This window comes from Colwellia chukchiensis (genome assembly GCF_002104455.1).
Classification (GTDB): Bacteria; Pseudomonadota; Gammaproteobacteria; order Enterobacterales; family Alteromonadaceae; genus Cognaticolwellia; species Cognaticolwellia chukchiensis.
On the sequence record NZ_NBOC01000012.1, the window covers coordinates 1 to 57,671 of the forward strand.

Annotated in this window: 49 protein-coding genes (1 of these 49 running past the window's edge); 33 read left to right on the forward strand and 16 right to left on the reverse strand. The window is 42.7% G+C overall.

Features of this window, described 5'->3' with window-relative positions:
• Positions 1-263 precede the first annotated feature (263 nt).
• Positions 264-623, forward strand: a complete 360-nt coding sequence (locus tag B6K83_RS12875) for a DUF5329 family protein (protein ID WP_085285339.1) — start codon at positions 264-266, stop codon at positions 621-623.
• 89 nt (positions 624-712) lie between these two features.
• Here B6K83_RS12875 and hmpA read toward each other — a convergent pair whose 3' ends face one another.
• Positions 713-1,894, reverse strand: coding sequence for an NO-inducible flavohemoprotein (gene hmpA / locus B6K83_RS12880; RefSeq protein WP_085285340.1), 1,182 nt, complete (start codon positions 1,892-1,894; stop codon positions 713-715).
• Between the two features lie 131 nt (positions 1,895-2,025).
• Positions 2,026-2,211, reverse strand: coding sequence for a hypothetical protein (locus B6K83_RS12885; protein ID WP_233143997.1), 186 nt, complete (start codon positions 2,209-2,211; stop codon positions 2,026-2,028).
• A gap of 331 nt (positions 2,212-2,542) precedes the next feature.
• Here B6K83_RS12885 and norR point away from each other — a divergent pair, with 331 nt between their 5' ends.
• Positions 2,543-4,129 carry a nitric oxide reductase transcriptional regulator NorR gene (norR, locus tag B6K83_RS12890; protein WP_085285342.1) on the forward strand — a complete coding sequence of 529 codons (1,587 nt, stop codon included), beginning with the start codon at positions 2,543-2,545 and terminating at the stop codon, positions 4,127-4,129.
• An 83-nt stretch (positions 4,130-4,212) separates the two neighbouring features.
• On the opposite strand, the gene B6K83_RS12895 is transcribed toward norR, so the two are convergent.
• Positions 4,213-5,475 carry a uracil-xanthine permease family protein gene (locus tag B6K83_RS12895; RefSeq protein ID WP_085285343.1) on the reverse strand — a complete coding sequence of 421 codons (1,263 nt, stop codon included), beginning with the start codon at positions 5,473-5,475 and terminating at the stop codon, positions 4,213-4,215.
• A gap of 68 nt (positions 5,476-5,543) precedes the next feature.
• Positions 5,544-6,170 (reverse strand): uracil phosphoribosyltransferase, encoded by a 627-nt coding sequence (upp, locus tag B6K83_RS12900; RefSeq protein ID WP_085285424.1) that lies wholly within the window; start codon positions 6,168-6,170, stop codon positions 5,544-5,546.
• A gap of 313 nt (positions 6,171-6,483) precedes the next feature.
• On the opposite strand from upp, the gene B6K83_RS12905 reads away from it, so the two are divergent.
• The 10 genes from B6K83_RS12905 to rpoS all read left to right on the forward strand — a co-directional run bounded on the left by B6K83_RS12905 (position 6,484) and on the right by rpoS (position 13,762).
• Positions 6,484-7,122: a hypothetical protein gene (locus tag B6K83_RS12905; protein ID WP_085285344.1), complete on the forward strand. Its 639-nt coding sequence runs from the start codon at positions 6,484-6,486 to the stop codon at positions 7,120-7,122.
• 89 nt (positions 7,123-7,211) lie between these two features.
• The gene (gene ftsB / locus B6K83_RS12910) at positions 7,212-7,505 is read left to right on the forward strand and encodes a cell division protein FtsB (RefSeq protein WP_085285345.1); all 294 of its coding nucleotides are present in this window, start codon (positions 7,212-7,214) and stop codon (positions 7,503-7,505) included.
• 9 nt (positions 7,506-7,514) lie between these two features.
• Positions 7,515-8,243 (forward strand): 2-C-methyl-D-erythritol 4-phosphate cytidylyltransferase, encoded by a 729-nt coding sequence (ispD, locus tag B6K83_RS12915; protein WP_085285346.1) that lies wholly within the window; start codon positions 7,515-7,517, stop codon positions 8,241-8,243.
• Positions 8,234-8,728 carry a 2-C-methyl-D-erythritol 2,4-cyclodiphosphate synthase gene (ispF, locus tag B6K83_RS12920; RefSeq protein ID WP_085285347.1) on the forward strand — a complete coding sequence of 165 codons (495 nt, stop codon included), beginning with the start codon at positions 8,234-8,236 and terminating at the stop codon, positions 8,726-8,728. The genes ispD and ispF overlap by 10 nt, the downstream gene beginning before the upstream one ends.
• Positions 8,725-9,855 (forward strand): tRNA pseudouridine(13) synthase TruD, encoded by a 1,131-nt coding sequence (truD, locus tag B6K83_RS12925; protein WP_085285348.1) that lies wholly within the window; start codon positions 8,725-8,727, stop codon positions 9,853-9,855. Before ispF ends, truD begins: the two co-directional genes overlap by 4 nt.
• Positions 9,856-9,863: 8 nt before the next feature.
• The gene (surE, locus tag B6K83_RS12930) at positions 9,864-10,616 is read left to right on the forward strand and encodes a 5'/3'-nucleotidase SurE (protein ID WP_085285349.1); all 753 of its coding nucleotides are present in this window, start codon (positions 9,864-9,866) and stop codon (positions 10,614-10,616) included.
• Positions 10,613-11,287, forward strand: coding sequence for a protein-L-isoaspartate(D-aspartate) O-methyltransferase (locus B6K83_RS12935; RefSeq protein ID WP_085285350.1), 675 nt, complete (start codon positions 10,613-10,615; stop codon positions 11,285-11,287). Before surE ends, B6K83_RS12935 begins: the two co-directional genes overlap by 4 nt.
• 3 nt (positions 11,288-11,290) lie before the next feature.
• On the forward strand, positions 11,291-11,869 hold the full coding sequence (locus B6K83_RS12940) for a YqaA family protein (protein ID WP_085285351.1): 579 nt from the start codon (positions 11,291-11,293) through the stop codon (positions 11,867-11,869).
• A gap of 16 nt (positions 11,870-11,885) precedes the next feature.
• On the forward strand, positions 11,886-12,734 hold the full coding sequence (locus tag B6K83_RS12945; protein WP_085285352.1) for a peptidoglycan DD-metalloendopeptidase family protein: 849 nt from the start codon (positions 11,886-11,888) through the stop codon (positions 12,732-12,734).
• An 86-nt stretch (positions 12,735-12,820) separates the two neighbouring features.
• A complete protein-coding gene (rpoS, locus tag B6K83_RS12950; protein WP_085285353.1) occupies positions 12,821-13,762 on the forward strand; it encodes an RNA polymerase sigma factor RpoS in 942 nt (313 codons plus the stop codon).
• 102 nt (positions 13,763-13,864) lie between these two features.
• Here rpoS and mutS read toward each other — a convergent pair whose 3' ends face one another.
• Positions 13,865-16,432 carry a DNA mismatch repair protein MutS gene (mutS, locus tag B6K83_RS12955; RefSeq protein WP_085285354.1) on the reverse strand — a complete coding sequence of 856 codons (2,568 nt, stop codon included), beginning with the start codon at positions 16,430-16,432 and terminating at the stop codon, positions 13,865-13,867.
• A 516-nt stretch (positions 16,433-16,948) separates the two neighbouring features.
• Here mutS and recA point away from each other — a divergent pair.
• The 10 genes from recA (at position 16,949) to B6K83_RS13000 (ending at position 33,302) form a co-directional block, all read left to right on the forward strand.
• Positions 16,949-17,983: a recombinase RecA gene (gene recA, locus B6K83_RS12960; protein WP_085285355.1), complete on the forward strand. Its 1,035-nt coding sequence runs from the start codon at positions 16,949-16,951 to the stop codon at positions 17,981-17,983.
• Between the two features lie 478 nt (positions 17,984-18,461).
• Complete coding sequence (locus B6K83_RS18340; protein WP_158088356.1) at positions 18,462-18,599, forward strand: hypothetical protein; 138 nt, start codon at positions 18,462-18,464, stop codon at positions 18,597-18,599.
• A 177-nt stretch (positions 18,600-18,776) separates the two neighbouring features.
• Positions 18,777-19,781, forward strand: a complete 1,005-nt coding sequence (locus tag B6K83_RS12965) for a surface lipoprotein assembly modifier (protein ID WP_085285356.1) — start codon at positions 18,777-18,779, stop codon at positions 19,779-19,781.
• Positions 19,782-19,790: 9 nt separating this feature from the next.
• Positions 19,791-20,990 (forward strand): FecR family protein, encoded by a 1,200-nt coding sequence (locus B6K83_RS12970; RefSeq protein WP_085285357.1) that lies wholly within the window; start codon positions 19,791-19,793, stop codon positions 20,988-20,990.
• A 17-nt stretch (positions 20,991-21,007) separates the two neighbouring features.
• Positions 21,008-26,989, forward strand: a complete 5,982-nt coding sequence (locus tag B6K83_RS12975) for an Ig-like domain-containing protein (protein ID WP_085285358.1) — start codon at positions 21,008-21,010, stop codon at positions 26,987-26,989.
• A gap of 26 nt (positions 26,990-27,015) precedes the next feature.
• Positions 27,016-27,855 (forward strand): MBL fold metallo-hydrolase, encoded by an 840-nt coding sequence (locus B6K83_RS12980; RefSeq protein WP_085285359.1) that lies wholly within the window; start codon positions 27,016-27,018, stop codon positions 27,853-27,855.
• Positions 27,856-30,072 carry a CHASE2 domain-containing protein gene (locus B6K83_RS12985; protein ID WP_085285360.1) on the forward strand — a complete coding sequence of 739 codons (2,217 nt, stop codon included), beginning with the start codon at positions 27,856-27,858 and terminating at the stop codon, positions 30,070-30,072. It begins immediately after the preceding gene.
• Positions 30,073-30,078: 6 nt separating this feature from the next.
• Positions 30,079-31,689, forward strand: a complete 1,611-nt coding sequence (locus tag B6K83_RS12990) for a GAF and HD-GYP domain-containing protein (RefSeq protein ID WP_085285361.1) — start codon at positions 30,079-30,081, stop codon at positions 31,687-31,689.
• Between the two features lie 57 nt (positions 31,690-31,746).
• Positions 31,747-32,871, forward strand: coding sequence for an XdhC family protein (locus B6K83_RS12995; RefSeq protein WP_085285362.1), 1,125 nt, complete (start codon positions 31,747-31,749; stop codon positions 32,869-32,871).
• Between the two features lie 74 nt (positions 32,872-32,945).
• Positions 32,946-33,302 (forward strand): hypothetical protein, encoded by a 357-nt coding sequence (locus B6K83_RS13000; protein ID WP_085285363.1) that lies wholly within the window; start codon positions 32,946-32,948, stop codon positions 33,300-33,302.
• 40 nt (positions 33,303-33,342) lie between these two features.
• On the opposite strand, the gene ubiT is transcribed toward B6K83_RS13000, so the two are convergent.
• On the reverse strand, positions 33,343-33,900 hold the full coding sequence (ubiT, locus tag B6K83_RS13005) for a ubiquinone anaerobic biosynthesis accessory factor UbiT (protein ID WP_233144010.1): 558 nt from the start codon (positions 33,898-33,900) through the stop codon (positions 33,343-33,345).
• 231 nt (positions 33,901-34,131) lie between these two features.
• Between ubiT and ubiU the strand changes: the two genes are divergently transcribed.
• From ubiU to B6K83_RS13025, 4 genes are all read left to right on the forward strand, one after another.
• Positions 34,132-35,127 (forward strand): ubiquinone anaerobic biosynthesis protein UbiU, encoded by a 996-nt coding sequence (ubiU, locus tag B6K83_RS13010; RefSeq protein ID WP_085285364.1) that lies wholly within the window; start codon positions 34,132-34,134, stop codon positions 35,125-35,127.
• 93 nt (positions 35,128-35,220) lie between these two features.
• A complete protein-coding gene (locus B6K83_RS13015; protein WP_085285365.1) occupies positions 35,221-36,102 on the forward strand; it encodes a U32 family peptidase in 882 nt (293 codons plus the stop codon).
• Between the two features lie 166 nt (positions 36,103-36,268).
• Positions 36,269-36,958, forward strand: a complete 690-nt coding sequence (locus B6K83_RS13020) for a pseudouridine synthase (RefSeq protein ID WP_085285366.1) — start codon at positions 36,269-36,271, stop codon at positions 36,956-36,958.
• 134 nt (positions 36,959-37,092) lie between these two features.
• Entirely contained in the window at positions 37,093-37,392 is a 300-nt protein-coding gene (locus B6K83_RS13025; protein ID WP_085285367.1) for a hypothetical protein, read from the forward strand.
• Positions 37,393-37,412: 20 nt separating this feature from the next.
• Here B6K83_RS13025 and B6K83_RS13030 read toward each other — a convergent pair whose 3' ends face one another.
• From B6K83_RS13030 to mfd, 4 genes are all read right to left on the reverse strand, one after another.
• Positions 37,413-38,171 carry a substrate-binding periplasmic protein gene (locus B6K83_RS13030; RefSeq protein WP_085285368.1) on the reverse strand — a complete coding sequence of 253 codons (759 nt, stop codon included), beginning with the start codon at positions 38,169-38,171 and terminating at the stop codon, positions 37,413-37,415.
• A gap of 40 nt (positions 38,172-38,211) precedes the next feature.
• A complete protein-coding gene (locus B6K83_RS13035; RefSeq protein WP_085285369.1) occupies positions 38,212-38,502 on the reverse strand; it encodes a DUF1244 domain-containing protein in 291 nt (96 codons plus the stop codon).
• Between the two features lie 50 nt (positions 38,503-38,552).
• Positions 38,553-40,115, reverse strand: coding sequence for a CsiV family protein (locus B6K83_RS13040; RefSeq protein WP_085285370.1), 1,563 nt, complete (start codon positions 40,113-40,115; stop codon positions 38,553-38,555).
• 136 nt (positions 40,116-40,251) lie between these two features.
• On the reverse strand, positions 40,252-43,764 hold the full coding sequence (gene mfd / locus B6K83_RS13045) for a transcription-repair coupling factor (protein ID WP_085285371.1): 3,513 nt from the start codon (positions 43,762-43,764) through the stop codon (positions 40,252-40,254).
• Positions 43,765-44,030: 266 nt separating this feature from the next.
• On the opposite strand from mfd, the gene B6K83_RS13050 reads away from it, so the two are divergent.
• From B6K83_RS13050 to B6K83_RS13060, 3 genes are all read left to right on the forward strand, one after another.
• Positions 44,031-44,693, forward strand: coding sequence for a YehS family protein (locus B6K83_RS13050; protein ID WP_085285372.1), 663 nt, complete (start codon positions 44,031-44,033; stop codon positions 44,691-44,693).
• Positions 44,694-44,812: 119 nt separating this feature from the next.
• On the forward strand, positions 44,813-45,262 hold the full coding sequence (locus tag B6K83_RS13055; RefSeq protein WP_085285373.1) for a hypothetical protein: 450 nt from the start codon (positions 44,813-44,815) through the stop codon (positions 45,260-45,262).
• 147 nt (positions 45,263-45,409) lie between these two features.
• Positions 45,410-46,396: a YeiH family protein gene (locus B6K83_RS13060; protein ID WP_085285374.1), complete on the forward strand. Its 987-nt coding sequence runs from the start codon at positions 45,410-45,412 to the stop codon at positions 46,394-46,396.
• A gap of 30 nt (positions 46,397-46,426) precedes the next feature.
• Here the strand turns inward: B6K83_RS13060 and B6K83_RS13065 are convergent, their stop codons facing one another.
• On the reverse strand, positions 46,427-47,293 hold the full coding sequence (locus tag B6K83_RS13065) for a PA4780 family RIO1-like protein kinase (protein WP_085285375.1): 867 nt from the start codon (positions 47,291-47,293) through the stop codon (positions 46,427-46,429).
• A gap of 154 nt (positions 47,294-47,447) precedes the next feature.
• Between B6K83_RS13065 and B6K83_RS13070 the strand changes: the two genes are divergently transcribed.
• Positions 47,448-48,386: a 2-hydroxyacid dehydrogenase gene (locus B6K83_RS13070; RefSeq protein ID WP_198951690.1), complete on the forward strand. Its 939-nt coding sequence runs from the start codon at positions 47,448-47,450 to the stop codon at positions 48,384-48,386.
• Between the two features lie 19 nt (positions 48,387-48,405).
• Here B6K83_RS13070 and B6K83_RS13075 read toward each other — a convergent pair whose 3' ends face one another.
• The 3 genes from B6K83_RS13075 to B6K83_RS13085 all read right to left on the reverse strand — a co-directional run bounded on the left by B6K83_RS13075 (position 48,406) and on the right by B6K83_RS13085 (position 52,572).
• On the reverse strand, positions 48,406-49,053 hold the full coding sequence (locus tag B6K83_RS13075; protein WP_085285376.1) for a class GN sortase: 648 nt from the start codon (positions 49,051-49,053) through the stop codon (positions 48,406-48,408).
• The gene (locus B6K83_RS13080; protein ID WP_158088357.1) at positions 49,050-51,182 is read right to left on the reverse strand and encodes a marine proteobacterial sortase target protein; all 2,133 of its coding nucleotides are present in this window, start codon (positions 51,180-51,182) and stop codon (positions 49,050-49,052) included. The genes B6K83_RS13075 and B6K83_RS13080 overlap by 4 nt, the downstream gene beginning before the upstream one ends.
• Before the next feature lie 202 nt (positions 51,183-51,384).
• A complete protein-coding gene (locus B6K83_RS13085; protein WP_085285427.1) occupies positions 51,385-52,572 on the reverse strand; it encodes a serine hydrolase domain-containing protein in 1,188 nt (395 codons plus the stop codon).
• Between the two features lie 339 nt (positions 52,573-52,911).
• On the opposite strand from B6K83_RS13085, the gene B6K83_RS13090 reads away from it, so the two are divergent.
• Together B6K83_RS13090 and B6K83_RS13095 are read left to right on the forward strand one after the other, a co-directional pair.
• Positions 52,912-53,649, forward strand: a complete 738-nt coding sequence (locus B6K83_RS13090; RefSeq protein WP_085285378.1) for an SIMPL domain-containing protein — start codon at positions 52,912-52,914, stop codon at positions 53,647-53,649.
• A gap of 179 nt (positions 53,650-53,828) precedes the next feature.
• Positions 53,829-54,611 carry a 3-hydroxybutyrate dehydrogenase gene (locus B6K83_RS13095; RefSeq protein WP_085285379.1) on the forward strand — a complete coding sequence of 261 codons (783 nt, stop codon included), beginning with the start codon at positions 53,829-53,831 and terminating at the stop codon, positions 54,609-54,611.
• Positions 54,612-54,952: 341 nt separating this feature from the next.
• Here the strand turns inward: B6K83_RS13095 and B6K83_RS13100 are convergent, their stop codons facing one another.
• Together B6K83_RS13100 and B6K83_RS13105 are read right to left on the reverse strand one after the other, a co-directional pair.
• Entirely contained in the window at positions 54,953-55,924 is a 972-nt protein-coding gene (locus B6K83_RS13100) for an alpha/beta hydrolase (protein ID WP_085285380.1), read from the reverse strand.
• 1 nt (position 55,925) lies between these two features.
• On the reverse strand, positions 55,926-57,110 hold the full coding sequence (locus B6K83_RS13105) for an MFS transporter (RefSeq protein WP_085285381.1): 1,185 nt from the start codon (positions 57,108-57,110) through the stop codon (positions 55,926-55,928).
• A gap of 162 nt (positions 57,111-57,272) precedes the next feature.
• On the opposite strand from B6K83_RS13105, the gene B6K83_RS13110 reads away from it, so the two are divergent.
• Positions 57,273-57,671: the 5' end (the start) of a PAS domain-containing hybrid sensor histidine kinase/response regulator gene (locus tag B6K83_RS13110; RefSeq protein ID WP_085285382.1), read on the forward strand. Its footprint extends 3,099 nt past the window's final position; only the first 399 of its 3,498 coding nucleotides appear in the window; the start codon lies at positions 57,273-57,275; its stop codon lies beyond the right edge, outside the window.

Sequence of the window (57,671 nt, forward strand, 5' to 3'; positions counted from 1 at the left end):
TCTTCAACTGATTCATAAACAAGCTCTAGTTCATTATTAAGCACAAAAAAATCCCCTCTGAAAATATCAGAGGGGATTATCTTATACTTGCAAGATCGTTCAACTATTTCTTAAACGATCGGCATTAACTCATTGAGTGGCTTTTTCATTAATGCCCTTTGCCAAGCCGTTCAGATCTGTTTGTCTCATGATTTACTTCTGTTAAAGGGGTAATATGGTAAGAGAGCGTTACACATTTATACGCCAGATAAGGAGGTAATAAGATGAGCTTAAGCCAAGTAAGCCAAGTGATTTTAGTTGTCGCGGTCCTGCTCTCTTTTCATGTGTTTGCCAGCACCGAGCAAGAAATTGCGCACTTGTTAAGCTATGTTGAACGTACTCAGTGTCTATACGAGCGTAACGGCACTAAACATAACGGCGTGGCAGCGGTTAAACACATTCGCAAAAAGTACCAGTATTTTGCTGACAAAATTACCTCGAGTGAGGATTTCATTAAATACTCTGCCACCAAGAGCACTATATCAGGCAAGCATTACCTGATCCATTGCCCCAAAAAAGCGACACGAAAAAGTCGAGACTGGCTGTTAATGGAATTGAACCGGTTTAGGGCTAGCAAACAATGACAGGGCGGATTTAACTTAGCCCTGCCATATTGAGCAGCTTTTAATAAGATGCGTAATATTTGCTTTGCATATACAGTAGCAATACTTACTTAAAGGCTGGCATGCGGGCCAAAGACTTCGTAATGAATATTGCCTTCGCCAACACCTAATGAAAGCAATTGTTGTTTAGCAAACTTCATAAAGGCGATGGGGCCGCACAAATAGAAGTTACCGGTTTGGGTCGGTAAATCAGTCGAGCTCAAGTCCATCATACCTTGCTTAATATGTGACTGTTGTGGCTTTTCATTGCGATACCATATATTTTGTTGCCAATTATTGTTTTTGACTAGTTCTGCGGTGCGCTGAGCAAATGAATGCTGGCTGTTATCTTCACAAGCATGAAGAAAGTGCACAGGTTGCGGGTGTTTGTTTGCCGCTAAGGTTTCGAGCATACCTTGCATGGGGGTAATACCAACACCGGCAGAAATCAGTACGGTAGGGCTTTGACGGTCAACGAAGAAAAAGTCGCCCGCTGGCGCGTAAAGCTTGACTTCATCGCCGATATTAACGCTATCGTGTAAATAGTTTGATACCTTTCCTGGCACGCCTTGTTGCTCACGTTTCACCGAAATACGATAACTTTTGCCATTAGGTTTGTCAGACAGTGAATATTGACGAATTTCTTTATAGTCATTGCCTGTTGGGTGCACCTCAAGGCCGATATACTGGCCTGGGGTAAAGCCGATCACGGCTTGTTGATCAACGGGCGCAAAAATAAAGCTTTTGACCAATGCTGACTCAGTAACTTTGTCGATCACAGTAAAGGCTCTTGCCCCTTGCCAACCGCCCTCCTTAGCGGCGCGCTCTTGATATAACTGGGCTTCACGATTGATAAAAATACCGGCTAAAAACTGATAAGCATTGCTCCATGCTTCTTCTACCTCAGCAGTAAATGCCTCGCTTGCTAATTCACGCAGCGTTTCAATTAAATGATGACCGACGATGGCGTAATGCTCAGCTTGAATGTTAAAGCTAGTATGCTTTTGTGCTATGCGCTCAACGGCACTGGTTAAGGCATTTAAGTTCTCAATATGCTTAGCGTAGGCGGCAATGGCTTCAAATAAAGCGACTTGCTGTCGACCGCTTTGTTGATTCGACATATTAAAAATGTCTTGTAACTCAGGGTTGTGGGAAAATAGACGTTGGTAAAAGTGTGCGGTTAATGCCGAGCCGGCATTTTCTAATAATGGAATGGTACTTTTAATTATCTCAATGTGCTTATCAGTTAGCATTATTGCTCCTAAATTAACTGAATAAAAGTTTGCTATCACGGGCTGAGAACGTACTCAAATGATGGATAACAAAACAACTTTAATGGGATTTTTTTCGAAATTTGTGGCTTTAATTGTCACTACATAGTCGTTTAGAAGTCTTTTCTGCCAAAGCCGTATAAGGCAATACAGCGCAAGACATAACCAAGCTTTAATGCGCCGGCAAATATTATGGTATTGATATGGGCGAAAATCTGCCAAAACATAGCTACATAGTCATTTAAAACGAAGGTTGCGGTAATACACAGCAGGATAATAATGAGCGAAATTAACATCATGTAATTCCCTAAGATCAGGCACTTTTGCAACCTTAAGGCGTTTTTAACCTCAGGTAAGCGCTTAGCGATAGTAAACTGGGCGTACATTACAAGCTCCAATAATTAAAATAAATGATGTTTGATTAGCAAATATTACCGACTGCTTGTCTGTGTTAGAGCAAGCACAGTGCCACTATTTAGAGTTATTTAAAGTTATTAATTATCAGCAAGTTATTATTTTGTTTGCAAGTTTGTTGTCATATTGACTGCTTTGCTTTGTAGTCAATATGACACGAGTGTGTTAAATTGTCTCATTAATAACAGCCGAGCGTTATAAGTCAATCATTACATTATGAGCCAAATTTCAACACAGGCACTTATTGAGTTAGCCCTTGATTTAGCCAGCAGCCTAAACAGCAAAGACAGATTTGATCGCCTACTAGATACCGTGCGTAAAACGATAAATTGTGATGCCGTTGCTTTACTGTCCCTTGACGGTGATGTCTTAACCCCCATCGCGTTGCAAGGGCTGAGTCGAGATACCAAAGGGCGCAGGTTTAATGTGCAGGAGCACCCGAGGTTTGCGGTATTGTGCCAATCTAAGTACCCGATCCGTTTTCCGGCAGACTCACCGCTACCCGATCCTTATGATGGCTTACTCATTGATAGAGTTGGTGATTTACCTGTGCATTCATGTATGGGGTTGCCACTTTATTACGATAATAAGCTATTAGGCTTGTTAACTATAGACAGCTTAACGCCGCACCAATTTGAAGATATTGCTGAGCGAACATTAACCGTGATTTCAGCCATGGCGGCTGCGACATTAAATACGGCACTATTAATTGCCCAACTTGAATCTCGAGCGGATCATTCGCAACGCGTAGTCGCTGAATTGACAGCAGAAGCATGGAAGCGCGATGGCGGAGAGTTAATTGGCGAAAGCGCCATAATGGAGCAGTTAAAAGAAGAAATCACGCTAGTTGCCAACTCAGAGTTTAATATACTTATTTATGGTGAAACCGGTGTCGGCAAAGAGCTAGTTGCCCGAACATTACACCAAAAGTCTCCACGCCAACATGCGCCTATGGTGTATGTAAACTGTGCAGCATTGCCAGAAAACTTGATAGAAAGCGAGCTCTTTGGTCATGTCAAAGGAGCTTTTACCAGTGCCGATAAAGATCGGCCAGGCAAGTTTGCCCTTGCTGATGGCGGTACGTTATTTCTAGATGAAATTGGCGAGCTGCCGTTAGCTGCTCAAAGTAAAATTTTGCGTGCGATTCAAAGTAATGAAATACAGCCAGTGGGACAAGATAATGTTGAGCAGGTCAATGTTCGTATTATTGCGGCCACTAACCGAGATTTAAAAGTTGCTGCAGAAGGGGGGCGATTTCGCGCTGATTTATATCACAGGCTCAGCGTTTATCCTATTCGTGTTCCTCAGTTAAAAGAGCGTATTGGCGATGTTCAAATACTTTGTGGCTATTTTATCGAACAAGCCAAGATGAAATTAGCCGTCAGGCAACTAAAAGTCAGTGCCGCAGCCATTAGTCACCTAGAGCAATATAATTGGCCAGGGAATGTGCGAGAGCTTGAACATGTGGTCAGTAGAGCGGCGTTAAAAGCGCGAGCTCGACAAAAAAATAAAGCAATAATCACCATAGAAAAACAAGACTGTGGTGCGTTAGTTAATTTAACGAATGGCTCACTAATGGCTAAGCAGCCTAATGACATGTCACAGCAACTGACCAAGACTGGCGCTGAGAGCATGAATCTTCGTCAAGAAACAGAGCACTTTCAACGACAATTGATCAAACGGGTATTGCAACAAGAGCAGGGGAGTTGGGCGGCGACAGCACGTCGTCTTAGCCTTGATAGAGCCAACTTAAATCGTCTGGCCAAAAGGTTAGATATAAAGGTGCGTAAAGATATTTGTTAGCAACAGCTTGCGGCAATGCTTAGTTTTAAATATCGGCCTAAATACTACAGTATCTAGGCCGAAAAAACACAATTTAAATGGATTTAGGAAACTTGCTTCTCTTTTGGCAAGAGTAAGTTCAGGCCAATCGCCACTAAAGCACATAGGCTGATGCCTTGAATGCTAAAGCCACCAAGGTTGAGTGCCATACCGCCGATACCAAACACTAATACCACAGCAAAGATAATAAAGTTTCGAGGTTGGTCAAAATCAACTTTTGCTTTCACCAAACTGCCTAAACCAACACTGGCTATTAAGCCAAACAGCAGCATCATAATACCGCCCATAACCGCACCTGGAATGGTGTGTAATAATGCGCCTAACTTACCCACAAAGGCCATAATAATTGCCGCACATGCCGCCCAAGTCATAACTCTTGGGTTAAAGGCTTTGGTTAACATTACCGCGCCGGTGACTTCAGAATATGTCGTGTTAGGCGGTCCACCCAATACCGATGCGGCAGTGGTTGCAACACCGTCTCCGAGCAAGGTGCGATGCAAGCCAGGCTTTTTAATGTAGTCTTTGCCGGTGGCAGAGCTAATAGCTAATATATCGCCTATGTGCTCAATGGCCGGAGCAATGGCAATCGGCAAAATATAAATAATTGCCTGCCAATTAAACTCAGGGGCCGTAAAGTTAGGTATTGCAAACCATGCGGCTTCACGCACTGGGGTAAAATCAATAATGCCATGATAAAGTGACAAAATATAACCGACAATAATACCCGATAAAATTGGCATTAAGCGCATAAAGCCTTTGCTAAATGCAGATACTAATAAGGTCGTTAATAATGCAGGTAACGAGATAGATATGGCGAGAGACTGATCAATTAATTGTGTTGCGCCATCGCCAGTTTGACCAAGAGCCATATGAACCGCAACCGGGGCTAATGACAAGCCAATGACCATAATAATAGGGCCGGTAACTATAGGTGGTAAATATTTGCTGATAAAACCAACACCGCGGGCTTTGATTATAGCGCTAAAAAACGCATAAACTACACCCACAATCGCAAGCGCTCCCATAGTGGCAGGGATCCCCCAAGTTTGCGTGCTATACATAATTGGGGCAATAAAAACGAATGATGAGGCTAAAAATACCGGCACTTGACGCTTTGTAACCCACTGAAAAAGCAAGGTTCCTATGCCAGCGGTGCATAAGGCCACGTTTGGATCTAACCCTGTTAATAATGGCATTAATACCAAGGCACCAAAGGCAACAAATAGCATTTGCATGCCTGTTAATACTTCTTTAACCAGTGACTGATGATTTGTTATTTCGTTATCGACATTCGCTTCTGTCTTCATAGCTTACCCGTTAGCACTGCAAGAGCTGTAAAATAGTGTGATGTAGTTTTGTTTTACCGCATTTCGCATTATTTGGTGCCAAATATTTTATCACCAGCATCGCCTAAGCCTGGCAGTATATAGCCAGCATCGTTTAAGCAATCATCAACAGAGGCAGTATATAGGTCAACATCAGGGTGTGCTTTTTCAAGTGCTGCTATACCTTCAGGTGCTGCAACTAAAACCAAGGCTTTGATGTTGCTACAGCCACGCTCTTTTAATAAGTCGATAGTCGCTACCATAGAGCCGCCAGTTGCCAGCATAGGGTCAATAACCAGAGCTAGGCGCTCATCAATTTGCCCAGCTAATTTTTCAAAATAGAACACGGGTTCAAGGGTTTCTTCATTACGGTACATACCCACTACCGAAATGCGGGCGCTTGGGATCAGCTCTAACACCCCATCCATCATACCTAAACCAGCACGCAAAATTGGCACCACGGTCACCTTTTTGCCTTTGATCTGTTCTATTTCTATTTCACCATTCCAACTGTCAATGGTGGTCGTTTCTACCGCTAAGTTTTTAGTGGCTTCATAGGTTAATAAACAGCCCACTTCAGAGGCGAGTTCACGAAAGCGTTTAGTGCTGATGTTAGCGGCGCGCATTAGGCCAAGCTTATGTTTAATAAGGGGATGTTTTACTTCAATGACGCTCATTGTTTGCTCCAAAGTATGCAACTGGAAAATATTTTTGTATATTATACTGAAATCACTTGAAAATGCTTGTGTGTCGGGCAAGAAAATATCGCTTTTATTACGACAGCTAAGTGTCACTAATGTGCGGTGAATAACGCCTTTAGCGTTGTCATTAGTCATTCATAGAGAGGTTGCTAGGCGAATGTAGCGTACACAGATATGCATTTTGCAATCTATGATGCAGTTGTAAAAAACCATGAATCATAATTTTATCTTTAGACAGCAATCAAGTATGCTTAAATATTATGCATAATCAACAGCAGTAATTACGCTAATGGTCACTCAATCATTACTATGGCAATCAGCACAGCAATCATCAGATTTTGCTGAGCTTTGTAATGGTCTCTATGAGCGAGAGTTACTTTCCTTAAGCAAAAGCGATACCGCAACAGTTGCTGAGCTACAAGGTAGAATTAAAAGCCTACCCCACTATATAAAACGTACAGCGTATGCGTTACTCAATGCACAAACACCGTTGCAGCTGGATATTCAAAATGCCAGTTGGTCTGCAAAACAAGCCAATGTTTCCCCGTCATTAAGTCAGCTTTCTGCTTATCCAGAGACGGTTTTTGCATGGTATAACAGTTTTTTGTTAAAACCAGGCTTAGTCGTGCCGATTCAATTAACAAGTCACATTGTACTTGATAGCATAGATAGGGTAGATAACGAACAGCAACGTATTCGCACCAATGTTCACGGTTGGTTCGATTTCAAGGCGTCAACAATTCAAGAAGATTCAATCCGACTGCTTAAGCCTAATAAAAAAGTGATGACAGCAGCCTGTGCTGGTCATCGTTGGCAAAACCAACGCAAATTATCGCCCGTTATGCCATCTTTGCGGGAATTACTATTATCTTGCACCATTAATTGGCGTAACTTTAAACAGCCAGTAACTAATATCGGTAACAATTGAGTTTAAAGTCAGCTTGGGTGTTTACAGCAGGCGTTAGCCATTTATAATGGCTTATTTATATGAGTTTTTAATCACCACTGAGCATTTATATGCGACTGATCACGGCAGTTTTACTGATTTTTTTGGCTTTGTTACAATACCGACTTTGGTTCGGTAAAAATAGTGTGCCTGATTATCTTGCCTTAGAAGAAGAAGTTGCCCGCCAAGTCGCAAACAATCATAAACTTAAGCAACGTAATAAGTTGCTCTATGCTGATATTGATGATTTAAAGTCGGGGACTGAAGCCATTGAAGAGCGGGCTCGACATGAGTTAGGCATGATTAAGCAAGGAGAGACCTTTTTTCGGGTCATCCCAGATGATGACTCAGACAATAAGGAATAGCTGTTCATTATGCTTAATTTAGCAGAAAAATTTTGCGTTGTTGTTCCCGCTGCGGGGGTTGGCAAACGTATGTTGACCTCATGCCCTAAGCAATATTTAACCATTGCCAATCACACTATTTTAGAACATACGGTACAACGTTTGTTGAGTCATGAAGCAATTGCTAATGTTGTTATTGTTTTAAGCGCGCAAGATGAATACTTTGCAACAACTTCGTTAGCCAATAACCAAGCTGTACGCACGGTTATTGGCGGTAAAGAGCGCGTTGACTCTGTCCTTGCCGGATTAAAATCTTTAGATGCCGCACAGCAGCCTTGGGTGTTAGTTCATGATGCCGCCAGACCATGTGTTCGCCATCAGGATATATCGCGGCTGATCCAGTATTGTCTAGCTAATGATCATGGTGGCATTTTAGCGATGCCCGTGCGCGATACCATGAAGCAAAGTCAGTGTGGACAAAAAATAGCGAAAACTTTAGTGCGTAGCCAAATGTGGCACGCGCTGACACCACAAATGTTTAAAACCACAGAGCTGATTCAAGCGATAAGTGCGGCGTTAGCCAACAACATTACCATAACGGATGAGTCATCGGCGATGGAAGCTTTTGGCTATAGCAGCGGTTTAGTCAATGCCAGTGGCGACAATATTAAAATTACCCAGCCAGAAGATCTACAACTGGCCGAGTTTATTCTTAACCAACAAAAAATTAATTTATCTTCAGGGGCATTATGCGAATAGGTCACGGTTTTGATGTTCATAAATTTGGCGGCCCAGGGCCTTTGGTATTAGCAGGCGTAACTATAGATTATGAGCGTGGCTTTGTTGCTCACTCAGACGGCGATGTAGCGATTCATGCCTTGTGCGATGCTATACTAGGCGCACTTTGTCTTGCAGATATTGGCAATCACTTTCCTGATAATGACGCGCAATATGAGAATATTTCAAGCCGAATTTTGTTACGACATGTGGTGAGCTTAATGCAAGAAAAAGGCTATAGGCTAGGTAATGCCGACGTAACCATTTGTGCACAAGCGCCGAAAATAGCACCACACTTATTAGCGATGCGCGGCCATTTAGCCGCAGATCTTGACGCCGAGATAGAGCAGGTCAATGTAAAAGCCACCACTACCGAAAAATTAGGTTATGTTGGCAGAAAAGAAGGGATTAGTGCTCATGCTGTGGTGCTGTTAAAGCCAAGGCTAGCGCAGGGCATTAACGCATGACGGAAATTAGCGCAGAAAGTTACAACAAGCAATTAACCGCCCCTGCACAGGCATTTTTGTATGGCCAACCACAAGCAACGGGGTTATTGCGGCTTCAGCCATCAGACTTTAAAGTTTTTGAACGCTTACCATTTCAACCCTGTGGTGAAGGTGAGCACCTTTTTATTCATATTAGAAAAACCGGCGCCAATACCGGCTTCGTCGCCAAGCAGTTAGCCCAATATTTTGCCGTTAAAGAGTCGCAGGTATCTTATGCGGGCTTAAAAGACCGCTTTGCGGTGACAGAACAATGGTTTGGCGTGCATGTACCCGGGAAGCAAAATTATGATTTAAGCGATTTAAATATCGAAGGTGTCGAAGTTTTAAATTACCAACGTCATAACAAAAAGTTGCGTATTGGCAGTCTAGTGGGTAATCGTTTTGAAATTACGCTGCGTGATGTGAGCCATATTGATGAATTAGTTAGACGTTGGCATGTGGTAACAAACTTTGGCGTGCCTAATTACTTTGGCGAACAGCGCTTTGGCATTAATAATGGCAATATAGAAAACGCACTGCGCTTGTTTGTGGGGCGCAAAGTCAAAGATAAGAAAAAGCGAGGCATGTTTTTATCCGCGGCGCGATCGCTCATTTTTAATCAAATTATCAGCGCTCGTATTGAACAAAATAAGTTCGACAGTTTAATGGCAGGCGATGTCTTGATGCTTGCAGGCACTCAGTCGGTATTTGTTGCAAATACCATTGATGACAGCTTAAGTACGCGACTCGCGCAGCGTGACTTAGATATCACAGCTCCTATGTGGGGGGCGGGCGAGTTAATGAGTAGCGATAATGCACGAAACTTTGAACAGTCGATTGCTGAGCAATACCAAGAATTATGCCAAGGTTTAGCACGTTTTGATTTAAAGCAAGAACGTCGTCGCATTCGCTTAACCGTGACCGAAACCGATATTGAGGTTAATAACGATGTGGTGACCTTATCTTTTTTCCTGCCTGCGGGTGCCTATGCCACAACGGTTATGCGTGAACTCATTAACTATCAAGATATGACAGTGCGGGTACAAGAAAATTCAGCGGCTTCATCCCCCGTTGTTCAGTCAGCTAAAAATAATCAAAGCGAGTCTTAATAGCAACAATGAAGATCTTACTAAGTAATGATGACGGTGTGCATGCACAAGGCATTAAAGCCCTATATGAAGAACTCATAAAGCACTTTGATGTTAGTGTGGTTGCTCCTGATCGCAATTGCAGTGGCGCGAGCAACTCCTTAACTTTAATGAACCCGCTGCGGGCCTATAAAGTCACTAATGGCTTTACTGCCGTCAATGGCACGCCAAGCGATGCTGTACATTTAGGTGCAACACAATTATTGCAACCGGCCCCCGATTTAGTGGTGGCGGGTATTAATCATGGCGCTAACCTAGGTGACGATACGATTTATTCTGGCACCGTGGCCGCGGCCACCGAAGGGCGTCATTTAGGTATGCCGGCAATCGCCGTGTCGTTAGTCTCTAATCAGCCTAAACACTTTCAAACCGCGGCTGTGGTTACCGCTAAGTTTATTGAGCGCCTATTGCAACACCCACTACCCAGCGATCAAATCATCAATATCAATGTACCTGACTTGCCACTTGGGCAGTTACAGGGCATTCAAGTAACGCGACTCGGTCATCGCCACAAGGCCGAAACCATGAAAAAGATGCAAGATCCGTGGCAACGTGATATTTATTGGTATGGACCACTGGGCAAAGAGCTTGATGCTGGCGTCGGTACCGATTTTCATGCGGTGGCAAATGGCTATGCCTCAATTACCCCGTTAACAATTGATATGACCGCTTATAAAAGTATGGCAAAAATGACAGAATGGATTAATGAACTTTCACTATGAAACAACCTAGTATCAATGCCAGAGTCGGCAGTATCGGCGGCAAGTCGAGTAGAAGTGGCGCATTACTAGCGCAAAAATTACATCAAGAAGGTATTGATAATCAACAGGTATTGCAAGCTATTGCCAAAAGCCCGCGTCATATCTTTGTACCAGAGATTTTAGCGCACAAAGCCTATGATAATACCGCTCTGCCCATTGGGCAGGGGCAAACTATTTCTCAGCCCTATATCGTGGCAAAAATGTCGGAACTATTACTTGAAGCCGGCGTGCCCGACAGTATTCTTGAAATTGGCACTGGCTCGGGATATCAAACATCGATTTTGGCACAATTGACTACAAAGGTGTATTCCGTAGAGCGAATTAAGTCATTGCAATGGCAAGCTAAACGCAGGTTGCGTAGTATGGACTTACACAATATTGCCATGAAACACGGTGATGGCTGGCAAGGCTGGGCGAGTAAAGCACCATTTCAAGCCATCATAGTGACTGCGGCCCCGAGCCAAGTCCCCGCCGCATTATTAGAACAACTGGCTGATGGTGGCCGTTTGATTATTCCGGTTGGTGAGCATAGTCAGGTCTTGAAATTAATCACCCGTAATGGTGATCACTTTAATGAACAGCAAATTGAAGCAGTTCGATTTGTTCCCCTTGTTCCCGGCGCTTTAGGATAGATAGTGAAAATATTTTCTGCTTTGTACGAATGGACCTTAAAATGGGCTGAGCATAGGCTAGCCCCGAAAATACTCGCCATTTTGACGTTCGCTGAATCGGTGTTTTTTCCAATTCCACCGGATGTGTTACTTGCCCCTATGGTGCTGGCACAAAGAGAAAAAGCGTGGCAATTTGCAACCTTAACCACAGTGGCCTCTGTGATCGGTGGTGCTGTAGGTTACGGCTTAGGGTATCTGATGTTTGAACCTTGGATCCAGCCACTTATTACAGAGTTTGGCTATCAAGCGCGCTTTGATAAAGCTATGTTATGGTTCAGTGAGTGGGGCGTATGGGTGGTGTTTATTGCCGGTTTCTCACCGATACCTTATAAGCTCTTTACGGTCAGTGCAGGTTTTTTACAGATGGCCTTTTTACCCTTTATGATAGCATCAGCCATAGGTCGAGGATTGCGATTTTTTTTGGTGGCAGGCATCATTCGTTGGGGCGGCGCGCCAATGGAGCGGAAAATCAAGCAATGGGTTGATGTTTTAGGCTGGCTGTTGGTGGTTGCCATTATCATTGCTTACTTTGCGACACGATAATAGGTGAAGTTTGGTGATGAAAACGCGCTGGAAAAATAGTGTTTTTACTGTCAATGGCATTATAGTCTTAATACTATTGCTGGTTGTCAGCGGCTGTTCAAGTCGCAATAAGCCAGCACCTGTGGTGGATGTACAAGGTTCACTTCCGCTCAGTCAGCGCATAAAAAATAGTGTTAGTGGTCACGAGTATATTGTTAAAAAAGGCGAAACATTATATTCAATCGCATGGCGTGCCGATGTCGATGTTCGTAGCTTAGCTGCAATTAATAACATTAAAGCGCCTTATCACATCTACCCAGATCAAAAGCTGCGTTTGCGTCAAGATTATCCGGCAACGGCTAAGACAGCGACTAAGAGCAAAAACTTTAATTCGTCAAAACAAAAAGTTATAAAAAAACCTATTGCACAGAAGAAAAAGCAGGAGTATGGTGGCAATAAGGTTGAGCAAAAAACAAGCAAGATAGCGCAGCAACCTAAGGCGACATTTTCACAAAAAATTAGCCGATGGCGATGGCCAGCTAACGGAAAAGTAATTAATAAGTTTTCGACAGCAAAACAAGGAAATAAAGGAATCGACATTGCGGGGCGACGTGGTGATTCGGTACAAGCAACTGCAGACGGCATTGTGGTTTATGCCGGCGATGCGTTACAAGGATATGGTAAGTTAATTATTGTAAAACATAATGATGACTACCTCAGTGCCTATGCTCACAACGATCGAATTTTAGTGAAAGAGCAGCAAGTTGTAAAAGCCGGTCAAAATATTGCCAAAATGGGTGATACTGATGCTGAAAGAGTCATGCTTCATTTTGAAGTTCGCTTTCGCGGAAAATCAGTCAATCCTATGAAGTATTTGCCGAAATAATAAGAAAAATTTATAAACAATAAATTGGAGTTAATGTGAATATTTAGTCAGTGAATGTAGCAAAAGCTAAAAGCGGGAGAAATAACATGGGCATAAAAAAACAAGTAGAATGTTCAGGTGTAGCAGTAGCAGTAAAGGATAAGTCGAAAACGAGCAAAGCGGAAAAAACGGCCTCAGAAGACGGCCCCGCGAGTTTAGACGTTACGCAAATATACTTAAGTGAAATAGGATTTTCACCGTTACTTACCGCAGAAGAGGAAGTATATTATTCCCGTCTTGCCTTAAAAGGTGACGACGCATCTCGTAAACGTATGATAGAAAGCAATTTACGCTTAGTGGTTAAAATTGCTCGTCGTTATAACAATCGTGGTTTACCACTGTTAGATCTCATTGAAGAGGGTAACTTAGGTTTAATCCGCGCGGTTGAAAAATTTGATCCCGAGCGAGGTTTTCGTTTTTCAACCTATGCCACATGGTGGATACGTCAAACCATTGAACGTGCCATTATGAATCAAACCCGTACCATTCGCCTGCCAATTCATGTGGTTAAAGAATTAAATATTTACTTACGCACGGCACGAGAGTTAGTGCAAAAGCTTGATCACGAACCTACCGCAGAAGACATAGCCGCAGCACTTGATGTGCCAGTTGAGAATGTAAGTAAGATGCTACGTTTAAATGAGCGTATTGCATCAGTAGATTCACCCTTTGGCGGTGAAGGTGAAAAAGTTTTATTAGATGTGATCCCTGATGAAAAAGCGGGTGGCCCTGAGTCCAAGCTACAAACCCATGATATTAAACATAGCATTGTTGATTGGCTTAACGAGTTAAACTCTAAACAACGGGAAGTGCTAGCGAGACGTTTTGGCTTACTTGGTTATGAAGCTGCGACATTGGAAGATGTTGGCGTAGAAATTGGCTTAACTCGTGAGCGAGTTAGACAAATTCAGGTAGAAGCGCTTAAGCGCCTGCGTGATATTTTGAGTCAGCAAAATTTATCTATCGAAGCTTTGTTTCAAGCCCAATAATAAGACAAGCTACTTACCAGTGGCCATAAAAAAAACCAGTATTTACTGGTTTTTTTATGGCGCCAATATTGCGCTAGCAAAAGTCGCTTGTGCTAGATGATACTAAAGTTGTTCTTTTAATTGGTACAGTATGTCTAAGGCCATTTTCGGGCTAATGTCATTGACATCAAGAGCGCTTAATTGCTCCAGTATCGGGTGATTATTTGCCACCAGAGGCAGTTGTTCGTATGTTGGTGCAACCGTTGCGGCAATCGTTGGCGCTTGGCTATTTTCTAGTTCAGCTAAGCGTTGTTTGGCGCGCTGTATGACATTTTTAGGGACGCCGGCAAGTTGTGCGACTTGTAAGCCAAAGCTTTTACTTGCTGCCCCTTCTTGTACTGTATGCATAAAAACAATGCTGTCTTGGTGTTCAATAGCGTCCAAATGTACATTGGCTAGGCTATCAATTTGCTCTGCCAGTAGTGTTAGCTCAAAATAGTGACTGGCAAATAGCGTGAAAGCTTGGGTTTTTAAGGCAAGCATTTCCGCACAAGCCCAAGCTAGCGATAAACCATCATAAGTACTGGTTCCTCGACCGATTTCATCTAACAGCACTAGGCTTTTATTGGTGGCGTTATGTAATATATTAGCTGTTTCTGTCATTTCCACCATAAAGGTTGAACGCCCGCTCGCTAAATCATCTGAGGCACCGATGCGAGTAAAAATACGATCAACCATGCCAATATTGGCGGCGCTCGCTGGTACATAACAGCCTATATGGGCCAGTAAAACAATCAGTGCCGTTTGGCGCATATAAGTAGACTTACCCCCCATATTCGGCCCAGTTATAATGAGCATTTTTCGGCTTGGGGTTAAGGCAACGGGATTGGGAATAAAAGGTTCGGTTGTCATTTGCTCAACAACGGCATGACGTCCAGCTTCGATATGAATACCACTGTCTTCTTGTAAGATTGGCTTAACGTAGTTAAGGGTATCCGCTCGCTCTGCAAAAGTGTTTAATACATCAATTTCTGCAATTGATTGCGCCAGTAATTGTAGTTGCTCTATTGACGGTAGCAAATGCTCAAAAAGCTCTTCATATAAGCGCTTTTCTAACGCCAGAAATTTACTTTGTGCAGAGAGCACAGTTTCTTCATGTTGTTTAAGTTCATGAGTAATAAAGCGCTCATTATTTTTTAAGGTTTGTCGACGAATATAATCATCGGGTACTTCATGGGCTGAGCTACGACTGATCTCGATGTAAAAGCCATGCACCTTGTTGTAACCCACTTTCAAGGTTTGAATACCGGTACGGGCTTTTTCTCTGGCTTCAAGTTGTGCTAAAAATTCGCTTGCACCTGCGCTTAAATCACGCAGCACATCTAATTCTTTATTATATCCTGGCGCGATCACGCCACCGTCACGAATTAACACGGGTGGGTTTTCAACCAAGGCTGTTGTAAGTAAGTTTTGCAACTCAGGCAACGGTTGGCAGTGCTGTAATAAGTTTGCTACATGCTCTTGATGGCAGTCCAGCAAGAGTGTTTGTAATTGCGGTAAGCACATTAAAGCATTACGCAAGCGAGCAAAATCTCGCGGTCTAGCAGAGCGCAAGGCGATACGAGCCACAATACGTTCAATATCCCCAAATTGTTTTAAGTGATGGTGCAGGTCGAAGACAATATCTTGCTGTAACAAGGCCGCTATGGCATTTTGGCGATTGCTTAAGGTTTTTAATTCGCGCAGCGGTAAATGTAACCAACGCTTGAGTAGTCTTGAACCCATTGGGGTTGCGGCTTTATCAAGTATTGCGGCCAGTGTATTCTCATGGCCGCCTTGCAGGTTTTGGGTTAGTTCTAAGTTGCGCCGCGTTGCGGCATCTAAAATGACGGCGCTGGCAGCACTTTCACTGATGATTGCTCTAATATGAGGCAGCGCACTACGTTGACTATCTTTAACATATTGCAGTAAGCAACCGGCTGCGGCGATACCTAGTGGTTTATCGTCTACGCCGAACCCCGATAACGACTGGGTGCCAAACTGTTTCGTTAACAGCGTATTGGCGGTTGCTAAGTCAAACTCCCAGTCAGGTCGGCGGCGTAAACCTTTGCGTCCGTTAATAAAGTTTGCGCTATCTAGTGACTCTGGGTACAGTAATTCGGCAGGTGATAAACGCTGTAATTCCGCTTGGACTTGTTCTGCAGTTTTCGGCTCGACAATAACAAAACGTCCGCTGGTCATATCTAAATAGGCTAAACCAAATGCTTGTTGGTGCTGATAAAGCGCAACAATTAAGTTGTCTTGGCGGTCTGTCAGCAAAGCTTCGTCGCTCACCGTACCAGGTGTAACAATGCGGACAACTTTTCGCTCAACAGGACCTTTACTGGTTGCAGGATCGCCAATCTGTTCACAAATTGCGACAGACTCACCTAATTGCACGAGTTTTGCTAAATAGCCTTCTACAGCATGGTAAGGCACCCCAGCCATCGGAATGGCGTTACCTCCAGCTTTTCCGCGTGCTGTTAAAGAAATATCGAGTAAATCAGAAGCTTTCTTCGCATCATCAAAAAATAGTTCATAAAAATCACCCATACGATAAAAAATCAATATATCGGGAAATTCAGCTTTAATGGTCAGGTACTGACGCATCATCGGTGTGTGGGAAGTAAGGTCTGGCGTTGTTTTTGTCATTGAATGTCGTATCTAAAAAATGAATAAACAGTTTTCTGGCAGGGATTATGCCACAATGATTAGTATCAAACCTTGTTATTTTTCAAAATACATTTGGGTCTGTTGAACTTTCGAGCTTACTTTTACTGCGACTTGTTTGGTGTTTAGATAAGGCAAAGCATGTGACGTATAGCTCGCGACACGAACAGATGATAACGGCGTTTAAACTTCAAACAAGTGCCGCCTTTGAATTGAATAAGTTTTAACCCTGAAAGATCAACAGCCCTTAATAAAACCTCACCATAAAAATGATATAAAGTCATGGCGTAATATGACATTAGTAACTTTTTTTATAAAAAATTTAAAAAGTTACTAATGTTAAAAAAATTCTTTATATTCAATAACTAAAAAGTCTCGTAAAATATATTTATTAAGTTAAATTAAAATTATCAATAAAAAACTTGATACTGTACGACTATACAGTATACTTGCTGTCATTACACTAAATTAAGCACCTAAGCCATCGTGGAGCATTAAATGAACGATAACAAAGAAAAAGCATTATCAGCCGCCTTAAGTCAAATTGAACGTCAGTTCGGTAAAGGTTCAATTATGAAGTTGGGTGATAATCGCAGCATGGATGTTGAAACGGTTTCAACGGGTTCTTTAGGGTTAGATATTGCCCTCGGTGCTGGCGGCTTGCCACTAGGCCGAGTAGTTGAAATTTACGGTCCAGAGTCAAGTGGTAAAACAACCTTGACCTTGGAAGTGATCGCAGAAGCACAACGCAATGGCAAGGTTTGTGCCTTTGTCGATGCCGAGCATGCACTTGATCCCATCTATGCTGAAAAGCTTGGCGTCAACATTAATGACTTACTGGTTTCTCAGCCTGATACTGGTGAGCAAGCACTGGAAATATGTGACATGCTGACTCGTTCTGGTGCTATTGACATTATTGTTGTTGACTCGGTAGCAGCCTTAACTCCAAAAGCTGAAATTGAAGGCGATATGGGCGACTCTCATATGGGCTTACAAGCGCGTATGCTTTCACAAGCCATGCGTAAGTTGACGGGTAACTTGAAACAATCAAATACCATGATTATTTTTATCAACCAAATTCGGATGAAGATAGGTGTTATGTTTGGTTCACCAGAAACCACCACTGGCGGTAATGCGCTGAAATTCTATGCTTCTGTGCGTTTGGATATCCGTCGAATTGGTGCAGTTAAAAATGGCGACGAGATTGTTGGTAATGAAACACGCGTTAAAGTTGTGAAAAATAAAATTGCGCCACCATTTAAACAAGTAGAGTTTCAAATTTTATACGGCGAAGGTATTAACAGTTTAGGTGAGCTTGTCGATCTTGGTGTTAAGCATGAAATGGTAGAAAAAGCTGGCGCTTGGTATAGCTATAATGGTGATAAAATAGGCCAAGGAAAAGCAAATGCAACTAAGTTCTTAAAAGAGAACCCCGAAGTAGCAAAAGATATTGATACGCGTTTACGCGAGCTACTGTTATCAAAAAATAAACCTGCCGAGACGGTTGAGCCTGTAGCAGCACCAAGCAGTTAAATCTAAAATACATCTAGTTTATAAGCCACTTAAGCATTAAGTGGCTTTTTTTTCGCCAAATTATTGTGCTACCTTAACTAAGTATTAGCACTGGATGTGAGTTATTTTTAACAGCTAAGCGAATTTCTCATGATGTGCTTTAATGCTATTGGTAATTTTATAAATATGATATCGCGCAAATAAACAGAGTGCTAAACATCAACTTATTTTCGAAGCAAAAGTAAATTTATCTTATTAATAAGGAATGAAATATTGACAGTGCATTGATTGCTAATGCAAGCTGTAGTTCAGCCTTTAGGGATAGGTGAGAACTATTTTCGCCATCATCAGCGAGAACATCTTTGAGCATTTGATAATAAAACTGTAAAAAAATGTTGAATAGTATTAAAATTAACCAATAATAAGTTTGGCGTATGTTTTTTTTCCGCGCTATTAACTTCAATGGATTAGGTCATTACAATAAAAACAGGGTGATTGAGTGAAGAAAATATTAGTCGTTTTTTTCTTGTTGTTCCTCACAAATATAAAAGTCAATGCCGCAACGTTTAAAGCAAGTGAGACTTTTACTCAGTTAAAGGCAGCGGTTGCAAACAACGATAGCGCGCTTGCATGGTAGCTGGCTACTCAGTTAGAAGCTGAATATTTAGGTGATGTTGACTTTGACTTTCTCTATGGTCTTGCCGCGTTAAAAGCTCAAGAGAATGAGCGCGCGGTTTATGCCTTCGAGCGCGTCGTCGCTAATCGTCCTAATTGGCTGGATGGGCGCTACTATCTTGCCAGCGGTTACTATGTGATGAAAAACTATCATGGCGTAATTGAGCTTACAGAATCTTTAAGCCAATCAACAAATATCTCCTTGGCGCTAAAGCAAGCGGCATTAACTCTTAATCGACGAGCTCAAGAGGCACTTGCCAGGCAGTCGCTCTATGTCCAACATGCAATTGATGCCAGTTTAGGTTATGACTCCAATGTTAATGCAGGCACAAGTGAAGATAACATCTTTCTGCCCTTGTTAAATCAAGACATCATATTATCTGATAATAGTAAGGAAACCAGCGATGGCTATTTAGGCCTTGGTTATAACTTGCTGGCAACTAAAGCCTTAACCCAATCATCTAAACTTACTTTTTCTGCTGCCAGTCGTCTGCATTTTTTTACAAGCAATTCGGAATATAATCGATTTTATTTAACAACCAATGTGCAATATAACAAAGATTTTGCTGGCTTTAGCAGTAGCATCGGCGTTAGGGCGGTACCTTTATGGTTAAATGATAGCTATTACCGTACGCAATATGGGGCGACCTTAGGTTTAAGAAAAGCACTTGATAAACAGTGGCTTGTTTCAAGTGAGATCTTTGTGGGTCAAACGAAAAACGATATAAATAAGTTGCTGAGTACCGATGATATTTCGTTACAAATCGCTACTCAGTATTTGACGCAAAGCTGGCGGCATACGCTGTCGCTGAGGTTTGCCACAGAAGACAGTGAGTTTCTCGAGAGCCAACATAATAATAGAGAGACCCTAGTGATGAGTTATCTCGCTGACTTTGCTATCAATAGTCATTGGTTAGCAAGTGCCAATATCAGTTTTCAACAACAAGATTATCAAAATAACCATCCGTTTTTCTTTGAAAAACGTGCCGATGATATGTGGTTAATTGGTGGTTCAATTCAATACCAAGACCAAGGTAAGTGGTCTTACCGGCTGGGCGTTACCATGCAAGACAAAGACAGTAATTTAACGCTCTTTTCCTATCAGCGTGTTGACATTCAATTGTCTGCACGGATGAGTTTTTAGGAGTACAAGATGAATAATTTTACGGTTTCAAAACGTAACTTAATTAGCCGAATCCTCACTTATACAGGGCTCTTTTTTGCTACCTTAAGTATGCAGTTTAACGCTTTTGCCAATGACGTTGCAGGTAAAACCATTTTAGCTAAAGGTCAAGTATTAGCCATCGATGAAGACAGCAAGAAAACCCGTCAGTTAAAACGGCGCTCGGAAATTTTTAGTGTTGATAACATCTCTACCGGGAATAAAAGTAAAGCGCAATTTAGCATGTCCGATGGAGGTTTGATTACTCTAAAAGAAAATACCGAAATTCTGATTAGTAATTACCAGTTTAATCCAGATGCAGGAGAAGCGTCGGCAACACTTGAAGTGGTAAGCGGTGGTTTGCGTTCTATCAGTGGTTTAATCAAAAAGAGTGGTGGTGATTATCAAGTAAAAACTCCTGTTGGGAGTATTGGTATACGCGGTACTCACTTTGCGGTAGAGGTAGTTGGGGATGATGTTTTCTTTGCCGTTTATAGTGGCAATATTGATGTGCAATTAAATGATCAAAGTACATTGTCACTCGGCGGAGCAGAAGACTTTAATTTTGCTGCAGTAAATGCTGAAGGGGAAATTACTCGCATGACGCAGGCACCGGCGAATATTTCTTTAGGTTACTCAGCAGCATCAGACAATGAAGACGAAGCAAATAGTGAAGAAGGTAATGCTGAGGGTGACGCTTTAGCGCAAGAGTCAAGTACCAGCCCCTTAAACTCGGTTGAAACTGAGCTTGATGCCGTTGCCGATAATAGTGTTTATACCGAGTCTGAATGGCAAGGCATGACGGGCACTGCAATTGAGGAGTTATTAGCGCAACGTACGGGGACACTTGATTATAGCGATGTCATTCAAAGTAGTGTTGTTTCTAGCGTTGGGCAAGTGAGTGACTTTGCTATTAGCATGACCATTGATTTTGATAATGCTTCAGTACCAGGCGGCACATTGAGCTTTTCAGACAGTGAAGGTGAGTGGTTTGCTGCGTATTCAGGGTTGATAAATATGGATCAACTAGATTTGGGAATCAACTTTGCCTCTCATGGCAATAATAGAGCAGACGGCATTATATTTGCCAGTTTTGCTAACGGCTTAGATGAAATTATCGGTGGCTTTAACTTGCATGAAATTAATAACCCACCAGTGAATGCTGGTGGCTCGTTTAAAATACAGCCATAGACTCAGGAGGAATATATATGTTTAGTAGTAGGTATTTATTCATTATTGCTTCCTTGAGCTTAGCTGCCTGTGGTGGTGGCGAAAGTCAAACGACAAGCGAGAAAACCTCAGAGCAAGTTGCACCGACCGTACCTGAGGCAATAATTACGGTTGATTTATCAGGGAATGCAGGGGCTACACTTTCATCAGTAAAGCAGGTTAACGGTACAGAAAGCACCAATAATGCAGAAATCAATAATACGTTTTCTAATGCAACTGGAACCTTAAGGCGTGCTAGTTCAAGCCTTAACGTGCAAGGTAATTTGACACTAGGTGTCAGTGCATCAGATGAAGATGTATTGAGAAAAGTGTCACTTTATCTTCCGAATGTAAAGCGCACCTTCGAATTGTGTGCTTTAGATTGCACTGCTGACTTTCAAGCAACAGTGACCGGGTTTAACCCGCAACTAGCTAATGAAAGTGCAGGAGCGTTAAGAGTCGAACTTATCGTAGAGGACAGCTTAGGTAATCGTGCTCTTGTAGATGCATTAAATGTAAATTGGCAGCCAATTCAAGTGTCAGCCATTAATGCCACGCGAGAAAGCGGGACTTTGTCGGTATCATGGTCGGGCAATGCAAGTTTGGAGCGCTATAACGTCTATGCGGCAACAGAGCAGGGGATCACAAACTTAAATGCCTTAGAGCTTGAAAATGGGGTACAACGACTGGCCATTAATGGTAACTCAGCGACATTTACAGATGCTGAGCCTAGCAAAGATTATCACCTACTGATTACGGGGATTGATGGCGGCGGTGAAAGCGGAAGTTCACCGGCTATAATTATTCCGCGAATAGTAGGGCAAGTTAATGTGCCTCCCGTGGCTAATAATGATAGTTTTCAAGTCAATGAAGATGAAAGTATAACGGTCAATGTACTGGAGAATGACTTTGACCCTGATGGTCAATCCATTCAACTAGACAGTATATTATTGCAGCCGCTTAATGGCACTTTAACTGTGAGTGAAAACGGCAACCTTACTTATCAGCCAAGGGCAAACTTTAATGGTAGCGATAGTGTAAGTTATCAGATTATAGATAACGAAGGCGCACGGGCTCAAGCCACAGTTTTTTTTGAAGTTTTGGCGGTTAATGATAACCCTGTAGCAATAAATGATACTTATGGTGTCGACCCAACTGGTCAAATAACCGCGGATACTACCAACTTACTGAGCAATGACTCTGATGTTGATGGTGATACCCTGCGTATTAACCCAATACCTGTTGTTGAACCAAGTAAAGGTAGTGTGATCATTAATGTTGATGGTAGCTTCTCATATCAATCAACTGGTATCTTGATGGCCAGTGATGAGTTTGTTTACCAAGTAGAAGATGGTTTTGGTGGCTCAGCAAATGCGACAGTGACAATACTACCTAGTGGCGATATATTACCGCCAGTAGCGCGTAATGATGTTTACCAAATCGACGAAGATAAAACCTTAGTTATTGATAATGTAAACTTAGGTCTTTTAGGTAATGATAGCGACCCAAATAATTTAGCGATTACGCTACAAGAAAGCTTACTTTCCCAACCTCAGCATGGGCAATTAAATTTAGCTTTAGATGGTACTTTCACTTATATACCCAATAGTAATTTCGTTGGTGTCGAGCAATTTCAATACCAAATAAAGAATGAAGCAGAGCTTTTGTCAGAAGCCTTTGTCACTATAACCGTTAACTCTATAGCTGATATCCCTATTGCGCTTGATGATAATTATCAAGGATTTGAGGATACAAAGTTAGTAATCGATGCATTATCTGGACTTTTAGTTAATGATGTCGATTTTGATAACTCTAGGCTAACAGTTAATACCACGCCAATAAACGCGCCACAAAAAGGTACATTAACATTGGCGCAAGATGGTAGTTTTGAGTATATGCCCAATGCAGACTTTAACGGAGTTGATAGTTTTACTTATCAAATCGTTAATGAGAGTCAATTAACTAATACGGCGAATGTTACTTTGACTATTCTACCAAGTAACGATGCGCCAACTGCCATCAATGATAGTGTTACCATCAATGAAGATAGCAGTATTATTTTTGATGTTTTAGCCAATGATAGTGATAAAGATGGTGATAGCATTGCGTTGGTGTCAGTCGATAATAGCATAGCTAATGCCAGTGCAAGTATTGTGAATGACAAAGTGCAGGTCATTCCTGAGCCAAACTTCTTTGGCGAGATTAATGTAACTTATACAATTGCAGATAGTTTCAATGCAGTGAGTACAGGAAGGTTAACAGTCACAGTGCTAGCCGTAAACGATCTACCTTTAGCCATTAATGACAGCTTCAGCCTAACTGAAGACGGTGCGTTAAATATACTGGTTGGCGATGCGAACCAATTGTTAAGCAATGACAGTGATGTTGATGGAGACAGCTTAACAGTCAATACCACGCCGGTTGTGAATGTCAGTAACGGTAGCTTAACTTTGGGCACCGATGGTTCATTTATCTACATACCCACAGCTAACTTTAATGGCACGGATAGCTTTACTTATCAAGTCAGTGATGGTAATGGTGGCACAGATAGCGCGACCGTCAGTTTAACGATTAATGCATTAAACGATTTACCGATCGCAGATGACGCTAGTTTCACGCTTAATGAAGATAGCAGCTTACCGGGAACTCTCGTCGCCAACGATGTCGACGGTGACACCTTAACCTTTAGTGTGGTCACCGGTAGTGATGTTAATAACGGCAGCTTAACGCTTAATAGTGATGGCTCGTTTACTTACAGTCCCGCGCTTAACTTTAATGGCCTTGATAGTTTTACCTACCAAGTCAGTGATGGTAATGGCGGCACAGATACCGCAACTGTCAGTTTAACGATTAATGCATTAAACGACTTACCGATCGCAAATGACGCTAGTTTGACGCTTAATGAAGATAGCAGCTTACCGGGAACTCTCGTCGCCAACGATGTCGACGGTGACACCTTAACCTTTAGTGTGGTCACCGGTAGTGATGTTAGCAACGGCAGCTTAACGCTGAACAGCGATGGCTCTTTTACCTATACACCAACAGCTGACTTCTTTGGCGCTGATAGCTTTACTTACCAGGTTAATGACGGTAATGGTGGCACGGCTAATGCAATAGTCAACTTAACCATACAGGCGGTAAATGACGAGCCACTCGTTTCACCGCAAACCTTTAATGTTGACGAAGATAAAACTGCTGGTGATGCGGTAGGCACTGTATTAGCAAGCGATAAAGAGGGCGATACACTCACCTTCTCATTAACCGCTGGCGATACTGGTTTATTTCAAATAGATGCTAATACCGGCGCAATTACTGTCAAAGGCGTAACACCATTAGACTTTGAAACCACTGCCCAGCATAGTGTTACCGTAACCATAGACGATAATGGCAGCCCGACACCAGAGTCAGCTACGGCTGTTATTACCATTAATGTTAATGATGTGCTTGAGGGAAGTGCAGTATCTGAAGTGGCAGGTTTTGGTCGTGCTGTATTGGGCTCACTAGAGCTTACCGGCAGCAAAACCCAAGCTAAGCTAAATAACGCAGTTACCGTTGCGAGCAAAGTATATTTTATTGGTAGTGTCGATAATGTTGATAAAGATGTTTCTGTTGTTGCCTACAATAATGACGGCTCGTTAGATACAAGTTTTGATGGCGATGGCAAGAAAGTCTTTGATTTTGGTGGTAATGAGTATGGCAAAGCAATTGCTGAAATCGCTGGAGACTTATTTCTTGTTTTTGATCGAGATTATGGCGCTTATACTGAAGCTTGCTTTTTAAAAATTGATGCTACTGGTGCTATAGTGACAAGCTTTGCTGATAATGGCTTGCGCTGCACAAATGAGCAAAAAATCATCGCAATTAATGATGCTGTTTATATGGAACAGCCTATCATTCAAGGAGTTAGTACGTTGCCTAGTGATAATCATCCCGCTATCGTTGCGGTTGGCAAAATACAAGATAATGGTAGTGATGATACCGATACATTGATTATTCGCGTTGATGAAAATGGCAGTTTTAAAGATTTCACACCACTTGATGGCGGTGATTCTGAGCATATTAGGCGTGATGTCAGCGCTGCTAACCTAGATGATGAAGCCACCACTTTATATAACCCGCATAATGTAGAGATTATGCTCGCTGGTAACGTTGAAAGAGGTAGTGAAAGCGATATATTCGCATGGATATTGAATCCAAAAAACTCAGATCTCAATTATGATAACTTCAATACATCGCAACCATTAATAATTGATGTATCGGGTAATAATCTAGACGACAAAGTACACGCCATAGGTGGCGAAAACTTTGGGGGTGGCGGACACACTGCGCATATAGCGGGTTCTACGATAAACGGTGGAGAACAAGATGCCTTTATTATAGAGCTTGATAGTTTTGCCGCCTATGTGCCGAGTTTTGGCACTAACGGCATTGCCATTTATGATGTCGATGGCACTCCAGGTACAGGTACGAGTGAGTTTACCGGTTATGTTTATGATTATGGTAACGACGACTTATATTTAACTGGTAATCTATTTGATGGTACTAATTCTCAACTTTTTTCGACTCGTATTTTTAAAGCCGATGGCAGCGTAGATAGTGCCAATTATGGCGTCAATGGTTATCAGGTGATCGACTATGCTGGAAACAATGCTTACGCCTTATCGATGAGTCAAGGAAGTGGTCAAGAAATGTGGGCAGCAGGCTATGTTGAGTCAGGCAGTGATACTAACATGATTATCAGCGCTTTTGATTCTAGCGGAGACGCCTACAACGGCAATGACTTTGTTAATGGTAAGAATACCTTAGCGCACTCCAGTGCGCCATCAGACGATACCGTAGCGCAGGTTATTCAAATTCAAGTAGGTGCGCAGAGCGGTAAGTTCTTGGTTACTTCAACCGCGAACGATGGTGTTAATAGCCATATTGTTTTGACCAGATTCACCAGTGCTGGATTACTTGATACTAGCTTTGATACTGACGGTCATAAGCAATTAAAAATTGGCACCAGTGCAGAAGTCAAAGGGGTGTTCGAATTAGCTGATGGCAAGTTTATTGTTTATGGCACTGTCACTGAAGCGACTGTTAATAATGGTTTTATAGCCCGTATAGAGCAAAACGGTATTTTAGATTCAACCTTTGCCAACAGTGGCATTTATACCACTGCCGCATTGGGGGCGAACAATATTCATTTCAACCAAGTTAAAGCTGACAGTTTAGGCAACATTATTGCCGTGGGTAACTATGATATCGGGAGTAAAAGTGCCTTGGTATTACGTTTAACCGCAGCGGGTGCAATAGATACCTCATTTAATAGCTTAGGCTATGTGGTTGGCGCGAATACTGATGATTACTCTGCGCTTGAGATAGATGGCAGTGATAACATTTATGCTGGTGGTAACCGTAATACCGGCAGTCAAGATATGTTATTGATCAAGTATTTAACGACCGGTGCCGTAGACTCAACCTTTAATAGCAACGCGGGTGAACTGGTTGTTGATGTTGCCGGCGGTGATAATAACGTAGAGTTTATCGGCTTTGACAGTAGTAACAATTTGTACTTGGTGGGCAATGATTTAGTAACTTTATCTGATGATAGAATAGCTGTTGTTAAAATATCGAGTACTGGTGTTTTAGATAATAGCTTTTCATCAGACGGTAAAGCCAGTTTAAGTATGGCGCCGATCACTGCTGATTCAGGCATGACAAGTGCAGCGATTGATAGCAACGACAATATTGTGGTGGTGGGCTTTAGTGATGCTTTGGGGAGTCGCAGGCACATGATAGGGCGCATAACCCCAACGGGTAATTTAGATAATGTCTTTGACTTTAATGGCTATGCAAGAATTGATACCTGTAGCAATACAGCCCAGTTAACGTCATTGATCTTACTTAATAACAGCTCATTTATTGTTGCTGGACAATGTTACGTTAATGGCACAGAAAAGAAAAATATCGACGTTAGTCATTACCAACTTAATTAAGTTTTACAATAAAAATAAGAGACTTTATGAGAGTAGAATTTTTCGGTGTTCGGGGCTCAACTCCAACACCGGGTAAACATACCCTATTATTTGGCGGCAATACTTCTTGTGTTTATATTTCCTTGGCAAGTGGCGAAGATGTTATTTTAGACTCAGGAACAGGTATCGTCGCTTTAGGAAATCGTTTAGCCGACGTTAATAGTGAGATCAATATCTTATTAACGCATAATCATTGGGATCATATTCAAGGTTTTCCATTTTTTCGCCCCATTTACCAACCTGATCGTAAAATTACGATTATACCTGGGGCAATTGACGGAGCTGACAAAGACGCGATTTTAACGCAAATGTCAGGCTCTAATCACCCAATAAAATACCCACAATTACCGTCAAACATTTGTCTTTTGGCGGATAAGTCTTTAGCCAATAGCTTTGAAATCCCCGGTTTTATAATCAACACCCAGCGCTTAAATCATCCCGATGGCGGCAGCGCATACTGTCTATTGGCGTCAGGTAAGAAAGTTGCTTATGTTACCGATAACGAATTAAGCTCGCCAAATCAGATGCATACCTCTTGGCAGCAATGGCTAGACTTTATTGCCGATGCCGATATGTTAATTCACGATGCTCAATATATTGACGCCGACTTGCCGGTAAAGTCAGGCTGGGGGCATAGTACCTTTTCAGAGGTGGCAAAATTAGCCTGTCAAGGCAAGGTGAAAAGCTTATATATTATTAGCCATGATCCGACTCGTAGCGATGATGAGTTATTAGCCATAGAGCAGCAACTGCAAACGCAATATCAAGGTCAGCTCAATATTTATTGCGCGCGCGAAGGCACAGTCGTGGACTTGGCCAAGTCATAGATGTTTGCTCATTTGCGTTCGAAAAGTTTTCTCGTGGGTATTGCCATAACTTTGTTAGTGATTGGCTTGAACTATATTCGTGTCGATAACGTACAAAAACTGCTGCAACGTGTGGAAGGAATTTTATACGATGCCCGTTTACTCGCAACCTTACCCGCCCAACCGCGAAAGTTTGATGAACAAGTGATCATCATAGATATTGATGAAAAAAGTATGCGCGAGCAGGGTCGCTACCCGTGGAGTCGTGGAAAAGTCAGTGAGCTGGTTCAAAAGCTCATGGATGCCGGGGTGGTGGTAGTCGCGTTTGATATTTTTTTCGCTGAGCCAGAGCGTAACCCTGTTGAGCTTGTTATCGCCAATAACCAGCACTTAAATGCCAAACAGCGTACGCAGCTAGCTCAGCTTGCCGATTCGGTCGACTTTGATAACACCTTTGCACAAACCCTGAAAAATTCCGAAGTGGTATTAGGGTTTCTATTTGATGATAGTGCAGAAACGTCTGGTCAGCTGCCAGAAAGTGTTATCGACTGGCAACATAACAGTGAGCAACTATCAGAAATCGGCCGTTTTAGTAAGGTATTGGCCAATATCGCGCCGTTACAATCTGCCGCCACTGGTGCAGGTTTTATTAATTCCGTGCCAGAAAGTGATGGCTTTATCCGAAAAGCTTCTTTGGTGCTTAATTATCAAGGGCAATTGTATCCGTCATTGGCTTTAGAGGCGGCGCGTGTTTATACCTTAGCTGAACGCATTCAGGCGAAAAGTAAAGTAACCGCCAATGCTACTTGGCTGCAAGGTTTGAGCTTCGGTAATCACTTCATTCCCACCAATGAAAAAGGTCAAATATTTATTCCTTATAAAGGGGTAGAGCGTAGTTTCCCGTATATTTCTGCCACCGATGTGTTAAATGATCGTGCTGGTGCTGAATTATTGGCAGGCGCGGTGGCTTTTATTGGCACTTCAGCAGTCGGTCTGGCAGATTTGCGAACCACATCAGTAGGCGTGCAGTACCCAGGGGTAGAAGTTCATGCTAATGTTTTTGAAGGTTTGATACACCCTGAAATTTTACCTGTTGAACTCGATTTTACCTTAGCGATTGTTTTTACGTTACTATTAGTGACCGGCACTGGCTTGTCAATGCTAATGGTTAAGCAAGGTCCGAGCAGAATTTTGATTATTTGCATCGTGAGCTTTGTGTTACATGTTGGTTTTAATTGGTACTGTTGGTGGGCGCTAAAAATAAGTTTGCCGTTATTTCAGGTCTTATTATTAATCACCTTGTTAACGATTTATTATGGTTCGGTTGGCTTTGTTTCAGAAAATATAACCCGCAAAAAAATAAAAAGCATGTTCGATCAATATGTACCGCCGGCGTATATTGAAAAGCTCATACAATCTGATCAAGGCGCTGAGCTTAAAACAGAGCGTAAAGATATGTCGGTACTTTTTGCTGATATTCGAGACTTTACCACCTTATCAGAGCAGTTTACGCCAGAAGAGTTAAGTGACTTTTTAAAAGAGTACTTAACAGAAGCGACACACATTATTTTTGATAATAAAGGCACGATAGATAAATACGTCGGTGATATGGTGATGGCATTATGGAATGCACCGTTAGATGATGCCGATCATGCCATAAATGCCGTCCTTAGCGCATTGAAGTTGATAGCCTTAACGGAGTCCTTAAGTGCACGCTTTGTTGACAAAAATTGGCCGAAAATTCAAGTTGGTATCGGCATAAGTAGCGGTGAAATGGTAGTCGGAGATATGGGCTCGACTTACCGTAAAGCCTACACTGTGCTCGGCGATGCGGTAAATTTAGGCGCAAGAATAGAGGCCTTGACCAAATATTATGGCGTTGATATTTTAATCTCTGATAACACCTATCAAGCAGTTATAAAACATGATGTTATCTGTCGAAAAGTTGATAGAATACGAGTGAAAGGTAAACTCAATGCCGTGGAGATATATCAGCCGTTAGGCTTAGCGACAGAGCTTAGTGACGATGTGCAAGCCGATGTGATATTACATGAAAAGGCTATTGAAAAATATTTGTCTGGGGACTGGCAACAGGCGTTAATCTTGTTTCAGCAATTGACCGACCATGCTAATTTACCGACAAAAGTATATAGTATCTATAGTGAACGAATAGCGAACATGCGCGGCGATATTAATGCAAGTGAATGGGATGGTGTTTATAGCCATGAAAGTAAATAATTTATTATGAAAAAAGAATCATCACAGCAAGCAGCTTTTCAGCATCTGTTAGATATCAGTATTCAATTAAGTAAAGAAGAAAATACTGATTTGCTGATGGAAAAAATCTTATTTGCCGCGGTTGAAGTCGCTCATGCCGATGCTGGCTCTATTTACCTTGTCAACGACGCCAAAGAGCTAGAATTTCGTACTATCTATAATAAAAGCATGGGTTTGCACTTAGGGGGCAGTTCAGGTTCTGCCATTAACTTTCCCGGTGTACCACTGTTTATTGATGGTGAGTATAATCGGTCCGCGATAGTTGCTCATGCGGCTAATACCGGTGAAGTGATCAATATTGATGATGTTTATGCTACGTTGCCGTTTGACTTTAGTGCTGCGCGCAAAATGGACAACAAAACCGGCTATCGAACAAAGTCTATGTTGACCTTTCCATTGCAAGATCATACTGGTGACATCATCGGCGTTATACAATTAATTAACGCGATAGAAAACGGCGAAATTATCAGCTTTTCTTCCGAGGTCGAGCAGCAGTTATTATCGTTTGCGGCCTTAGGCGCTATCGCTTTAACCAATCGGGCGTTGATTTCAAACATGGAACAATTGTTTGAGTCTTTTGCAAAAACCATAGCTGCAGCAATCGATGCAAAGTCAGCGCATACCGGTGGACACTGTAAGCGCGTACCTGAGTTAACCTTAATGATTGCCGATGCGGTCAGTGCTTATGATGAAGGCCCGTTAGCGTCATTTAAGCTGACAAAACAAGAGCGCCATCAACTGAGTATTGCCGGTTGGTTGCATGATTGTGGCAAGATAGCGACACCAGATCATGTGATGGAAAAATCAAGAAAGTTAGAAACTATTTTTGATCGTATTCACTATGTCACTGCCAAACTAGAAATTGCCAAACGCGATATTGATCTTAAATATCAAGCTGAAATGATCAAGGCACTTAAATCTGGCAAAGCAATACGAGTTGAGCAACTAGAGCGCGAGCGCGATAATGCCCAAAAACAACTGAAGTTAGACAGTGCCTTTTTGCAGAAAATTAATGTCGGCGGGGAGTTTTTAACCGACAGTCAAGAGCGTAATATCCAGAGTATTGCAGAGCGCTATCACATTGTTATCGAAAATAAACCGCAACCGGTACTGACTAGCGATGAAGTAGCAAACTTAAGTATTAAGCGTGGTACTTTAAATAATGAAGAAAGAAAAATTATTCAAAAGCACATGGATGTTACCTTAGATATTTTGCAAGCGCTGCCGTTTCCGAAACATCTTGCTAATGTTGCTGAATACGCATTGGGGCACCATGAAACTATGGATGGTAAAGGCTACCCACGAGGTTTAACCAAAGAACAAATGTCAGTGCCCGCGCGATTGATGGCGTTAGCCGATATTTTCGAAGCCTTATCGGCTGCTGATAGACCATATAAAAGTGCCAAGCCGGTCAGTGAGTGCTTAAAAATTATGAGCAACATGGTGAAAAACAACCATCTTGACGGTGATTTATTTGCTATTTTTGTCCGTGCAAAAGTATATGAGCAATATATTCATGCCTTTGCCGATCCTCAACAACTTGATGAAGTTGATGTTGAAGCCTTACTGAGCGAGTAACTGCGCCTGCATACGATTGCAACATTAAATTACCAGTATTAATACAGAGGCAAACTCTTGCTTAATAATCACTCACACTACGCGCTAATCGAACATTATTTGCAACAACAAGGTGAGCTTGCCTGGGTCATGGCAACCATAGTGAATAAAGTGGGCTCTAGTTATCGCTCGCCGGGGGCAATGATGTTAGTCAATAGCCTAGGGCAATCACAGGGGCTCGTCAGTGGTGGCTGCCTAGAAGCGAATATTGTCTTGCAAGCAAAAAAAGTGTTTGATACTGAGCAAGCACGCTATATTGAATATGATATGCGTGAAGAAGAAGGCTATGCCGCTGAGTTAGGGGTAGGTTGTAAAGGCAAAATTGGCATACTATTGCAATATTTAACGCCTGGTCATACCCGGTTGTTAACACGACTTTTTCAGCGCTTACAACAAGGGCAAACAAGCTATTTACAGCACCGCTTTGTTAGTACCGAGTTAGACTCCCTCAATACCTTGCACTTATATGCCGATTCAGGCGAATGGCTAATGAGCAGCTCGTTGGATCAAGATAGCGCGCAACACATCTTGCCGGAAAAATTCGTAAACAGTCAGAACAAGCATCAAACTTATCAACTTGCACAATCAGCGTTATCTTACAGTAAGATATCAGCCCCGATAAACTTGTGGTTATTTGGCGGTGGCTCAGATGCGCTACCTTTAGTAAGCATGGCAGCACAGTTAGGTTGGCAGGTTACGGTTGTTGATCATAGATCCAGTTATGCGCGCGCCAGCCATTTTAAACACGCCAAACATATTGTTAGTGTTCACCCTGACGACTTCTGCGATTTTGCCGCACTAGAAAAAGCCGATGCTGCAATATTAATGAGCCATAATTTACAACTAGATGCGGCATGGCTTTCCATATTACATCAGCAAAGTAAGGCCCAATATATTGGTTTATTAGGGCCCTTGGAGCGTCGACACAATGTTGAAGCGCAAAGTAACATTCGCGATCAAGCTTGGTTGTCTCAGCATGTTAATGGCCCCGCCGGTTTGGATATTGGTGGCGAATTGCCTGAGTCGATAGCCTTGTCGATTTTAGCGCAGTGTCATAGCGTGTTACACCATCGAACGGGGCAATCGTTATCGGGGCGATTTATCAATAAACCCAATACCGACAGTGAAACATTTACAGAATAGGAACTAGATCAAATTAAATATTTTTGCATTCATTACAATGAGCGTCATTAATAGCGCTGCTTTTTGGGGGTTGAATGTTGTATTTGTATTTAGGCTATATTGCAGCGCAATTGTATGCGGTGACTGAAAAAATTATTGTCTCTCAGATATCGGCATTAGCAATATTTTTCTCAATTGTGGTGTTTTTTCTTTGGTCGAGCTTTCCTGTCGCCGGCTACTTATTGGCAAAATTATTGCGCGCCAAGGGGGCACTTAACCCTAAGTTATTATTTGTTTTTGGCTGTAGTTTTGGCGTTTTAGAAAACACGTTATTTCATTACAATATTTTAAGCTATGGACAAGAAACGTTAGGTACCTTTATTGTCTTTTGTTTGTCGTTTGCGCTGGCATATTTTAGTGACAACAAACCAACATTTAAGCCAGCACTATAGCCACTAAACCATAACGGATAAATTAAGTTTCAGCAGAAAACTAAACGTTTGCCGCTTGCTGCTTTATTTCTTGCTGTGTGTGTTCAACTAAATCAGCAAGGCTATTAATTACCTTATGTACACTACTGGGTAGGGCGTCGAGATCGAGAGCGTCAATTAAGTTTTTTACCGCTAAACCGAGTTCAGTATCCCCTTCAATTTGTAATCGACGTTGAAAAAACAAAGTATCTGGGTCTTGTTTACGGCCGGCAATGAGCAATAAATCATCGCCAGCGGCACTAAAGCTGACATCTTCCGGTATAGCTTGGCTCGGCGCTGCCATGATTAGCTGCCCTGCTTGAAAGCTTAACCACCAATGTAGTTCAATATCGGTGATGGATATTTTCAGCCATTTGTCAGTTAAAAAAGCAAAATCGCCATCGTCGAGCGCTTCTTTAAATACTGAATGTAGGGCGGGAAGCAGCAAAGATTTTTGTACGGCAAAGGGCACAAAACGCATACTTGGCTTTAATAACTTTGGCACCAGTGACAGAGTATGGCGACGCACACTAAAAGGAAGTTGATGTAAATTAAAGGGACGACTAAACAGGCTAATCACGGCTTTTCCTTATTTTGCGATGCTTGGCAGGCAGCACAATAGCGGCCTTTATTTTGGTCGCTAAGGTTAACATGCGAGCTGTTTAACTTTTATGAAATAGATCAAGGATAGCCGCATACAATAAATTAATCATTAACGATAGCGAGTTTATGCATTAGTTATTTTATATCAAATAATGTCCTTGCCAAGCTAGGTACACTGCAGCCTCTACTTAGTTTAGCGTGGAATGTTATGGAACTATTATGCCCGGCAGGTAATTTACCTGCCTTAAAAACGGCCATCAACAATGGTGCTGATGCTGTCTATATCGGGATGAAAGATGATACGAATGCCCGACACTTCGCTGGTCTTAATTTTAATGACGGTAAATTGGCGAAGGCAGCTGACTATGTGCATCAGCATGGTAAAAAGCTGCATGTCGCGATAAATACTTTTGCTCACCCTGGTGGTGAAGAGCGTTGGCGCACTGCAGTTGATAATGCGGTTGCTATCGGCTGTGATGCCTTAATTATTGCTGACTTAGGCATTTTAGATTATGCCGCCACGAAATACCCAGATGTTGAACGCCATGTTTCTGTGCAGGCCTCTACCACCAACTTAACTGCCATAGAGTTTTTTAAAGACAACTTTGCCGTAGAGCGCGTGGTGCTACCTCGGGTATTGTCAGTGCAACAAGTGCGGCAATTAGCAAAAAACAGCCCTGTTAAGCTAGAAGTATTTGCCTTTGGCAGCTTGTGTATTATGTCAGAAGGGCGCTGTTACCTGTCATCATACATGACTGGTGAATCACCGAATACCGCTGGTGCATGTTCACCGGCCAAATATGTGCGGTGGCAAGATACAGAGCAAGGCTTAGAAAGTCGCTTAAACAACGTTTTAATTGATCGTTACCAAAGTGATGAAAATGCAGGGTACCCAACCTTATGCAAAGGCCGCTTTGAAGTGGATAATAATGTTTATCATGCCTTAGAAGAACCCACCAGTTTAAATACCTTAGAGTTAATTCCCGAGTTGGTCAAAATGGGCATTGCCTCGGTAAAAATAGAAGGCCGTCAGCGCAGTCCAGCATATGTTGAGCAAGTAGCGAAAACTTGGCGTATGGCGCTTGACCGTTTTGCGCAAAACCCAGAAAAATATCAAGTTGAACAAGCGTGGATGAACACTTTAGCGAACTTGTCTGAAGGTAGTCAAACCACGCTTGGCGCTTATCATCGTAAGTGGCAGTGATCAAAAAGGCACTTTAATCGACTTTTATCATTAATTATCGCTTGCGCCTAACGAGTCACTTGCGAGGGTGCCAGCTAATATTAGGATCTCATTATGAAACTCTCACTTGGCCCAAGTTTGTTTTTTTGGCCGAAAAACAATGTTGAAGCCTATTATCAACAAGCCTTAACCAGCAGCGCAGATATTATCTACCTTGGTGAAACTGTCTGCTCTAAGCGTCGAGAATTACGCGCCAAAGACTGGATAAACCTAGCGAAAGAACTAGCCAGTAATAGTGATAAACAAATCGTTTTGTCCACCATGACATTATTAGAGTCGCCGGCAGAGCTTCAAACCTTAAAGCGATTATGCAGTAATGGTGAGTTATTGATTGAAGCAAACGATTTAAGCGCAGTGCAAATGATGCATGAGCAAGGCTTGCCTTTTGTTGCGGGGCCGGCGATTAATTGTTACAACTTAGCGACCTTAAAAGTGTTACTTAAGCAGGGAATGAGTCGCTGGGTGATGCCTGTCGAGCTGTCAGGTGATTGGTTGAAAAAGCTACTGCAGCAAGCCGAGCAAGCCAATATTCGCCAGCAGTTTCAATGTGAAGTGTTTGCGTGGGGCTATCTACCCTTAGCCTATTCGGCTCGATGCTTTACTGCCCGTTCAGAAGATAGACCCAAAGATGATTGTCAATACTGCTGTATTAAATACCCGCAAGGGCGAAAAATGAATAGTCGCGAAGGTGAGCGGGTATTTATTTTAAATGGCATTCAAACCATGTCTGGGTATCAATATAATTTAATCAATGAAGTGCCTGAAATGGCCAGTATTGGTGTTGATATTGCACGCATCAGTGCTGATAGCGAGCACGCTTTTACTATGCTTGAACGCTTTGGCCAGCAGTTAGTTAAAGCGCAAAAATACCCGCTAGATGGCGTTGCAGAATGTAATGGCTATTGGCATAAAATTGCCGGCATGTCGGTGGCATAATGCGGTAATGCATACAAGATTACGCGCTTAGTTCACGGTAGCATTTATTATTAACACCCAGCTATCACAGTGTGATGGCAATTTGCGCTCTGACGACTTGCTAAATGTACATAAATGGCGATAATAGCGTCGCCATTTACCTGTTAGCGATAAGCGAAAACTTAGCATGCGCCTTGATAAATTTATTTGTAAAAGTACCGAACTAACCCGTAGTGAAGCTAAAAAAGTACTAAAACAAGGTAAGGTGACGGTTAATCAGCAGGTGATCAAAGACCCAGCAACACAAGTGCATGAAAACAATGCGGTTTGTATTGAGGGTGAACAACTAAGCGCCCGCAGCTCTCGTTATATCATGCTGCATAAACCGGCTAATACCATTTGCTCTAATGTTGATGAGGTTTATCCGTCACTGCTGCATTTGCTTGATGTCGATCGCGCTTTTGAACTGCATATTGCCGGTCGCCTAGACGCTGATACCACGGGTTTAGTATTAATTACCGATGATGGGCGCTGGTCTCACAATATCATCTCGCCAAAAAAGCAGTGTCAAAAAGTCTACCGGGTATGGTTACGAGACTCGTTAAAAGCCGATACCGCTGAAAAATTTAACCTGGGTGTGCAGTTGCAAGGTGAAGCGAATTTAACGCGGCCGGCTAAATTAGCAAAAGTTGCCGATAAAGAAGTGTTACTCACCATCACTGAAGGTAAATATCATCAAGTTAAGCGTATGTTTGCAGCGGTTGGTAATAAGGTGGTGGGCTTGCACCGCGAGCAAATTGGGCCAGTAAAGCTAGCAGATTTACCGCTACAACATTGGCGTTATTTAACGCCAGCTGAAGTCGACGCCTTTGACTAATACCTAACAGGGCGGCTGCTGTTGTAAGTGGTTATGACAGAGCACTAAGCTAAAAATAAAGATTAAACTTTCTGCTACATTTGCCGATTTAATAAACAATAAATGTGTTTTTTAATGTTTTAAGAGAAAGTTGAATGGATGTATCAGTTGATCTGTTACCGCCTACCTACGCGGTGAAAACAGAAACGCTCAGTAAAGAGCGTCGTCGGCAACCGTCAAATGGCAATACCTCAAAGCGCTCAAAAAAATTACCAGCAAGCGAGTCAATGGCGCCGCCAGTAACATTGGTGCCAAAGCACAATAAATTGCCTAATATCGAACGTCGTAGCGGCAAAGATAGGCGTCATCAAGCGATGCAACGAGGGCGTTGGCTAGAGTCACGTATTCGTAAAGACCGAAGAGCCAGTGCGTTACAGGTTTTTGTTAAGGTCTAGCTTAAGCAAGACCAGTGTCGTTATTTAATGCTGTTCACTAAACGCGTGAGTGTCATTTTATAGCGGTTTAATATCTTTGTGATCTCGCCGCTTGATTTTAGTTGTTCAATTACTTGGTTGATAGCTTTAACGCGCGTGCTTGCTAAGCTTGGGCTAAAAGCACAATGAATATTATCTTCACTTAGTGTGATGGTCGAATCATGGTTGCTTTTAAAAAAATAGTCGATTTCAATGGCGGAGCCTACAAAACCTGAGATGTGCTGACTGCGGTACTTTTTATAGCTGCCTTCAGGAGTTAAGCTTGCGATAGGCAGCACATGGTTATTATCAAAAAATGGTGTCAACGCTGGATAAACATAACCAAGCGTGGTGCCAATTTTCAGCTCGCTAACACGCTTGAGGTCATCAAGGCTTTTTAAACCTTGGTTATTGATCAACAGCGTAGCATTTTGATAAATAACACCACTCCACTGCAGTGTGTTTGCTCGATACCATTTAGGATTAGCGACACAACACAAATCAATAAGATTGTTTAGTAGTGCGCTTTCTATTCTTTTTCGAGGGATGGCAAGCATCTCTAATTCTAGATTCAGTCGATCAGCGATAGCATGCGTGATATCGAACAAAATACCACTGCTAGGTTGGCCGTTATTATCAAAAAACAATTGCGGGGCAATATTTTGTTGATAATAAGAGGTGCGTAGCTTTTGTTCGCTTGCTAATGTTTTGTCTGCGAGCAACGAGAGGCTTAACATGATGTAAAAGAAGTAGTTTTTCATGTAGGGTGCTCCTCTTGCCCACAGGCTTATGGTGGTGCAGTTACTTTTTTGCCTGCAATTGATTGAATTTAGCTAATTGTTCTTCAGTTGCGGGTAGCTGATGCTTGGCTTTCCACTCACTATATGGCATGCCATAAACTTGTTCGCGGGCGGTGTCAATATCAAGCGCAACGCCGAGCTTTTCTGCTTCTGCCACGGTCCATTTTGAAAAGCAATTACGACAAAAGCCTGCCAAGTTCATTAGCTCAATATTTTGTAAGTCTTTTCGACTATCTAAGTGCGCTAATAAACGGCGAAATACCGCAGCTTGAATTTCAATTTCTTTATCCATAATATCCTCAATAAATTGCTAGTTAGCCTGTCATACAGCTCAAAAGCGTGTTAATTGTTTTCTTTAGGTGTTGGTTTTGTATACGGCCTAATTTGCACTATCATGCCCATATAAGGGTGATCAAAATAATGCACTTCACCACTGATCACCCGTCTGTTTTGTTTAAAGGCAATCGCTTTCATGGGTTTAGGCATTTTATCACGAGCAAGAGAATCTGGTGCATTCGTGCTGGTGCTACTCAACTGTGCCGTGGCAAACTCGGCTAAATCTTTATCTAAAACAGAAAAGTCAGCGCTAATAAACAAGTAATGCTGTAAATGAATATTAAAAAAACCATCAATAAACCAAGGCTGAATCGGGGCGATTGGCTTAGCAATTGCTGTTGACGGCATATTAGTCTCAAACGGTGTACTTAACCGTTGCTCTAGGTTTAGGCTTGCTAATAATTCATCACTGTTGTCAGTGATATTTGCTAAGTTATCAATAATAGCCGTTAATTGCTGCTGCCGAGCTTGTGCTGCGTTTTCGGCATCTAGTGCTTGCTGCTCGGTCGCGCTTAATAACAGTGGTTGCTGGGTATCACTTGCCACCGACTGAGCTTGCAATTGTTTATTGTAGCGTTTCAACTGTTGTTGATAGTAGGCGGCAAAGTTATCACCCGCATAAATTTTTATTGGTGTTGCCTGCTTTTTTGAACGTGCTACTTGTCGCCAGCCCATATGCAATAACGGTCGAAAATTTTTGCTGTAGCGCAAGTCCGTGATCACATCGCTAAGTTGCAACGATTCACGGCTCAATAAGTGCGTTTGATTATTAATACCCTGTTCTGCAGCATCAATGCGTAATGGTACTTTATTGACGGTAAAACCATCATAGTCAAAATTAGCATCATGGTGCGATAAGTTAGCAAAAAAACTTGGCGCTAATCGGCAAAGCAGTGTTGGCTCGTTTATCGGGGTATATTGAAATTTAAGCGTTTGAAACGCTTCTTCAGCCGCTAATACCAAGCGTTGCTGGCGCTGCAGTGCTTGTTGCGATAACGGCGCATTAATGACTTCAAGGTCTAAAGAAGCTTGGCTACTGCTTGCACTGTTGGTTGTTACGCTGGCAATTGCATTGGGCGCTGCATGCTCATTATTTAGATTCACTTTTTTATCAGCTGCATCAGATATGTTATCAAGATGGTTGTTTTGCCCTAAATCGGTGTCATCAGTTAAGCTAAGTTGTTGCGCGTTATCGTTGACAGTTGTGGCAAATCCCGCCGGTGTGTGGGCAATTTCTGCGAGTGACTTAGCGCGAAAAAGCTTGGGTAGTTTTGCTTTTTGCGCCACTAAACTTTCTGCATAGTATGGCGCATCACAGCTTGGCAATAACTGCTTTAGGCTGGCAATATCCGGATTTAAATAGCGTGCTAGTAAATCTTCAGCCTGGGGATAGTTGGGCAACTCACTACGCTCTGGGAAGTGTTCTTTTAGCTGTGTTTTGTCGCCTAATTGGCTAAAAAGAATAACTTCTACTTCAAACCAGCGTTCAGCACTTTCTTGTGCTGTCGCGGCGAATGAGAGTGGCAATGCTAAGACTGCCGAGCAGAGCCATAGTCGTGTTAATTTCATTCAGTTTCCAGTTAGTGGTAGTTTAGCCAATCGATACACTCGTTATCATAGCAAAAGTAAAGCAATACTTAAATTTTCAATTAGTTAGCTTTATCAGAAGTTAACTAATTGTGGCTGTTATATTTTTAGCTAGTGTTTATGTCTCTCGCACTTGGTTTGCTAATTCGTTTAACAGGGTGGTGATCAATATAAAGCGCGCTTTAGCATCGTCAGTAGCTTGCTTAAACTTTAGTTTATTTGCCCCTTCCATTTTATATATTTTAGGCTGTTGCTGAATTAAGCCTATGATAAACATAGCGTCGACTTTTGTCTCGCTGCTAAACTCAATGCTACCACCATTAGGCCCTGCTTCGATTCGGGTGATGCCTAATTGTTCAGCTTTAAGCTTAATTTTAGCGATATGAATTAAGTTTTTTGCTGGTACTGGCAGTAAGCCAAAGCGGTCAATGAGCTCTACTTGCACTTCGTCGAGAGCTTGTTTGCTTTTACAACTAGCAATGCGCTTATAAAGACTTAACCTGAGGCTCACATCGAAAATATAGTCGTCAGGCAACAGTGCGGGTACTTTCAAGTCGACCTCAGTTTGTGTTTTCATGACTTGCTCAAGAGTGAGTTCTTTACCGTCTTTTAAGGCCGCGACCGCTGCATCTAACATTTCCATGTACAAGGTAAAGCCGACCTGACTCATAGAGCCACTTTGATCTTCACCTAACAGCTCTCCGGCGCCACGGATTTCTAAGTCGTGCGTGGCGAGGGTAAAGCCAGCACCTAAATCTTCTAAATTGGCGATGGCTTCAAGACGCTTTTTCGCATCTTTGGTCATGCGCTTTTCGTGTGGCGTAAGTAAATAAGCATAGGCTTGATGATGTGAGCGACCGACGCGGCCACGCAATTGATGTAGTTGTGCTAAGCCTAAATTATCGGCGCGATCCATAATAATGGTGTTTGCACTTGGAATATCGATACCGGTCTCAATAATGGTAGTACATACCAAGACATTATAGCGTTGGTGATAGAAGTCGCTCATAATGCGTTCCAGCTCACGTTCACGCATTTGCCCATGGGCGGTGATAATTTTCGCATCGGGTAATAGTGCTTGAATATCAGCAGCGGTTTTCTCTATGGTGTCAACATTGTTGTGGAGAAAATATACTTGCCCACCACGTAATATTTCCCGCAAAATGGACTCGCGGATCAAGGCATCGTCACGTTGTCTAACAAAGGTTTTTACCGCTAAGCGTTTGGCAGGAGGCGTGGCGATAATAGATAAGTCACGCATGCCGCCCATGGCCATGTTTAAGGTGCGCGGGATAGGTGTTGCGGTTAAGGTTAAAATATCAACATTGGCGCGTAATTGTTTGATTTTTTCTTTTTGTTTTACGCCAAACCTATGCTCTTCATCTACGATTAACAGCCCAAGATCTTTATATTTAATGCTGTTTTGCAATAGTTTATGCGTGCCGATTAAAATATCGACTTGCCCCGATTCCACCGCTTTAATAATGGCATTTTGCTGCTTAGTTGTTTTAAATCGAGACAATACTTCAATGCTAATCGGCCAATTGGCAAAACGATCGCGAAAGTTCTCATAGTGTTGCTGCGCCAATAGGGTGGTTGGTACTAAAATCGCCACTTGTTTATTGTCATTGACTGCCACGAAAGCAGCGCGCATTGCTACCTCCGTTTTACCAAAACCAACATCCCCACAAACTAACCTGTCCATGGCTTTAGGTGATAACATATCACTGATCACGGCATTGATGGCTTGTTCTTGATCTAAGGTTTCTTCAAAGCCAAAACTGTCGGCGAAAGCGCGATAGTCCTCTTTATTTCGGGTAAAACGATAGCCTTGATTACTGGCACGTTTTGCGTAAATATCGAGTAGCTCAGCAGCAACGTCTTTGACTTTCTCGGCCGCTTTTTGTTTTGCCTTACTCCAGCTGTCGTTACCTAGCTTGTGCAAGGGCGCGTGTTCAGCATCGGTGCCACTATAGCGGCTAATTAAATGTAATGATGCAACCGGCACATACAATTTAGCGTCATTGGCATAACTTAGCATTAAGAATTCAGTTGTCAGGCCACCATTTTCTATAGTTTGTAAACCCATATAGCGACCAATACCATGTTCAATATGAACAACAGGTTGACCTATACTCAGCTCGGCGAGGTTTTTGAAAATTGCATCGTTTTGGCTTTCAAGTTGTTTATTACGACGTCGTGTTTGTCGAACTCTGTCACCTAGCAAATCGGCTTCGGTAATTAAGGCGACGGCATTTTTCTTGGCGCTACCTTTAGCTTGAAAAACAAAGCCAGTGCTAAGGGCATTAACGGTAATACCTAGTAGCGCGTCGCTGTTGATAAAGTCTTCTATGCTGGCAAAGGTGCTTGGTTTGAGCTTCGCCCGTTGCAGCAACTCTAAGACGCTTTCTCGTCGACCTTGGCTTTCGGCGACAAACAACAGTTTATTGGGGGTGTCTTTGTTGTTAATAAAGCTATTGAGCAGTTCAAACGGCTGCTTGAGTTTATGATTGATGGTGAGCTCAGGGAGTGCTTGTACCGCAAATTGCACTTGTGAGCTTTTCACTTCATCTTGGTATAGATCCGCCTTTAAGTCGATACGGTCAAAGGGTTTTAAGGCACGATAAACTTCTTCGCTATTGAGGAATAACTGACTTGGCGGTAACAAAGGGCGTGTGGGATCATAGCGTCTGTCTTCGTAGCGATAATTAATATCGGTCCAGTAATGTGCTAAGGCGTGGTCAATATCACCACTGACAATCACGAGCGTGTTTGCAACAAGGTAATCGCATAAGGTGTTGGTGTGCTGAAAAAATAGCGGTAAATAATACTCAATGCCAGCGGGCATAATACCATTGCTAACTTGGTGGTAGATAGACTCTTTGTCTATGGTGCTGGTAAAGAGCTCGCGATACTGACTGCGAAATAAGTTTGTGCCGGCAGTATCGGTAGGGAACTCATGTGCTGGTAATAAGTTTATGCCGTCCACTTGCTCGCTTGAACGCTGGTTTTCAGGATCAAATAACCGAATATCTTCAATTTCGTCATCAAAAAAGTCGAGACGATATGGCGATTGACTGCCCATAGGAAATAAATCAAGGATCGCACCGCGAGCGGAAAACTCGCCATGTTCCATGACCTGTTCAACGTAGCGATAACCGCTGGCTTCTAGCTCTTGTCGCATTTGATGTAAGTCTTTGCGATCGCCTTTTTTAATGATCAGGCTGTTAGCTTCTAAGTATTGCTTTGGCGCTAAGCGTTGCATTAAAGTGGTGATGGGCACGATAACAATGCCATGCTCCATGCGCGATAATTGATACAGAGTGGCCAAGCGCTGAGAAATAATGTCTTGGTGTGGCGAAAAGGTATCATAAGGCAAGGTTTCCCAGTCGGGAAATAAACAAATAGGCAACTGCGCTTGTTGGTTTAAGCTGGCAAGCTCTTGCTCTAATCGTAATGCTGATGGCGTATCATGAGTTAATAATAAAATGGGCTGCTGCGTCGATAATGCACCATGAAATATTGCTAAAGTGGCACTACTACCCGGCAAATTTTGCCAGCTTTTCTTATCGGCATTTTTGCCTCTACGTTTAGCTAAAACCGGGTTAAATAAACTTACATTTTTACTCATGGTAGTGGGTCACTAAAAAAATTTTTGCTATCTTAACATGAGTTTGTTGGCTGAATTAACCGTTAAATCAAGCATGCTTGCTTAAATCATAACTAAACTATCAGCATTACAGTGCAGATCTGGGTATTTAAAGCGTGTATAATAGCGCACCATTGAATTATGACAGTGAATTATGACAGTGTTAACACTCAAATTGTCGGCAATTATGCTGTGAATAATTTAGCTAACACTAACCAACAACAACGTCAGGTTTTTTGGAGAAGTTTTTGACTAATAACGATGTTTTACGTCGCCTAAGATATACTTTTAATTTTAACGATCAAAAGGTTATTGCTATTTTTGCGGCCGGAGAAGTCACGGTAGCACGCGATCAAATTAGCAATTGGTTAAAAAAAGAAGATGATCCCAGTTACGTTAATTGCCCCGATAGCACCTTTGCGGCATTTTTAAATGGCTTTATTAATGAGCGTCGTGGCAAAAAAGATGGTGCGCCTGCGAAAACGGAAAAACGCTTAAATAATAATATTATCCTGACCAAACTGAAAATAGCCTTTAATTTAAAAGCCGAAGATATTATTGACATGCTAGCGCTAGTGGGCTTTCGTTTGAGTAAGCCAGAATTAAGTGCATTTTCTCGCAAAGCGGATCATAAAAACTACCGTGAATGTAAAGACCAAGTGCTGCGCAATTTTTTACAGGCGGTAGATAAGAAGTTTCATGTTCAACGTCGCGCTAAAGTTCAGAAAAACAATAACAATGTTGATGAAAAGCAAGATAAGCTTGCGGAAACATTAGCAAATAAAAATTATAAAAGCGCAAAAGCTAACGCCAGTAAAATTTATCATAACCCTAATAAAACGCCTGCAGCAGCCAAGAAAACCGAGCGTAAAGTATTAAAACTTAAGCCAAAAGATATTTGGGGAGAATAACTTTCGCCTTGAAATTTTGTTGTGTTAGCAACTAGGTATGCTATAAAACTGATGTGCTATAACTAAGTTATATTGTTACTTGTTCGATTCTAAATAAAGATAAAAATAAGGAATTAATCATGTCAGAGAATACAGAAACACCAACAATGCTTGCGCGACCCTCTTGGTTTATGCCGGTTGCTATAGTGGCACTGTTGTGGAATTTATTAGGTGTAATGGCTTTTGTCGGTCAAGTTACCATGACACCGGAAGTGCTAGGGCAATTATCCGAGCCAGAGCAAGCACTGTATAACAATACGCCGTTTTGGGCAACAGCGGCTTTTGCGCTTGCTGTTTTTGCGGGGGCTTTAGGTAGTTTAGCCTTGTTAATGAAAAAAGGTATTTGCTATCAGTTGTTTATTGTCTCATTGCTCGGCGTTTTGGTACAAATGTTCCATGCATTTGCACTGAGTAACTCGTTTGAAGTTTATGGCGCTAGTGGCACTATCATGCCGATATTGGTGTTAGTTATTGCTTTTGCCTTAGTACGTTTGGCGGCTAAAGGTCATAACAATCATTGGTTTAGTTAACGGCGGTCTAACTAAGCTATAATCTTATACTTAAGCCTGTGTTTGCAGGCTTTTTTATTAAATAATGACTGCTCAGAGTCATATGTTTGGCGATTAAGCCGATTGTAAATATCGATGAAAAAATTCATTTACCGGTAATACCTTTCTATGTGGTTAACAATACAAACTAAATTTTTGGGCATGGTGCTATGCGCAATTGCCGCGATTATAGCTAGCTTAGTGGCAACGCGATATCAAGCGCCGGTGATGCTGTTTGCACTGTTGTTAGGATTGGCGCTACACGCTTTTTATCGCAACAAAAAAGTGCAAGCTGGTGTTAACTTTTGCTCGCGCGAGTTACTGCGCTTTTGTGTCGGCTTGCTAGGGGTGCGAATTGCCTTTGCAGATATTGTTGCTTTGGGTATAGCGCCACCTTTAATTGTTATGGTCAGTATGGGCTTAACGATATTACTTGGCGTTTTATTGGCGCGTATTCTAGCGCTGCCAAAAACTTTTGGTGTATTATCAGGCGGTGCCGTGGCTGTGTGTGGCGTGTCGGCTGCCGCAGCCATTGCAACCGTGTTACCTAAAGATAAAGCACAAGAAAAATACTTTGCCATGACCGTCATTGGCATTACTACTTTTAGCACATTATCGATGATTTTTTATCCTCTACTTGCTAGCTACTTAGGCTTTTCTGACCAGTTAGCGGGGGTTTTTCTTGGTGGCGCAATTCATGATGTTGCCCAGGTCATAGGCGCAGGCTATACCGTATCGCATGAGGCTGGCGATGTTGCCACTTATATTAAGTTGCTGAGAGTGGCTTTATTAATGCCGATAGTGATGATGGTATTTTTTGCCTTTAAGGAAAAAGATAGCAAAATGAGCGGTGGCGTTAGTGCCTTTATTCCGGGCTTTTTGATCATGTTTTTCGTGTTAGCGTTACTTAAAAACCTTGGCTTAATACCGCTATGGTTAATCGAGTTCATTCGTAGTCTGTCGAGTCACTTACTAGTGGTCGCTATTGCCGCTATTGGTGTTAAAACATCATTAAAACAAGTGTTAAGCTTAGGTTGGCGCCCAGTAGTGTTAATGGCAAGTGAAACGTTAATATTGGCGGGTTTGATCATCACCGCATTGATGGTTTTTTATTAACTGCCATGCCAAAGAGCTCTTGGCGGTAAATTAATGCTCTGGGTCGATAGCATTTGCTGCACTGATGCGAGCGACTCTTGCTGCTTCTTCAGCAAACGCGGCTTTAATTTCTTCTAATACGGTATCAACATTGGCTGGCGCCGTGTTTGCTTGGTATAACCCCGTGAGTTTGCTTTCGGGACTTAATTCACCACGAGCAAAAAGCGCCCACATTTCTTGTCCATACTGACTGTCTTTTAGCGCCGGACAAAACTGGCTGTAGTAATGCGTCATATTATCGATATCACGCATTAGCATAGCTTTCGCATTATTGTTGGCAGCCGCATCAACGGCTTGGGGAAGGTCAATAATCACTGGACCATAATCGTTTACTAAAACATTAAACTCAGATAAGTCACCATGAATAATACCTGCGCAGAGCATTAATTTAACATAATGCATTACTAAAGCGTGATCTTCTTGTGCTTGCTCTGCCGACATCACCACATCATTTAAACGTGGCGCGACATCGCCTTGTGCATCCGTGACCAACTCCATCAACAATACGCCGTCGAAGCAACCGTATGGCTGTGGCACGCGCACACCTGCGGCGGCTAACGTATACAGGGCGTCAACTTCGGCATTTTGCCAAGCAGACTCTTGTTGGCTGCGGCCATATTTTGAACCTTTTTCCATGGCACGGGCGCGACGGCTATTACGGCTTTTTCTGCCTTCTTGGTATTGTGCGGCTTTTTTAAAGCTGCGTTTAATAGCTTCTTTATAGACTTTTGCACAGCGAATATCGTCGCCACAGCGCACCACATAAACAGTGGCTTCTTTGCCACTCATTAATTGGCTGATCACGTTATCGATTAGGCCATCTTCAACAAGTGGCTGCAGGCGTTTAGGAACTTTCATAGCGCCGTTATACCTTAGTTAGCCCTAGGATACCAGTAAGAATAATTCCTATTGATATTATCAATCACACTAAAGGGTTATGGTCAGTCTATTTCACTTGATGTTAACCTGGGTGCCAATAATAATATTGGCACCTAGCTATAACGACGAAAACATGATGCTCCCATTTATTAGCCAATTGCCAGCGCAGCAACAAACGATGTGGTTGGCAGCCTTGAGGCAAGCCATGCCAGAAGAACAAATAGTGTTGGCGAATTCGCTAACTAGGGCCGAGAAAAAACAATGTCAGTTGGCGATTGTTGCTAACCCTGAGCTTGCGTCATTAGCAGCCTTTGAGCAATTAACTTGGCTACACAGTGTTTGGGCGGGTGTTGAGCATTTAATGACATCACTAAAGGGTTCACCGATAGCTGTGGTGCGTTTAGTCGACCCTGTTCTCAGCCAAACCATGGCACAAGCGGCATTAGCTTGGAGCTTATACTTACACCGCGACATGCCACGCTATGCCAAACAACAGCGTAATAAACACTGGCAACAATGGCCCATTGTGCCGGCAAATGAGCGCCGTATTGGTATTCTTGGCTTAGGAGAGTTAGGTCAAGCCAGCGCGACACTATTACAGCAACAAGGCTTTTCTGTGATGGGCTGGAGTCGCAGCGAAAAAAAGCTGACTAATATTGCCAGTTTTTTTGGCGATAAGGGTTTAACAGAGCTGTTGCAACAAAGTGATATTGTATTGTGTTTGCTACCACTAACACCAGCGACCACAGGGCTGCTTAACAAGCAACGCTTGGCGTTATTGCCCACTGGCGCCGCGATCATTAATTTTGCTCGCGGTGCAATTGTAGATACCCAAGCCTTGCTTGATGCGTTAGATAACAATCAGCTTAGTCATGCCGTGCTTGATGTGTTTGAGCAAGAGCCACTCAGCCAAAATAGTGGCTTATGGCTACACCCAGATATTACCATTTTACCGCATATTTCAGCGCCAACTAACCTCACGAGTGCCAGTAAAATTGTCGCCAAAAATATTCGCCAGTTTCGTCTAACAGGCAAGATTCCGCCAGCGGTTAATAAAGAAATTGGCTACTAATCATCAGTTGCCACGGGCATCAATTCTCACCACTTTTGCTCGCCAGTGGCGTGGCGATAACGAGGTAGCGCTGATCGGCTGTAGCTGTGATACCTTGGAAAGGATAGCATGTGATCAACACTAAATGAGCGCCATTGGCGGGTAATGGCAGGTGCGCGGCGGTGCCATCGATGACCCTAATAGCCGTTACTTGATAACTTTGTTGATGGCCGTGCACATCAGTTAAGTTAATAATATCTTTTAATAACAGTTGTTGTAAAAATGCAAAATGACTGTCGCGATGACCTGCAACAACAAAAGGTTGCTCGGCATGACTTTGGTTAAAGGGCGCAATTGCCGCCGCTGAAAATGCTAAACTGGTGGCATCACCGCCATTTAAAAGCACAATATTTTTCGCTAGGCGCGGGACACTTAATTCGGCTAGCGCAAACGTATCTGCCCAAGGCCAAGGTTTAATGGCGAGTGGCGCCGTACCTTGCTCTTGGGCTGCTAATGCTTGTTGCCAACTGTGATAAATAAGCTGCTGCGACAACCAAGCCTTGGCAGGTAACCAACTCGCATGCAGTGACATTAACAGTCCGAAAACTAGCGCCAGTAGGGGAATTATTTTGCCCATGTCATTTAACCTCATGGTGTTTTTGTTGTTGGTGGTTTGCGCGCTGATCATGGTTGCTGTTGATTATGCTTGCGCCAGCGCAACGCCAACAGCGCTAGCACTATCAGCATTGCGCCAAACAAGCATTGGAGCTGCCAACCAAGGGCCGTTTTTGGCATAGCCAACAATAAATTCTCATGGGCCTGAGCTAGCGTGCTGAGCTGACTTTCGATTGTGCTTTTCGCTTGCAATGGCATATCAGCTCGCTGTTTTTCGATGGCAATAAAACTGGTGTATGGTGACAATATTTGATGCGCAAGCGAGGTTGCTATCACCTGAGCTTTAACTTGCTCTGTGTTGGCCCCAGTAACTAAGGTGTCAATTAAGTCTGCTATTTTATCTCGTGCCCAAAGACTAGCGATGCCAGCTGCGGGCGAGTTGTCGGCGATAATGACTTGTTGATACCAAGGGCTACTGGCAGTTTCTCCGTCAATTTGTACACTGTTAATCGGCAGTGCTGACTTGATGGCTATTTGCAACGGCTCAGCTAAATACAAGTCAGGGATGCTTTTTGGGTAAACCTCTAACTGTGGATGAGCTTGGCGATCAAAGGTGAGCTTGATATTACGCATAGCCGGTTGGCTAATTTTTGTCATTAACTCTGATATTTGTCTTTGCACTTGGCTATTTTGTTGGATAAAGGTGGCGCTACCACGGCCAAATTGGGCAGCTTTTTTCATAAAATAGCCGTTTGGCGCTGCGCCTATACCCACCGTAAAGAGGCGTGTGTTGTTCGGCGCTTGCGCCAATAATTGCATTAATTCAAATTCATTCGCGACTGCGCCATCAGTAATAAAAACGATTTGCCTAAGGGCTTGCTCCATTTGCTGCTGTGCTTTATTCATTACTAAGGCTTGGCTCAGGGGCCGATACATTTCAGTACCGCCATCGGCTTGTAAGCTATTGATAAATTGTAAAGCTTGGTTAAGGTGATGCCTTGTTGCCATTTTTGTATTATTAAATAACAGCGTCGCATGATTATTAAAGGCGATAATATTGAAGCTATCGGCGTTTGAAAGTTGTAACAGTGCCAGTTGCAAGCTCGCTTTTGCTTGCACTATGCTTGCACCTTGCATTGAGCCTGAGGTATCTATAATAAAAATGATATCGCGGGCAAAACTGCGCTCATGCTCAGTGTGCGGTGGAAAAATCGTCAATAAGGTATAGTAATCATCGGCGATTTTTTCGCTAAAACTACTGACTTGCGGTGTTTCGCTTGGCTGCAATTGCCAGTGCAAGTTGAAGTCGCGATGGGCGATAATGGCCTCATCGGCTAAGCGAATTAAATACCCAGGTGCCTGATTGGGCAGCTTTTCACTGACGATCGGGTGGCTGTTACTGCCTAGGCTTGCAAGCTCAGCGCCGGCATTCAGGGATAGCGTAATGCTAGCCTGACTCTTGGCTAGCGTGTTAGCTTGGTTTGCAAAAAACTCTACGTTGTGCTCATCAGGCGCCTGCGCGCTATATTGACTGTGATAACGGTTTGTAATAGCTAAAGGTAGGTTGAGACTAAGTTGGTGCTGCTGAAAGTTGACCGGCATGATAAATTCCAGTCTAACCACAACTTGGCTTTGTGCCGGGATATTAGCAATCTGATTGCTAAACAGATTCGGTCGTTGTTGTGTTACTAAGCTTGCCTTTTTCCCTTGTTGCTTGGCTTGTTGATAAAGCGCTTGTGCCGTTTGCTTTACCATCACTTTGCCAATAATTTCTTTGTCAGCCACTTTTATCGTTAAATGTTTTACCGCGGCATCTTCAGGTAGTGGAAATTGATATTTAGCGGACAGCGTCATGGCGTAGGGATTAATAAACACTTGTTGGACATTAACATAAGCTACTAAACCACTGATATTGACATTGATAACTTGATCGACGGGCAAGGTGGGTGTCTGTTGGTTGTCTGCCTGCTGAAAAACCAGTTGTGGGCTATTAATTAAGGGCTTTGCCTTGGTGGCTAAATGGCGCGCCTGAGCGGCATCGTTGGCGCGTGCCCAAGGCGCAAGTAAGACCGATAAAATCGCTAGCAAAGCCAGGAGTAACGTCATACTCAACCAGACTCGCCGCTGCTTTTTGCGCCTTTGCGGGTAAAGAGTGGTATCTTTAGGGTCAATTAGGATCAACTTTTTATGGGGGCGTAGCATGTCTTGCTCCAACAGGGGGATGATGATGCTATTACAACAAGGTAAAAAGTCGCGGGTGGGGTAACAATCAGGCAATCTGATGAACAATGATGGCAACATTATGGCGCAGCGAGATTAACTCACTGTATCTAGCTTGCTTACCCAGAGCTAAACCTGAGCTTAGCCAATGCTTGAAGGCAAACCAGCCATCAACTATTGGACGTTATAAGGCTTTATTTTCCGCCAATAGCTGGTGAGCTTGCGCCCAAAACTGGCTGGAAATTTTATTGATGACATTAGATTCAGCGTTGATCAAAATAGCAAACCCTAAACCTAAGCTTGGTGAGTAGCCAATATCGGCCCGAAAACCGGCAACCCACCCTGAATGGTAGATAATGGGTTGACCGTTAAATTGATATATGCGCCAGCCATAACCGTAATGCGCGTCGGTTAAATGCTCGCGCCAATAGCGTCGGCGTAGATCTTTTTTGGTTTTTATGCGCGGTGTGGTTAGCTCATTCAGCAATGCCGGCGATAACACCTCAGGGTTATGCCCTAAGTTTGCTATTAACCATTTTGCGAGATCGGTAATACTGGCATTCACGCCAGCCGCCGGAGCAACTTTAAAATAATCAGGTTCAACTGTCACGGTACGCCAAACATAGCGTTTAATGGCTTTGCCAGCGCTATTTTTACGGCCAGTATTGACCTTTTTTCTTAGAATATGGGGTTTGGCGGTGTTGTCTTGTGTTTGAAATACGTCAATACCCACAGAGGCATGGGTCATGGCTAGTGGTGTAAAAATACGTTCTTGCAGCAAGGTGCTATAGCTTTTATTTTGGCTCGCTTCAATGGCGGGCTGCAAAAAACCATAAGCAATATTTTGATAGCCATAACATTTTTCCGGTTGGCAAATAGGGCTCACCCGATCAAAGCGGCTAATAATTTTTTCCATACTCCAATTTTCATGTAATAAATTGTCGTAAGCATTGGGCATTAAACCACTGGAATGACTCAGTAAGTGCTTAAGTTGAATTTTATCCGCCGCCCCTTGACGCGCTAATTGGAAGTTAGGAACATACTTGGTAATGGGGTCGGTTAAGTTGAGTAGCTGCTCTTGAGCCAGCATAGTGGTTAAGGTGGCGGCAAAGGGTTTAGACACGGAAGCGAGTCGAAATACGGTGTTGGCATCAACTTTTGTTTCTTTGCGGGTGTCGGTATGGCCAAAGCTTTCAATGGCAATAATTTGCTTGTTATGGACAATGGCATAGGCCGCGCCCGGAATATTAACCTTGGTTAACTCGCGCTCGATAGCGGCGGAAAGTTTATTGTTAAAACTTTGTAAATCAGAGGCATAACAAGCAAGAGAGGAAGAAATTGTTGCAAAAAACAGCATAAAACGAAACAGCATAGTTTTGCCCATATCGATAAAACGCACAATTCTAGCGAGTTAGTCGGCAAATAAGAAGTAGTTTTTTCTGCCCAGTTGAGCAAACTAACACGCAACTTTGCTGCTTCACACAAGTGTTAACCGGTTATGAAGGATACGGGCTTTGCTGAGTCTGTGCTAAGTTAAGGTTTGTATCGGTTGTCAGCACCATGGCAATTATCGCCGTACAGGCGTTCAGCTCGGGTTAATCGTCAGCGCTATACACTAGTGATCAGCTGCTAATGATCGTGCGCTATCGCAATTACTTGCGTTGTAAGGATTAATGAGCAATGAGCCATCAAATATAAAAAAGGATGAAATATGAAAAACTTTCGCCGTCTTGCGCTACTGAGTCTTGTTAGCCTGACTTTTACTCACGCCAGTGTTGCCTTTGCAAACTCTAGCTTGCCAAACCATCGCCATATTTCAGTTACCGGCCAAGCGGAGTTGCAGGCCATGCCCGATACCGCTGTCTTGCACTTAAGCGTACAAAGCATGAAACAAACCAGCTTGGACGCAAAAAAGGATTTGGATCAACGAGTGAATAGGTTACTGGACGGTTTGACCGACTTTGGCATAGCTGAAAGCCAAGTGTCAGCATCAAATATAGCAACAGAAGCAAAACAAAACTATAACCGTGGTGAGCCAGCACAAGTGCTTGGCTATATTGCTCGCCGCAATATTAAGGTAACTTTAACTCAATTAGATAAACTTAATGACTTTATGAACTTTGTCTTAAGCGTCAACATTAACGCAATTCGCAATATTGAGTTAAAGTCGTCAAAAGAGCAGCAACTGCAACAAGAGGTGAATAACCTAGCGGTGAAAAATGCCAAAAATAAGGGCCAAGCGTTGGCGAATGCTTTTGGGACAAATTTAGGGGCAATTTACAGCATTAATGCCAGCTCTAATCATAGCTTTCATCGCTATGGCGCGAATAATGAAGCCTACCCAACTAGCGCTCGCATGGCAGATAGCATGGCAAAAGCCGGGCGTTACTTGCAAGAGAATATAGTTTTTACTGCCTCGATTAGTGTGGTATTTGATCTTGAGTTATAAAGGAGAGTGCTATTGACAATACGCTGAGTCGCTGATGTTTTATAACTTGGCGGCAATTTTTGCTGGCTGTGGCTTTTTAAAGTGTGCCAATAAGCCTTGTTATGGTACTAAGGTGCCAATTATTCAGTGGTTAAAATACGCTAATCTTGTCGGTAAATGAATAAAATTTGGATCCCCTTATGCTCAAAGAAAAAGTAGCCTTAATTACCGGCTCAACGAGTGGTATTGGTTTAGCAACCGCCCATGTACTAGCGCAACAGGGTATAAACCTAGTGTTGCACGGATTAGTGTCGGCCACCGAGGGTCAAGCCTTAGCCAATGATTTTATTGCGCAATATGGTATTAATGCCATATTTGATGATGCCGACTTGCAAGACGTTGCCAGTATTGAACGCTTAATAACCAAGGCGATAAGCACTATGGGTAGTGTTGATATTTTAGTTAACAATGCCGGCATACAACACACGCAAAGTGCGGAAAGCTTTCCACTGGAAAAGTGGAATGCCATTATTGCCATTAATTTATCGGCTGCTTTTCATGCCATTCAATTTGCGCTACCAGCGATGAAACGCCAAGGCTGGGGGCGTATTATTAATGTAGCGTCAGTGCATGGTCTGGTTGGCTCGGTAAATAAATCGGCTTATTGTGCCGCTAAACATGGTTTGGTGGGGTTAACGAAAGTATTGGCATTAGAGTGTGCAGAGCAGGGTATTACCGTCAATGCAATTTGTCCTGGTTGGGTTGATACGCCCTTGATTAATGATCAAATATCGGCAATTGCTAAACAGCAAGATAGCAGCTTTGAGCAAGCTAAATACCAATTAGTGACTGCAAAGCAACCTTTACCTGAAATGATGGCGCCGGCGCAAATTGGCGAGTTTATTTTATTTTTATGCTCAGATAGCGCTAAAAGTATCACAGGTGCTGCCTTACCTATGGACGGTGCCTGGACCGCGCAATAAAATTTCACCCTCTAAAATCTTGCCAGCCTAGGTATTGATGGCTCTTTGTGGCTAATAAATCCTAGGCTTTTTCGTTGCAGACAAACGCTAAGTACTGACCTCCCTGTCAGCACAGCTTTTTCGTTCCAGACAAAAGCTAAGTACTGACCTCCCTGTCAGCACAGCTTTTTCGTTCCAGACAAAAGCTAAGTACTGACTTCCCTGTCAGCAGTTCAGTAAACTAATTGATGCGCTTTTTGAAAAGAAAAAAAGGGCTAACTCAAGCACTTGCAGAAATAAATTCTGGCATTGGCTTGAGCAGCCCATTAGGAAGTAGGGTGATGGCTGCACGGTCACAGGGTTCAATCTTTGTCAATAAAGGCTTTGATCAGGCGGAAACTTTGCTGGTATTGCTCAGGAATGAGCGTTGATAGCAACATATAGGCATGGATCAAGTCAGCAAATTGATGGTGCTCAACATCAACACCTGCTTGTGCGGCTTTTTGGGCGTATAAAACACCTTCATCGCGCAATGGATCGCAGCCGGCGGTAAGTACTAAGGTTTTTGGCATACGGCGATCAAAAACGCCAAATAAAGGCGATGCTTGGGTTAGCCGCTTAAGCTGCTGGTTATTATCGTCTGTGTTTAGTTCAATGCGCTCTATGTTGAAATATTGCTCAAAGTACCAACGTATTTTATCGGCCTCTAATAAAAAGCCTTGGCCATTTTCACGAATAGACGGGCAGCTCATGGTGTAATCAACGCTGGGGTAAATTAATATTTGCTTGGCAACCTTTATGTTTGGATTATTAAGGTTGTTCATCACTAAGCTAGTACAAATGGCACCACCGGCACTATCACCGGCAATATAGAGCTGATCACTATGTGGGTACGCTGTTAGTAGACTTTGATAGTTTTCTAACAAGTATTGGCAGTCATCTAAGCCTCGTGGGTAGGGGTGCTCAGGTGCTAGTCGATAATCTATACAGATAACAATCGCGTTGGCAGCAACGGCAAGCTCACGACTAATGGGATCGTATAACTCAATACTGCCACACATATGACCGCCACCATGAAAATGCAGTAACACCGGCAATGACTCGGTAGGCGCAGGGTGGTAAATTCGCACGGCAACTTCTTGACCGTCAATGTTCAGGGCGTTATTGCTAATTAATGCGATGTCGGGGCCAGCTAACATCAAGGCGGATAAATTAGCTAAATTCTGCCGTACTATGCTTGTCTCGAATGCGGTGCCGGTTTTTTTCGCATCTGCGATGGCGGCATTGACTTGTGCGAGTAAAGGAGCAAGGTTTTTTGATACCACAGCTTGCATGTTAGTTTTCTCCTTGTGTAGCGCTTTGTTTATCGCCAGTTTCAGGTAAAAAGTAACTGCCAATAAATAATGTTGAGCTGAGTAAGGTGATTAAAATAAATGCCCAGCTAAAGTCGCCTTGGTTAAGATCAACCAAGAGACCAAAAAGCCATAAAATGAGGGTAGATATAATATAACTTATTGAATAAAACATACTAAACACTATGGTAATGCGCGCCGAGGTCATTTTGGGTAACTCGTGTGGAATGGTCACTAAGGCGGTGACCGGCAAGAAGATGAAAAACCCTAACAACATAGCGGCTAATGTTTGAAGCCACGCCAGTTCGCTAAAGGAAAAAATCGCGGTACTGAGCACCACCACTAACCCAGACCAGCGGATCACGGGTAAGCGCAAAGGCACTTTTTTACTGTAAATAATACCAAATATAGTGCCAATAATACCAAAGCCTATCACCCACTTACTTTGCACTATGCCGGCTTTGGGGTAGAAGGTGAATAAGCAAATATAAAACGCCAAAATACCTGAGTAGGCGAGACCATAAAGCCAGTTAAAGCGATCTTTTAAACCTTGCGCATAGCTGTAGTCAGCCGATGCGCTGACTGGCGTATTGCTCATAGTGACAGGTTGCTCAAACTTTACCAGTAACCAGAGCAGGGCAATAATAAAGCTGGCAATGGAAAATAGTACTAAACTATTTTGCCAATTGCCGGTTAGCTGATTGATGCTATCCATTTGCCATAATACGATGGCAGTACCTATGTTAAAGGCAACCGCGTTGATACCGTTAATGGTTGACCGTTCTTCAGCTTTAAAAAACTGTAATACAATAGGGTTAAAATAAACCACCATAAAGGCGCCGCCTAAGCCCATTAAAAAGCGGCTTAACAGCAGTAACTCATAATTGGGCGCATACGGGGTGAGTATGCCTATGGTGATTAATAAACTGGAGACAAAGAAGGCGTACTTAACCCCTAATTTAATGGCGATCCACGCGGCAATAAAGGTACCAACAATTTTCGCTAACGTAACCGCGCCACTAATAAAACTTGCAGCGGCTAGGCTGTGTACATCAAGCGATAGCATAATGCTTTGCATACTTGCCGTGCCACCGACCCAAGCCATAGCAAATAATACATAACTAAAGAAAACAATTGTTTCTACTACATATTTGTTGGTAATTTTCATTTATGATAACTTTTTAACAGAAAAACAATGAATGGTTAGACTACCTGAGCACACTGAGAAAATAAGTACTACCTTAGTGCACTACAAGCCATGAGTCACCATGATAAAATAAAACCTGTATTGCCTGCAGGGGGCAATATTGGACAATAAAAAGGGAAGCATGTGTTAGCTTGGCTGTCTATTGATACTTGGTTGGTAACCATACTTTCCATTGGCTATTTGTGCTTGTTGTTTTTAGTCGCCTATAAAGGTCAAAACCAATCGCCAGCACAGTGGCGTTGTAAGCCTTGGGTATATAGCCTTTCGCTAGCAGTTAGCTGTACTTCATGGGCGTTTTACGGCACGGTTGGGCAAGCCGCAACAACCGGTGCTTGGTTAGCACCCATATATATCGGCTCTATACTCTGCTTAGTGTTAGCTTGGCCTATGTTGCTGAAAATGTTAACTATTATCAAGCGACAAAACCTGACCTCAATCGCCGACTTTATTGCCTTTCGCTATGATCGCTCGCCTAAAATAGCCATTACCGTGGCCTTGATTGCACTCGCGGGCACTGTGCCT

Bases quoted from the DNA above. Each gene is read 5' to 3' on its own strand.
- B6K83_RS12875 (WP_085285339.1), top strand. From the start codon at position 264: ATGAGCTTAAGCCAAGTAAGCCAAGTGATTTTAGTTGTCGCGGTCCTG.
- hmpA (WP_085285340.1), bottom strand. From the start codon at position 1,894: ATGCTAACTGATAAGCACATTGAGATAATTAAAAGTACCATTCCATTA.
- B6K83_RS12885 (WP_233143997.1), bottom strand. From the start codon at position 2,211: ATGATGTTAATTTCGCTCATTATTATCCTGCTGTGTATTACCGCAACC.
- norR (WP_085285342.1), top strand. From the start codon at position 2,543: ATGAGCCAAATTTCAACACAGGCACTTATTGAGTTAGCCCTTGATTTA.
- B6K83_RS12895 (WP_085285343.1), bottom strand. From the start codon at position 5,475: ATGAAGACAGAAGCGAATGTCGATAACGAAATAACAAATCATCAGTCA.
- upp (WP_085285424.1), bottom strand. From the start codon at position 6,170: ATGAGCGTCATTGAAGTAAAACATCCCCTTATTAAACATAAGCTTGGC.
- B6K83_RS12905 (WP_085285344.1), top strand. From the start codon at position 6,484: ATGGTCACTCAATCATTACTATGGCAATCAGCACAGCAATCATCAGAT.
- ftsB (WP_085285345.1), top strand. From the start codon at position 7,212: ATGCGACTGATCACGGCAGTTTTACTGATTTTTTTGGCTTTGTTACAA.
- ispD (WP_085285346.1), top strand. From the start codon at position 7,515: ATGCTTAATTTAGCAGAAAAATTTTGCGTTGTTGTTCCCGCTGCGGGG.
- ispF (WP_085285347.1), top strand. From the start codon at position 8,234: ATGCGAATAGGTCACGGTTTTGATGTTCATAAATTTGGCGGCCCAGGG.
- truD (WP_085285348.1), top strand. From the start codon at position 8,725: ATGACGGAAATTAGCGCAGAAAGTTACAACAAGCAATTAACCGCCCCT.
- surE (WP_085285349.1), top strand. From the start codon at position 9,864: ATGAAGATCTTACTAAGTAATGATGACGGTGTGCATGCACAAGGCATT.
- B6K83_RS12935 (WP_085285350.1), top strand. From the start codon at position 10,613: ATGAAACAACCTAGTATCAATGCCAGAGTCGGCAGTATCGGCGGCAAG.
- B6K83_RS12945 (WP_085285352.1), top strand. From the start codon at position 11,886: ATGAAAACGCGCTGGAAAAATAGTGTTTTTACTGTCAATGGCATTATA.
- rpoS (WP_085285353.1), top strand. From the start codon at position 12,821: ATGGGCATAAAAAAACAAGTAGAATGTTCAGGTGTAGCAGTAGCAGTA.
- mutS (WP_085285354.1), bottom strand. From the start codon at position 16,432: ATGACAAAAACAACGCCAGACCTTACTTCCCACACACCGATGATGCGT.
- recA (WP_085285355.1), top strand. From the start codon at position 16,949: ATGAACGATAACAAAGAAAAAGCATTATCAGCCGCCTTAAGTCAAATT.
- B6K83_RS12965 (WP_085285356.1), top strand. From the start codon at position 18,777: ATGAAAAACTATCATGGCGTAATTGAGCTTACAGAATCTTTAAGCCAA.
- B6K83_RS12970 (WP_085285357.1), top strand. From the start codon at position 19,791: ATGAATAATTTTACGGTTTCAAAACGTAACTTAATTAGCCGAATCCTC.
- B6K83_RS12975 (WP_085285358.1), top strand. From the start codon at position 21,008: ATGTTTAGTAGTAGGTATTTATTCATTATTGCTTCCTTGAGCTTAGCT.
- B6K83_RS12980 (WP_085285359.1), top strand. From the start codon at position 27,016: ATGAGAGTAGAATTTTTCGGTGTTCGGGGCTCAACTCCAACACCGGGT.
- B6K83_RS12985 (WP_085285360.1), top strand. From the start codon at position 27,856: ATGTTTGCTCATTTGCGTTCGAAAAGTTTTCTCGTGGGTATTGCCATA.
- B6K83_RS12990 (WP_085285361.1), top strand. From the start codon at position 30,079: ATGAAAAAAGAATCATCACAGCAAGCAGCTTTTCAGCATCTGTTAGAT.
- B6K83_RS13000 (WP_085285363.1), top strand. From the start codon at position 32,946: ATGTTGTATTTGTATTTAGGCTATATTGCAGCGCAATTGTATGCGGTG.
- ubiU (WP_085285364.1), top strand. From the start codon at position 34,132: ATGGAACTATTATGCCCGGCAGGTAATTTACCTGCCTTAAAAACGGCC.
- B6K83_RS13015 (WP_085285365.1), top strand. From the start codon at position 35,221: ATGAAACTCTCACTTGGCCCAAGTTTGTTTTTTTGGCCGAAAAACAAT.
- B6K83_RS13020 (WP_085285366.1), top strand. From the start codon at position 36,269: ATGCGCCTTGATAAATTTATTTGTAAAAGTACCGAACTAACCCGTAGT.
- B6K83_RS13025 (WP_085285367.1), top strand. From the start codon at position 37,093: ATGGATGTATCAGTTGATCTGTTACCGCCTACCTACGCGGTGAAAACA.
- B6K83_RS13030 (WP_085285368.1), bottom strand. From the start codon at position 38,171: ATGAAAAACTACTTCTTTTACATCATGTTAAGCCTCTCGTTGCTCGCA.
- B6K83_RS13035 (WP_085285369.1), bottom strand. From the start codon at position 38,502: ATGGATAAAGAAATTGAAATTCAAGCTGCGGTATTTCGCCGTTTATTA.
- B6K83_RS13040 (WP_085285370.1), bottom strand. From the start codon at position 40,115: ATGAAATTAACACGACTATGGCTCTGCTCGGCAGTCTTAGCATTGCCA.
- mfd (WP_085285371.1), bottom strand. From the start codon at position 43,764: ATGAGTAAAAATGTAAGTTTATTTAACCCGGTTTTAGCTAAACGTAGA.
- B6K83_RS13055 (WP_085285373.1), top strand. From the start codon at position 44,813: ATGTCAGAGAATACAGAAACACCAACAATGCTTGCGCGACCCTCTTGG.
- B6K83_RS13060 (WP_085285374.1), top strand. From the start codon at position 45,410: ATGTGGTTAACAATACAAACTAAATTTTTGGGCATGGTGCTATGCGCA.
- B6K83_RS13065 (WP_085285375.1), bottom strand. From the start codon at position 47,293: ATGAAAGTTCCTAAACGCCTGCAGCCACTTGTTGAAGATGGCCTAATC.
- B6K83_RS13070 (WP_198951690.1), top strand. From the start codon at position 47,448: ATGATGCTCCCATTTATTAGCCAATTGCCAGCGCAGCAACAAACGATG.
- B6K83_RS13075 (WP_085285376.1), bottom strand. From the start codon at position 49,053: ATGATCAGCGCGCAAACCACCAACAACAAAAACACCATGAGGTTAAAT.
- B6K83_RS13080 (WP_158088357.1), bottom strand. From the start codon at position 51,182: ATGCTACGCCCCCATAAAAAGTTGATCCTAATTGACCCTAAAGATACC.
- B6K83_RS13085 (WP_085285427.1), bottom strand. From the start codon at position 52,572: ATGCTGTTTCGTTTTATGCTGTTTTTTGCAACAATTTCTTCCTCTCTT.
- B6K83_RS13090 (WP_085285378.1), top strand. From the start codon at position 52,912: ATGAAAAACTTTCGCCGTCTTGCGCTACTGAGTCTTGTTAGCCTGACT.
- B6K83_RS13095 (WP_085285379.1), top strand. From the start codon at position 53,829: ATGCTCAAAGAAAAAGTAGCCTTAATTACCGGCTCAACGAGTGGTATT.
- B6K83_RS13100 (WP_085285380.1), bottom strand. From the start codon at position 55,924: ATGCAAGCTGTGGTATCAAAAAACCTTGCTCCTTTACTCGCACAAGTC.
- B6K83_RS13105 (WP_085285381.1), bottom strand. From the start codon at position 57,110: ATGAAAATTACCAACAAATATGTAGTAGAAACAATTGTTTTCTTTAGT.